Origin of the sequence: Massilia oculi (genome assembly GCF_017582745.1) — a bacterium.
GTDB lineage: Bacteria > Pseudomonadota > Gammaproteobacteria > Burkholderiales > Burkholderiaceae_D > Telluria > Telluria oculi_A.
Genome location: NZ_JAFVIM010000002.1, coordinates 57,672 through 113,187 on the forward strand (window position 1 = coordinate 57,672; position 55,516 = coordinate 113,187).

Below are 55,516 nucleotides of genomic sequence, written 5' to 3' on the forward strand. Positions count from 1 at the left end.
AACCTGATGGTGATCGATGCCGCCCGCTTCGAACGCATGGGCGCCCGCGAACGCGCGTCCCTGCTCGAGCGCGTGGCCGACGGCATGCCGCTGCTGGTGCTGGGCGGGAATGCGAACGATCCGGGAGTCTGGTCGCGCACCCTGCAATTGCCGCTGCGCGTACAGCCGCTGGGCGGCAAGCTGGAGGCGCCGTTGGAGATGCCGCTGGCGCCGATGCTGCCGACGGCGCGCGACGCCGGTCCCTGGACCGGGTCAAGCGACATGGTCTGGACGCGCGACTGGAAGAAGGGCCGCATCGCCTGGCTGGGCGTGAGCGAATGGCACCGCCACGCGATCGCCGAACCGCGCAAGCTGGCGCTGTGGTGGCAGGGTGTGCTCGACCGCGCCGGCGTCGAGCGCCGCAAGGAGACCGAATGGCTGCCCCCCGCCGAGATGCCGCTGCCCGGACAGCGCCTGGAAGTCTGCGCCCGCGGCGTCGATGGCGAGGTCGCGTTCCCCGAACTGAAGCAGGCCTTGCGCTGGCAAGCCCGCGCCGATCGCACCGATGCTTCCTGCGTCGCGCTGTGGCCGCAGAAGCCCGGCTGGCTGCAGATCGCGGACCGCAAGGCGGGCGCGCATGCCGTCTACATATATGCGGAAAACGACTGGCCCCGATGGCAAGCGATGCAAAAGCGCGACGCTACGGCGCGCTACGCCGCCCGCACGCCGCTCAGCGCCCAGGAAGGGCCGACACGCCCGATGCCGGCCTGGCCGTTCGCCCTGGCCTTCGCCGCGGCGATGCTGTCGCTGTGGTGGCGCGAACGCCGCTGACATGCCCCGGAGTCGCCCGCGCGCGGCTCCGTAGCTCCTCCTTTCCGGTTAGAGTATTAGGCAAGAACTCCAGAAGAATGGGCATTCGTGCCCGATCGGGCCGCGTCTACCATCTGCAGAGTTCGATCCTGACTTTTCCGACTTTGACTCCCCATGTCCCGAACCCTGAATGCATTGCGGCAACAGCTGGTCGAGTGCCTGCGCGGCGCCGCGCCCGGCGACGGCCTGCACATCACGGCGGTGCCGAAGCTCAAGCTGCTGCGCGCGTCCAGCGCATCGTCGATGGCCGAGGTCCTGTACGAGCCGGCACTGTGCCTGCTGGCCCAGGGACGCAAGCAGCTGCTGGTGGGGGAAGCGCGCATCGCCTACGACCAGTCGCACCACCTGGTTGCCGTGCACGACATCCCGGTCTCGGGCCAGGTGGTCGAGGCATCGATTGACGCCCCCTACCTGAGCGTCTGGCTCGACATCGATCCGGTGGTGGTGGGTTCGCTGCTGCTGGGCCCGGGCGTGCCGGCGGCGCCCGCGCCGGAGCACGATGACGTCACGCTCGGTGTCTATACCGCGCGCACCGACGAGGCGCTGCTGGACGCGGTGCTGCGCCTGTGCCGGCTGGTGGAGACGCCCCAGCACATCCCCGAACTGGCGCCGCTGGTCTACCGCGAGATCATGTACCGCCTCCTGAGCGGTGAAGGCGGCTGGCGCCTGGCGCAGTTCATGACGCCGGGGACGCAATCGCACCGGATGCGCGTCGCGACCCAGCAGATCACGCTGCGCTACAAGGAGCCGCTGCGCATGGGCGAGATCGCCCAGGCCGCGAACATGAGCCAGTCCTCGCTGCACCACCATTTCAAGCTGGCCACCAATATGACGCCCCTGCAGTACCAGAAGCGGCTGCGGCTGCAGGAAGCGCGGCGCCTGCTGGTGTTCGAGGCCACCAGCGTGGCCAGCGCGGCGCACCGGGTCGGCTACGAGAGCGCATCGCAGTTCAGCCGCGAGTACACGCGCGCTTTCGGCATCAGTCCCTCGCAGGACGTGCGCGAACTGCGTTCTTCCCTGTTCCAGTCGCGCGGCGGCACACCGCCGACCCTGGACGAATTGAGCCAGGCCGAGCGCGCCACCTGGGCCGCGGTCGGCCAGGCCGTCAAGGCCGAACCGGCGGCCTGAGTGAAGAGGGGATCGGCATGCAAGGGCAATCATCTCATCACGTGCAACAGCGCCTGGTCGAGCTCCTGCTGCGCGTAGCGCCGGGCGACGGCCTGCACGTGACAAAGGTCCCGAAACTGAAGCTGGTCCGGGTCTCGGGCCCGACCGCCCTGGGCCAGGTGCTGTACCAGCCCGGTTTGTGCCTGCTGGCGCAGGGATCGAAACAGCTGCTCGTGGGAGATACCCGCATCGTCCACGATAGCGCACGCCATATGGTGTTCGCGCATGACATCCGGGTGTCGGGGCAAGTGGCCGAGGCGTCGCCCGAGAAACCCTATCTGTGCGTCTGGCTCGACATCGATCCGACGGTGATCGCCAGCCTGCTGCTGGAAGACGCGCACCAGGCCGCGCCGTTGCCGGCCGGCGCGGACGCCACCTTCGGCATCCATACCGCCAGGACCGACGACGACCTGCTCGACGCCGTGCTGCGCCTGTGCCGGCTGCTCGAAACGCCGCGCGATATTCGCCAGCTGGCGCCCCTGGCTTACCGCGAAATCATGTACCGCCTCCTGATCGGCGACGGAGGCTGGCAGCTGGCGCATTTCATGACGCCCGGCACCCAGCCGCACCGCATCCGGCTCGCGGCCGAGAGAATCACGCTGCGCTACAAGGAGCCTCTGCGCATGGAGGAGATCGCGCAGGCGGCGAACATGAGCCAGTCGTCGCTGCATCATCACTTCAAGCTGGCCACCAGGATGACGCCCCTGCAATACCAGAAGCAGCTGCGCCTGCAGGAGGCGCGACGCCTGCTGGTGTTCGAGGCGGCCACCGTGGCCAGCGCGGCGCACCGGGTCGGCTACGAAAGCGCCTCGCAATTCAGCCGCGAGTACACGCGCGCCTTCGGCGTCAGCCCCTCGCAGGACGTGCGCGAGCTGCGTTCCTTCCTGTTGCAGCCCGCGTCCGGCGCACCGGATGGCCAGTATCAGAACGTGTAGTCTGCCTTGACGTAGGCCGAGCGCCCGTTCATGCCGAACGGGCAGGTTTCCCAGCAGTGCGTGAAGCCCATCTGCGGGAAGGGCGCCGCGCGCTCGGGGTCCCAGCGCGTCGGATAGGTGTCGAACAGGTTGTTCACGCCCGCCGACAGCGACAGGTTCTTGTTGAAGGCATAGCGCCCGGTCAGGTCGACGATCCACTTCGCTTCCCAGGTCTGCACGAACGGCGCCGTGAACCCCTGGCCCTGCACCTCGCCGAAGTAGTTGGCGCGCGCCGTCAGGTTCCACGGTCCGGTGGTGTAGTCGGCCGACACCACGTGGTGCTTGCGCGGCTGGCCGCGCTCGATCAGCGTCACCTGGGCGTCGTCGAACAGCTGGGCGCCGGTGAGCACCGGCGACTGCGAGTGGCGGTCGTCGACCTCGGTCTTGTTGAAGCCCAGCTGGCCGGACAGCACCAGGGTCGAGCCCTGGGCCCGGATGGTCTGCTGCGCCACCAGGTCGAAGCCGGTGGTGGTGGTGTCGATCGCATTGGTGAAGAACTGGGCCTGGCCCACGCGCAGCGGATCGAGGATGTTGCGGATCGGGCAGGAGGTCGGGGTCGGGCAGGGGCCGGACTCGGGCGCGATATTGCTGGAGAAGACGATGCGGTCGTCGATCTTGGTGCGATAGACGTCGGCCGTGAGCGAGAAGCCCTGGGTCGGGCGCAGGATCATGCCGATGCTGGCGCTCTTCGAGGTTTCTTCCTGCAGCGGCGCGATGCCGAAGGCGCGCGTGACGGCGCTGTCTTCGCGCGCGGTCAGGGTCTCGGTGAGCACGCCGGCGGCGTTCAGGTTGGTCGAGACCGAGCTGTAGAACTTCTGCTGCACGCCCGGCGCCCGGAAGCCGGTCGAGGCGCTGCCGCGGATCCCGAGCGTGCGGCTCGGGTCCCAGCGCAGGCTCAGTTTGCCGATGGTGGTGTTGCCGAAGTCCGAGTAACGTTCGTGGCGCGCCGCGGCGCCGAGCGTGACGCTGGCGCCGAACTTGCGCTCCAGGTCCAGGTAGTAGGCGGTGTTGTGGCGGCCCTCGTCGACCGCGGTGCTCGGGGTGTAGCCGGGGAAGCCCTGGATGCCCGAGGCGGCGATGCCGCCGTTCTGGTCGCGGATGACGATGGCGGGATTGTTGCTGCGGCCGTACTGGTAAGAGACCGGATCGCCGGCCTCGATCTCGTAGTTATCGCGCCGCCATTCGAAGCCGGCGGCCACGAACAGCTCGCCGCCCAGCACGTTCACCGGACCCTTGAAGTCGAGGTTGAAGGTGGTCTGCTCGAACTTGAGCGTGCCGGTGTCGGCCGACGTCGGCGACTCGCCGTTCTCGTACCAGTAGCTGACGTTGATCGAGTTCCGTTCGTGAAACTTGAGCTGGCTGCGGCCATGGTTGACGCTGGCGTCGGCATTCCAGCCGTTCGGCAGGTCGTGGCGGTAGCCGACGGCGAGCGAGGCGTCCTGCACGGTGGTCACGATATTCGGCAGGAAGCCGTTCGGATAGATTTCGGGCACGTTGCGCGAATCCTCTGCCGGGCGGAAGAAGCCGCCCGAATCGCCCTTGCGCTTGGAGGCGCCGCCGAAGGCATACAGTTCGCCGCCGGCGGTCGGGATGGCCGAATTCATCCACAGATAGTAGTCCTTGGCGTTGCTGTCGCCCAGGCGCTGGGTCACGCGCGGCGGGGTGACGCGCAGCGTGTCCGGCCCGGCGCGGTTGGTCTCGTCGCGCTTGCGCGCCTCGACCGACAGGTTCAGGTAGCCGCCGTCGGCCCCCAGCGCGAAGCCGCGGTTGGCGCTGGCCGAATACGTGTCGCCGTCGCCTTCGTCGGTGGTGCCGGCGCTGGCGCTCAAGGTGCCGTTGCCGGCGCCCTTCTTGAGGATGATGTTGATGACGCCCGCGATCGCGTCCGATCCGTACTGCGCCGCGGCGCCGTCGCGCAGCACCTCGATCGACTGGATCGCCGACAGCGGGATCGCATTGATGTCGGTGCCGGCCGAACCGCGGCCGATGGTCTGCTGCACGTTGACCAGGGCTTGCTGGTGGCGGCGCTTGCCGTTGATGAGCACCAGCAGCTGGTCCGGGCCCAGGCCGCGCAGGGTGGCGGGGCGGATGATGTCGGTGCCGTCGCTCACGAAGGTGCTGGTGAAGTTGAACGACGGGTCGAGGTCTTGCAGCACCTTGCCCAGTTCGAGCGTGCCGGCGGACTGGATGTCCTTGCTGTTGATGAGGCCTACCGGGACCGCGGTGTCGAGCGCGGTCTTGGCCTGGGTGCGCGAACCGAGCACCACGACCTGCGACATATTGCTGTCCGTCTCCTGGGCGCTCGCGGGCGCCAATGCTGCCATCAGTGCCGACGCCAGCAGGGCGCGTTGCGGCAGTGTTTTCTTGTTCAACTTCCTTGTCATCCTCTACCCCCTGCAATGAGTGTTGTCATGTCATCCGCTTGTCCGGATGTCATTTGATGTTAGCAATGGGATATGTCGCATCACTACGAAGATATTGAAATAAGTAAATACGAACGTGAATAGGCGGGGTGGCCGTCGCGCAAAAGAGACGTGTTCTCACACTTCACAACATAATCATGAGTGTCGGGTAATGCGTTGAGAATAAAGATATTTTTGGAGAGAAATGTTGTTGGAAAGAGTTTGCTGGATTGTTACGTTCTCTAACAAGATTTCCAATGGTGTGCTGCCGAGTGGCTTTAGCATAAGGTTTCAAGCCGGCGCTTTCGCCGCACTTCGTAGGCAGCCACATCATGATCCAGCGACGAATCGACGAGCAGTCCGCGCTCGCTACCGAATATGCGTTGTTCCTGGCCGAGACGCGGGGCGTATCGGCGGGGCTGGTGTACCTCGAGAGCTGCAATGTCTCACAAGAGATCCTGCTGCGCGCCATGCAGAATCCCGCCGCCCGTCGCAACGGCGAGCGGCGCCAACGGCAACGGAACGACTAGATGAATATCACCCAGCTATGCAAGCGCTACGGCCTGGAACACCATGGCAGTCTCGAAAGCGCCTGGGACGCCCATGGGCCGACCGGCATCGTGCTGATGCAGCTCTGGCACGCTCCCAACCAGAAGCTCCATGACCACCCGCTGCCCGGCGCGCAGCTGCGGGTGCGCTGCATGGATGCCGGTCAGGACGGAGAATGCGATGAAGAAGCGCGCGCCGCCCGCGTACGCAGCATCGCGGCGGTCGAGCAGGGCGCGCGCGGCTTTGCCGCGATGTCGATCCCGCCAAGCCAGTCGCGTGGCGCCGGCGCCTGGGCCAAGTACGCCAACCTCGAACGGGTGTTCCCGGTGCTGGGGCTGGAGCGCGAACCCTGCGGCGCGGTGTTCGCGGTGCTCGGCGCGCCGGTGCCGGCGTCCGAGCTGGGCGTCAGCGGTCACCGCCCGGGACACCGCCCGCCGACGCCGCGCCATCGGCTTACGAGTGGTCGCGCATCCACTCTTTCAGGCCGTTGACCCAATTCTTCGCCGGCAGGTTCAGGCGCCGCTTGATCTCGCCGGCGCGCTCGTACAGCACCGCGAAGTCGATTTCGGGCGCCTCCCTGAAGGCCAGCACCACCACGTTCGCGTCGTGCACCTCGGGCAGCCAGGCGACCGCGTCGAAGACCTGCTCCATGTGCAAGAAGTTCTTGTCGTAGTTGCTGAAGTCGCCGAACACATTGGCGGTCATGACGCCGCCCGGCGCCAGGCAATCGCGGCAGCCCTGGTAGAACTCGACCGAGTCGAGCACCGGGCCGCGCGCGTCCTGGTCGTACAGGTCGACCTGCAGCACGTCGAACTTGCCATGGTTGGCGCGGTCGAGCACGAAGTCGAGCGCATTCATCTCGCGCACGTCCAGGCGGGCGTCGTTGTCGGGCAGGCCGAACAGCGCGCGGCAGATCGCGATCACGTTGGGATTGAGCTCGACCGCAGTGACCTGCGCCTCGGGAAAGCGCTGGTAGCAGAACTTGGTGAGCGAGGCGCTGCCCAGCCCGAGCTGGGCGATGCGGCGCGGCGCGCGCTGGAACAGCGTCCACAGCATCATCATTTGCACGTATTCGAGCTCGATCGTGTCCGGCTTGGAGATGCGCATCGCGCCCTGCACCCAGGAGGTGCCGAGGTGCAGGAAGCGCACGCCTTCGAATTCGTCGATGGTGGCGGGCGGATGGCCGGGCTGGGCGAAGCGGGGATCGATGGTGGACGGCGGCATGGTCGAGCGGCTGGAAAATCAAAGCCGATCTTACCAGACGCCGCGCATTGTCCCCGGGCTCACGCCACCCCGTTGCCGCACCATGCGCCGAAGCCGGGACGTTCGCCGAGACGCGCATACCAGGCCGCCACGTGCGGATAGTCGGGCCGCGCCATCGGCGTCATGAGCCAGCGGTTGACCGACAGGCCGAGCACGATGTCGGCCAGCGAAAAGTCGGCGCCGGCGACGTACGGGCCGCTCTGGCCCAGGTGGGCGTCGAGCAGCCCGATGTGGCGGTTCCATCCCGCGATGCCGGCCTCGATCAGCGCCGGATCCCGGTGTGCGGGACTGCCCCGCACCAGCGCCATGAAGGCATAGCGCCAGGCGGTGTTCAGTTCCGTTGCCTGCCAGTCCATCCACTGGCTCACGCGGGCCCGGGCCTGGAAATCAAACGGCAGCAACGCCGTGCCATCATGGCGCTCGCACAGGTAGCGGCAGATGGTGTTCGATTCCCACAGCACGAAGCCGTCGTCGACCAGCACCGGCACCATGCGGTTCGGATTCAGCGCCGCGTGGCTGTCCTGCCATTCTTCGCGCACGAACGGCAATCCCAGTTCGGTGCAGGTCCACAGCACCTTGCGCACATTGATCGAGGTGGCCTTGCCGATGACGGTCAGCATGATGTCCTTTCAGGTTGGGGAAGATGCCGGCAGCGCCGGCAGGAACAGCGTGACGGCGAGGCCGCCGCCGTCGCGGTTGGCGAGCAGGACGCGCCCGCCGTGCGCTTCGGCGATCTCGCGCGCCAGCGCCAGCCCCAGGCCGGTGCCGCTGCGCTTGGTCGAATAGAAGGGCACCAGGGCCTGGGTCAGGACCGCCTCGCTCATGCCGCTGCCGCGATCGAGCACGTCGACGCGCAACTGGTCCTGCACGCGCCGCACCTGCAGCTGGACTTGCTCCGGCCTGGATCCTGACTCGTGCGCGTTCTTGAGCAGGTTCAGGAGCGCCTGCTCGAACTGGGCGGCGTCGACCCAGGCCGGGTCTGGCGGCAGCTCGCCTTCGACGGAGAAATCGACCTGGCCGGCCAGGCGCGCGACCAGGTCCGGCCACGGGCAGGCTTCCAGGCGCGGCGCCGGCAGCTTGGCGAAGCGCGCATAGCCGAGGATGAAGCTCTCCAGGTGGCGGGTGCGTTCGCCGATGGTCGACAGGATCTGCGGCAGGCGCTCCACCTGCCCACGCCGTACCAGTTCGGCGCCGGAATGCGCGAGCGAGGCGAGCGGCGCCAGCGAGTTGTTGAGTTCATGGCTGATCACGCGGATCACCTTCTTCCAGGTCTGCACTTCCTGGCGCCGCAGTTCGGCCGTCAGCTGGCGCAGCAGCAGCAGCTCGTGGCGGCGCCCGTTCAGGTTGAAGGTGCTGCGCGCAAGGTGATAGACCTCTTCGCTCTCTCCCTCACCGGCGCTGAACAGGCCGTCGCCGCCGCGCGCCAGCGCTTCGCGCAGTGCCGGCGCCGCCTCGTCGAGCACGGCGCGCAGGGCGTGTCCCTCCAGCTTGCGGCCATGCGCCAGCAACTGGCGCGCGGCGACGTTGGCGTACACGATCACGCCCGCATGCATGTTCGAATCCGCCACCAGCAGCATCGCCACCGGCGTGTTCTGCACCATCGAATCGAGCAGCAGTTCGCGCTGCGCCAGGCCCAGGCGCTGCTCGCGCAGCACGGCGCCCAGCCGGTTGTGGGCAGCGATCAGGTCGCTCAGCTCGTCGTTGTGCGGCCAGTGCAGGCTGAAGGAGAAGTCGCCGTCGCGGTAGCTGTCCACCGTGCCTTCCAGCGCGCGAAACAGCGACAGGATGGGCTGGACTTGCGCGCGCAGGGTGATGATCGCGACCGGCAGCAGTCCGAGCAGGCACAGGCCCGCGACCAGCAGCGGCCGGCCGGGGAACAGGGCATCGAGGCCGAGCGCGGCCAGCATGGCCAGCACGAGCAGGGTGCCGACCAGCGCCGACAGGCGCGTGACCAGCGAGAACCTGGCCCGCGTCGGCGCCTGGCTCATGGGCGTTCGATTCCCAACCGTTCCATGCGGCGGTACAGCGCCTGGCGCGACAGGCCAAGCTCGTTCGCCGCCTGCGCCACCACGCCGCCGGCGCGCGCCAGCGCCCCCACGATGGCGTCGCGGTCGGGATCGAGGTCCTGGACCGGCAGGCTGGCCGCCGGGAGGCCGAGGTCGGCCACCGTGACGGTGTCGCCGCCCGACAGCAGGTTGGCGCGCGCCATCACGTTCTTCAGTTCGCGCACATTGCCGGGCCAGGGGTGGGCCAGCAGGGCCGCTTCGGCCGACGGATGCAGGTTCTTGCCGCGCGCGAGGAAGGATTGCGCCAGCGGCAGGATGTCGCCCGCACGGCTCGCGAGCGGCGGCAGGCGCAGCTCGATCACGTTCAGGCGGTAGTAGAGGTCTTCGCGGAAGGTCCCGGCGCGGATCATCGCGGAGAGATCGGCATTGGTGGCGCTGATCACGCGCACCTTCACCTGCCGCTCGCGGTTCGATCCGAGCCGCTCGAAGCGGCCGGTTTCCAGCACCCGCAGCAGTTTCATCTGGCCGGCCAGCGGCAGGTTGCCGATCTCGTCGAGGAACAGGGTGCCGCCGTCGGCCGCCTCGAACTTGCCTTCGCGCGCCTTCGAGGCGCCGGTATACGCCCCGGCGTCGGCGCCGAACAGCTCGGCCTCGATCAGTTCGGACGGCAGGGCGCCGCAGTTGAGCACCACGAAGGGACCGTCGGCCACCATCGAATTGGCCTTGATGATCTCGGCGATGCGCTCCTTGCCGGTGCCGTTGGGACCCGTGATCAACACCGGAACGTCGGCGCGCGCCACCTGGCAGGCCAGGTGCAGCACGCGTTCAGTGGCGGGATCCTGCCATACCAGGCCGCGCAGGTCGAAGTTGAGCTCGAGTTCGCGCCTGGCCTTGCGTTCGCGCTGCAGGCGGCTGGCAAGCAGCCGGTTGGCCTGGCCCAGTTCGATCAGGTTGCCGACCGTGGCCAGCAGGCGCTCGTCGTTCCAGGGCTTGGACAGGTAGTCGGCGGCGCCGGCCTTGACCAGGTCGACCGCCGCATCCAGGTGGGTCCAGGCGGTGAGCAGGATCACCGGCAGGTCGGGATGGCGCTGGCGGATCTCGCGAAACAGCGCCACGCCTTCTTCGCCCGACGTGGTGTCGGCCGTGAAGTTCATGTCCTGGATCACGAGGTCGACCGGCTCGCGGCCGAGGAGGTCCAGGCCCTCCCCGGGCGAGGCCGCGCGCAGCGCCGCGATGTCGTGCAGCGAGAACAGCACTTCGAGCGCCATGGCGACGGCGGCGTTGTCGTCGATGATGAGAACTGTGGGCATGGCCGCCAGCATATCACTCTCCGGTCTAGGTGCTGCGGGTTGCCAGCGCCGGCGAGATGCTGGCCGCGCGCCAGGCCGGGCCGTAGGCGGCGAGGATGCCGATCGCCCAGAACAGCAGGGCGCCCACGGCCAGGTAGTGCAGCGGCAGGCGCGCCATCTCGCGGCGGCTGACCAGCAGTGTGTTCAGGCCGACGCCCAGCAGCACGCCGCCGGCAACGCCGCCGCTGGTGATCAGGATGTTCTCGGCGATGAAGTAGCGCAGGATGTCGATCTTGCGCGCGCCCAGCGCACGCCGCACCCCGATCTGCTTGCGGCGCTGGGTCACCCACAGGCTGGCCATGCCGACGATGCCGCTGCAGGTTACCAGCAGGAGCAGCACGCTGACCGTGACCAGCATCCACGACAGGGCCACGTCGGCGCGATAACGGTCGCGGCGGTCGCCCGACACCGTGCTCGTTTCGATGATCATCGGGGTCGCCGACGACTTGCGCAGCGCCTCTTCGGCGTCCCGCATCACGCGGTCGCGCTGCTGCGGCTCGGCGCGCATCGCATACAGCGTGCCCACCTCGCCGTACAGGCGCACCGGCAGGATGATCGAGAACTCACCGGAGTCGCCGACCTGGGCATGCGCGGTCTGCAGGCGCTCGACCACGCCCACCACGCGAAAACCGGGCTCGTTGCCGTCGCCGCCAAAGTACAGCATCTTGCCGATCGCGGATGCGTCCGGCCATAGCTTGTCGGCCATGGCCTTGGTGACGATGATGGTTTCGGGAAGCCGGCGTTCGCTCTTCTCGTTGACTTCGATCTCTTCGCCCGGAAGAAAGTCGCGGCCCTCGACCAGGGTCAGGCCGTAGGTCTTGACCAGCGAGTCGGCCGACAGGTACATGCCCGCCTGGGTGGTCTCGCGTGCATTGCGTTCGAGCGCGAAACTGCTGGTGCTGCCGCTGCGCGAGAGCGGCATCTGCGAGGCATGCGCCACCCCGACCATGCCTGGTACCGCGCGCAGCACGTCACCCTGGCGCTTGATGGTGGCCAGCATCTGCTCGGGTGTTTCGGTATTCAAGTTGCGCACTTCGAAGTAGAAGGTCGCGGCTTCATCGACAAGGCCCGACGGACGCGCGGCCACCGCGCGCCGTTCGTTGACGATGTGCAGGGCATTGGCCAGGATGGCCAGGCTCAGCGCGACCTGCAGCGCGACCAGGATCGGGCCGGTCTTGTTGCGCAGCAGGGCAGACAGGATGGGGCGGAATTCCATTGCGTTCTCCCGGATTATTGCGATTTGAGCTGGATGGCCGGCGTGACCTGGCAGGCGCGCCAGGTCGGCAGCAGGCCGGCTATCAGGGCGGCGGCGACCGACAGCAGGAAGGTCAGCGCCAGCATCTGCCAGTCCATGCGCGCGATGGCGGCCATGCCCTTGCTCTGCATGCCGATCAGCGCCAGCGCGCCGAACGACAGCAGCAGGCCGAGCACGCCGCCGGCCAGGCCGACCACTCCGGTTTCGATCAGGAACTGGCGGAAGATGTCGTTGCGCGAGGCACCCAGCGCGCGGCGGATGCCGACCTCGGATGCGCGTACCGAGAACTTGGCCAGCAGCAGACCAATGGTGTTCACCAGGCACAGCACCAGGAAGCCGAAGGCCAGCCAGGCCGACAGCTTGCTGTCGTTGCCGACCACCTTCAGCTCTTCCATCCATTCCATCACGTTGTACAACGTGTTGGGGGCGTTGCGCTTGAGGCGTCCCAGCTTGCGCTGCTCGTTCGCGTAGTTGTCGATGAAGGACTGCAGTCCGGCGCGATCGTTCGCCGAACGGGTCTCGAACCAGAACTGGATCCAGGTGCACTCCGATGCGAGCAGGGCCTCGAAACCGCTGTCGCGCCTGGAGGTGCAATTCATGCTGCCGCCATGCGGCGCCTCATGCCGTAGCGCGCTGGACAGCGGAATGAAGAATGCTTCGCCGTCGCCGAAGCGGCTGCCGCCGATCAGCTTGTAGTAGCGCGGCAGCGGCGCCCAGGTATTCGTCACGCCGACCACGGTATAGGGGTGGCCCATCATCATCAGGCGCTGGCCGACCGGATTGGCCTGCCCGAACAGGCGGTCAGCCGTGGCGCGGCCGAGCACCACCACGTCGGCGCCGCGCTGGTCGTCCTCTTCGCTCCAGGCCTGGCCGTGCAGGAAGGGCACGTCGAACATGGCGAAAAAGTCGCGCGTCGGCGCCATGCCGCTCGCATTGAAGGCGGGAATGTCCTTGCGGGGCGGCTCGATGGCGACCTCGAGACCATACATGGCGGTTCGCCGTTCGCCCTGGCCGCTCCTGAGCAGGTTGGCCGCATCCAGGTAGCTCATCTGCATGTCGCCCGGTTCATCGCCCGGCGTATATCCATCGAGATCGCCATTGTCGAACTGCGGCACGAACAGGCGTTCGCTCTTGGACGGGATCGGGTCGCCCGACATCATGTGCAGGATGGTGAGTGTCGAGACGCTGGCGGCGACGCCGATGGCCAGGGTCAGCACCATCAGGGCGGTGAGCGCCGGATTGCGGCGCAGGCTGCGCACGCCGAGGTTGAAATAATAGCCGAACATGGAGCGCTCCTCAGGCCGGCTGGCCGCTCGATGCGACGGCCAGCGAAGGGCCGCGCCGCACCAGGTCGGACACCTGGCCGTCGATGATGTGCACGTTGCGATGAGTGCGCACCGCGAGCTCCGGATCGTGGGTCACCATCAGGATGGTGGTGCCGGCGGCATTGATTTCTTCGAGCAGCTCCATCACGCCGCGCGCCATCTGCGTATCCAGGTTGCCGGTCGGTTCATCGGCCAGCAGCAGCCTGGGGCTGCCGGCCAGCGCGCGCGCGATCGCGACGCGCTGCTGCTGGCCGCCCGACAGCTCGGCCGGATAATGCTTCATGCGCGACGCCAGGCCGACCTTCGACAGCGCGTCCTCGATGCGCTCCTTGCGCTCGCGCGCATTGAAGCCGCGGTAGCGCAAGGGCACGTCGACATTATCGAACAGGTTCAGGTCGGGGATCAGGTTGAAGCCCTGGAAGATGAAGCCGAGTTTCTCGTTGCGCAGGCGCGAACGCGCCGCGTCGTCCAGCCCCTTGACGTTGACGCCGTCCAGGATGTATTCGCCCGACGTGAATTCCTCGAGCAGGCCGGCGATGTTGAGGAAGCTGGTCTTGCCCGAGCCGGACGGCCCGGTGACGGTGACGAATTCGCCGGGCTTCACCTGGATTTCGAAGCCGCGCAGCGCGTGGGTTTCGATCATGTGGGTGCGGTATACCTTGCTCAGGTTGGACATGCGCAGCATGGCGTGCTCCTTGGTCTGGTTGTATTCTTGAAGTGGACTTATTGATTGATCGAGATGCGCTCGGCGTTCCTGAAGGCGTCGGTACCGGATATCACGACCTGGTCGCCCTGCTTCAGGCCGGACAGGATCTCGACCGCCGAGATGCTGGTGGCGCCCAGCTGGATCGGGGTGCGCACGGCGACGCCATCCTGCATCACATAGGCGTGGCGTCCGCCTTCGTTTTCGACGAACGGGCCCCGCGGCAGCATCAGCACGTTCGGTTTTTCCTCGATCAGGAGACGCGCCGTGACGCGCTGGCTCTGGCGCAAGCCCTTGGGCTGCTCGCCGTCGAAGCGCACCCGCGCCAGCACCTGGTTCTTGACGACCTCGGGCGACAGCGCCGACAGCTTGCCGGTGGCGCGGCCCGAGGGCAGGGTGATCTCGGCGCTCATGCCCAGGCCCAGGTCGCCGGCATAGGTCTCGGGCACCTCGACCTCGACTTCGAGCTTGGACAGGTCGACCAGCGTCATCAGCGGGGCATTGGCGACGACCACCATGCGGTTCTGCACGTTCAGGGTGCCGATGAAGCCGTCCACCGGCGCGCGCACGGTCAGCTCGTCGACGCGGCGCTGGGCATTGGCCATCGACAGGCGCGCGCGCTCCATCTCGTTGGTCTTGGTGCGGATCGCCAGCTGGACGTCGTCGCCTTCGAGGTTGGCCGCCTGCGCCGCATGCTTGGCGCGGATGCCGGCCGAATTGAGGGCATCCTGGGCCTTCTGGTAGTCGATCTTGGCAATGATGCCGACCACGCCCACGCTGTCGTAGCGCTCCACGGTGCGCTGGGCCGACAGGCGCTCGATCTCGGCGGTGTCGGCTTCGCGCCTGGCCAGCAGTTGCTGCTTGCGCGCCAGGATCTGCTGGCGCGCCACCTCGGCCTTGAGCTGTTCGTAGGTCGAGACTTCGCGCTTGAGGGCGTCGGTCAGGTCGGGCGACTCGAGCACCGCCAGCACGTCGCCCTTCTTGACGGTGTCGCCGGCGGCGACCTTCAGGTTGACGGTGGCGGGGGCGGTGGAATACAGGGTGGGACTGACGGCGGCCACCACGCGGCCGTTGACGGCGGCGTCGCGCACCAGGGTGCCGCGCTGGACTTCGGCAATGCGCACGCGGCTGGCGGAGACGGAATGCTCGCTGCCGCTCCAGGCGCCGAACACGGCGAAGCTGGCAGCCAGCAGAGCGGCGGCAGCGCCGATCAGCAGCGCGCGGCGCTTGAAGGTGTGGGACGCCGGCGTGGCGACGACGGCGTCTTGTTGGGATGTATCGCGGATCATGTTGTGTCCAGTAACGACGGATTGCCTGTCGTTACTGCACGATCCGTGCCAGCGCTTAAGTTATTGATTCATATAGGAGTGGCTGGGCGAACGCCACTGTCCGCAGTGTCCGTCCGGCCTTAGGGCGGTCGTTCGCGGACATGGCTGTCCGCGCAACGTTCACTTCTGCGGCTGCTGCTTCTGCCCGTACTTGCCGACGATCTCGCCCTTGGCCAGGACATGGCCCTTCATCGCCTGCAGCACCTGGTCGCGGTCGGCGCCGAAGGGCACGTCGAGCATCCTATCCAGTGCATACACCTGGAAGTGGTAGCGGTGCGCCGCCTCGCCGACCGGTGGCCTTGGCCCGTAGTAGCCGGGCGCGCCGCGCGTGGTGCGGCCCTGCAGCACGCCGTCCGGGTCGGACAGGCGCGGCTGCTCCTGCACGCCTTCCGGCACGCTGGTGATGGTGGCCGGGATGTTCCACATCACCCAGTGCACGAAGGGCGTGACCGGTTTGGCGTCCGGGTCTTCCATGATGACCGCGTACGACTTCGCGCCCGCCACGGCTTTCCAGGACAGCGCCGGCGAGACGCCGTCCGCATACTCGGTGTAGCGCTCGTCCATCGTCCCGTTGGCGCCGAAGCTCGACGAGGTCACGCTCAACTGGGCCTTGGCCGCGGTCTCGGGGCGCTGGTTGGCCAGCGGGACCGTGTTGCCCTTGTTGACCTGCTGCTCCATGGGGCCGGCCGGCGCCTTCGGCGGCGTGGCGGCCGCCGCCTTGCCGCCGGTGTAGGCGATGCGGTAGATCACGCCGTTGGCGTCGTCCGCCATCAGGAGCGCGCCGTCCTTGGCCAGCGCCAGGCCGACCGGACGCGCGATATGGGTCTTGCCACCATCCGTCAGGAAGCCGGTGACGAACGGTTCCACGGACTTCGGCTGGCCGTCCTGGTAGCGCACGCGCACGATCTCGTAGCCCGATGCCGGCACCCGGTTCCACGAACCGCGCATGGTGACGAAGGCGTCGCCCTGGTATTCGGCCGGGAAGGCGCTGCCCGCGCCCCAGACCCACTGCATCGGCGCAGCGTGGGCGGTATAGCCCAGCACCATCGGCGTGCTGCGTTCCTTCCACTGTTCCTTGGTGATCTCGCCCTGCGGCGTGCTTTGCGGGTAGGTGTCGCCGGCCCCGTAGACGTGCGGCCAGCCGTACTGCTTGCCCAGCTCGATCTTGTTGATCTCTTCTGGCTGGACGTCGTCGCCCAGGAAGTCGATGCCGTGGTCGAAGCCCCACAGCTCGCCCGTGGTCGGATGCCAGCCGAAGCCGATCATGTTGCGCAGGCCGCTGGCGAAGATGGTGCGGCTCTTGCCGTCGGGGGAAACGCGCAGCAGGGTGGCGTTTTCCACATTGCTTTCATTGCAGGTATTGCAGGTGCTGCCGACGCTCAGGTACAGCATGCCGTCGGGGCCGAAGGCCATGGTGCGGTTCGGGTGCTGGCCCGAATCGGGCAGGTCGCCGATCAGCATCTTGAGTTCGCCCAGGCGGCCGTCGGGCTTGATGTCGGCCACGAACAACTCCTTGACGGTGACCAGGTACAGCTTGTTGTCGCGGATCGCCAGGCCGTGGGCGCCGGCGCGATTGGCCACCGTGACCGGCGCGCCGTCGGCGCGGCCGTCGCCGTTGGCGTCGCGCAGCAGCAGCACGTCGCCCTGGTCGCGCCGGCTGAGGTAGACGTCGCCGTTCGGCGCCACCGCGATGATGCGCGCGTTCTTGAGGCCGGTCGCGAAGGCGCTCACCGTGAAGCCTTGCGGGGCCTTCAGCGCCGCGATGCGCTCCGCCGTGGCCTCCACCTTGTTGGGTTTCCAGACGTTGATCCTGGTGGAGAACATGGTGCCGTCGCCCTGCTGGGCGGCGGCGGAACCGAACACCAGGCACAGCGCGGCTGCGAGCGAAGCGCGTTTCATGAGGCCTACCTTTCTTGGTCATTGTTATCGGGAGCACTGCGGGGAGCCTTGCTGGATGATCGTGCCAGTGATTCGGAACACCGTATGTTGGGAAACGTACATTGTTGGATTCGATGTCGCATACCCGTCACGGGTAATTTCAACCCGCAAATGTTTTCGATCTTGCAAGTTGGCAATCCTGTCCGTATGTTGGACTTGCACCCGGCGCCGCCGGTTCTCCAGAAAGTTCATCAGTGTCGTTGCTCGACCGCCTGCAAGACCTGTGGCGCAGCCTTGCGCTCGCCCCATCCGCCCCGCCGCCGCGCCATTTCTTCATCCCGGACGAGGTCGAGCGCCTGTACCGCCTCGATGGCGCCGCCGGCATCGACGACCAGACCTGGAACGACTTGCTGCTCGAATCGTACGAAGAAAAATTGGCGCCCCAGGCCAGCATCTTCGCGCGCCAGGTGCTGCACCGGCGCCTGCGGGCCGGCATCGACGATGCGGCATGCGTCGCGCAGCGCGCGCGCCTGCAGGCGCTGATGGATGACCCGGCGCGGCTGGATGCGATCGACGCCAGCCTGTCTACCTTGCGCCATGCCGATGCCGAGGTGGCCGGCCTGCTGTTCCAGGATACGGCGCCGACCATCCCGTGGTGGCCGCGCTGGCTATGGCTGCTGCCGCTCGCGCTGCTGCTGTCGCTGGCCGCGCTGGCGACCCTGCCGCTGGGCTGGATGTTGACCCTGGCGGCGCTGGCGCCCCTGATGGCGCTGCAGATGCGCCTGCACCGCCCGCTCGAGGAGTGGGCCGCCACCATCCGCGCGCTGCACGCGCTGCTGCGCACGACCAGCCTGCTGGGCAAGCAGGGCGGGGCGCTGCTGGAGCCTTTCGTGCAGGCGCGCGCGGCCGGCGAGCGCCTGCACCTGCGCCTGGCGCGCTCGCTGAGCCTGCGCATGATCCCGGGCGCGATCCAGTACGCCGACTGGTTCGCGGCGGCCAATGTGACGTTTTACTTCAAGACGCTGCGTATCGTGCACGCCGAGCGCGCCTTCCTGCGCGAATGCTATTTGGCCTGCGCCAACCTGGAGGCCGACGTGGTCCTGGTGCGCCACCTGGCATCGATGGAGCGCTGGTGCTGGGCCGAACGCGGCGACGCGCGCACCCTGGTGCTGGAGGGCGGCATCCATCCGCTGATGGCGCAGCCGGTCGCGCTGTCGGTGGCGCTGGAAGGAAAAGGCGCCTTCGTCTCGGGCCAGAATGCCTCGGGCAAGAGCACCTTCCTGCGCATGGTGGGCCTGAACGCGATCGCGGCACGCGCCTTCGGCGTTTGCTACGCGACGCGGGCCTGCCTTCCGGCGATCCCGGTGCGCGCCAGCATGCAGAACGAGGATTCGCTGCTGGGGGGCGAGAGCCTGTACATGGCGGAACTGCGGCGGGCGAAGGAGTTGCTGGATGCCGCCGGCCAGCCGCCGGGCATCTGCCTGATCGATGAGGTGTTTCGCGGCACCAATCACCTGGAGTCGGTGTCGGCCGCCTGCGCCGTGCTGGAACAGCTGGCCGGGCGCGACCTGGTGCTGGTGTCCTCGCACAATCTGGTGCTGGCGCCGTTGCTGCGCGAGTCGCTGGCGCCGTTCTTCATCGACACCGCCAGCGGCCAGCCGGTGCTGGCGCCGGGCGTGCTACGCAATCCGAACGGCATCGCGCTGCTGGCGAGCCAGGGGTTCGGATCGGAGATCGAAGAGCGGGCGGCCGAGGTGGCGCGCTGGTTGAGCAGCCACCTCGTGGAACCCGATCCGCCTTACTCTTCCAGCTTCAAGGCCTTGGCGATATCGTCCCAGGCCACCGCCTTGTAGTTCTGGGCCGCATCCGGCATGCGCTTGAAACCGTCGTGCACCACCAGCATGCCGCGTGAATACGGGCCGCCGAAGTTGGCCGAGCTCACTTCCAGGCCGTCGGTCTCGGAGGCGCCGTCGATGCCGGCTACCGGGTCCATGCCGATCCGGAACGCGCCGCGCACCTTGAACGGCGGCGCCGCGTCGAACACCACGTAGCTGCTGTTGCCCTGGCTCGACACCACCAGGTAGCTGCGCTTGTCGCCGTGGTAGATGCCCATGCCTTCGATGTCGTCGTGCAGCCATTCGCCCACCGGCATCACCATCTCGAGCGTCGCCGGCTGGTCGGCCTTGGCCGAGGTCACCCACAGCGCCTTGTCTTCCTCGCCCACGAACAGCAGGCCGCTGCGGTCGTCCGCGACGCAGCCTTCGGGTTGCGTCGCGACCCTGAACTGGCGCGCCAGCTTGGCGCTGAACTTGCCGCCGCTGCGGGTGATCTGCCAGTGCTCGTAGCGGCCGTCCTTGTCGTTGACGAAGGCATCCAGGCCGCCCTCGGCGGTGCGGTAGGTGCAGGTGCCGTAGATGTCGTTCAAGCCGGTCGGCAGGCGCGCCGCTTCGGCCAGCATGCCCTTGGCGTCGATGGTGAACAGCACCATCGCATTCTCGTCGCGCTGGGTGGCCAGGGCCAGGTCGAAGCGCTCACTGCCGAAGCGCAGGTCCTGGCGCACGTCGACGTTGTTCAGGCGGCCCGCCGGCAGGAACTGGGTTTCCTTGCCCTGCAGGTCGTACACCAGCATGCCCTGCTTCTTGTTGGTGCCGAGGATGCGCGACTGGGTCGCATCCTTCGGGTTGACCCAGATCGCCGGATCGTCGGCGGCGTCGCCCAGTTGCGCGACCGGTGTGGTCTGCATGCGCGGCATCACGATCGGCAGCGCGCGCGGCGGCGCGGTGCCGGCCTTCCATGCCAGCGCCGGCGCCTGCCAGCCCTTTTTCGTATGCACCAGCAGCGAGGCGCCGTCCAGCGCCACCAGCTGCTTGCCGCCCAGCGCGCGCGCCGGCAGCGCGGTCCAGGCCGCGCCGGCGCGGCGCCAGCTCAACAGGTCACCTTTTTCGTCCAGGGCGGCGACGCCGCCCGGCAACACGGCCAGGCCCTCGATCTCGCCGGCCAGCTTGCCGTATGGCGCACGCAGCGCCACCGGCACGCGCGCCGACGGACCTTCGGCATCGGCGCCATAGGCCCACAGGCCCATGCCTTCCTCGGCCACGAACAGCGTGGCATGGGCGTCGTCGACGCGGCAATGGGTGACCGCGGTCGGCAGCGCCAGGCGGCGCACCAGGCGATAGCCGCCTTGCCCTTCGCCGCCCAGCAGCCACTGCTGCGCCTGGCCGTCCGGTCCCACCATGAATACATGGTCCAGGCCCTGGGCGTCGCGGTACATGCAGGCCGCTTCCAGGCCAAAGCCGGCTTCCGGCATCGGCGGCAAGGCTTTGAGCGTGCCGGCCGCGAGGTCGACCCGCACCGGCTGCACGCGCTCGGTGTTGGAGTCCGCGATCACGGCCAGCACGCCGCCATCGACCGGGCGCAGGTCGAGCTGCTCGGCGCGGATGGCCAGGCTGGCGCGTTCGCTGCCGTCGGCGCCGACCAGGCGCAGGGCGTTCTTGTCGAGCGCCAGCCAGGCGCCCCCCGGCAGCGCGGCCAGGGCTTCGGTCTTGGCCAGCGAAGCCGGCACTTGCGGCGCCGCGGCGGCGGCCGCGTGCAGGGTGGCGAGGAGAACCAGGGATACGATTTTTTTCATTAGAAGATGCTCGCTTTCAGGCCGATCTTGAAGGTGCGGCCATATTGTTCGTGTTGCGCGTTGCGGGATTTGTCGCCCATGTACACGTAGTATTTTTCGTTGTTCAGGTTGCTGGCATCAAAAGTAAGCTGCCAGCGCTTGTCCAGCTTGAACGACATCGACAAGTCCAGCTGCTTCTGGGTGTCGACGTAGCGGTCCTGGCTCGCATCGAGCACGTCCTCACCCAGTTCGAGCAGGTAGGGCGACTTGTAGTTCATCGCCAGGCGGGCGCTGAACGGACCGGATTCATAACCCACCATCAGGTTGCCGATGCGGTTCGACTGGCCCGGCATGCGGATCCTGCGCGACGCCACGCCGCCGTCGCCATCGGCGCTGTCGATGTCGGCCCGCGAGTGGGTGATGGCGCCGTTGATGCCGATCAGCAGGCCGTTGAACGGCGCCGGCAGCATGCGCAGCGGCTGCTGCCAGGCCAGTTCGATGCCGCGCACCCGGGCTTTCTCGCCGTTGGCGTACGAGATCGCGCTATTGAAGTCGACCCAGTCGCCCCGGCCGGCCAGGTCGGTGGCGTAGGTGAAGTCCTTGATATCCTTGGTGAACACATAGGCCGACACCACGCCGTCGCCGCCGATGGTGCGCTCGATGCCAAGGTCCAGGTTGTGCGAGCGCAGCGGATTCAGGTCAGGGTTGCCGATGGTGGCTTCGTCGTCGCCATCGAGGCTGACGCCCGGCGCCAGCTGGGCGAAGTTGGCGCGCACCACCGAGTTGCTCCACGCGGCGCGCAGGCTGGTGTGCTGGTCGAGGTCGTAGCGCAGGTGCATGCCCGGCAGCCAGTTGGTGTAGGAGCGCGAAGCGCTGCGCGGCGTGATCTCTTCTTCGTCCGTCACCTGCGAGCCGTCGGCCTTGAAGCGGGTGCGCTCGGCGCGCACGCCTGCCAGCAGCGTCCAGGCGCCGCTGCGCAGGCTGGCCTGCACGTAGGCGGCGTCGATGTCTTCCTGCAGCTTGAAGTCGTCCAGCGCCGAGTCGACGATGGCGCGCGCGCCGTCACGGTTCAGGCCGGCCAGGCGGGCGCGCACCAGGTTCGGGTCGAGCGTGTAGCCGAGGTTGCCGAACGGGTAGTCGAGCCGCTTGCCATTGACGAAGGCCGTCATCGAGGTCGGGCCGTCGCCCCAGTAGTCGCCGTCTTCCGGATCGTCGCTGCCGAATTCCCAGGCGTCGGTATCGGTGCGCTTGTCGCGGCGGGTGGCCTTGGCGCCGAACTTGAACGCGCCGCGCCAGTCGCCGGCATCGAATTCGCGCTGCAGGTCGAGGCGCAGCTGGTGGCTGGTGTCCTTGGCGTAGGCGCGCTCGATCGCGAACGAATCGAGTTCGTAGTTCGCCGCGTCGGCCACGCCGGCGGGGGCGATCAGGTGCGGGGCGCGGGTGTTGGTGAAGCCGACGCCCTCGAAGCTCTCGATATTGGTGAAGCGCGCGTCGCTGATCGCGTTCGGGGTCTTGTCGGTGGAGCGGCTGGTGGCGGCCTCCAGGTGCATCTTCCAGGCGTCGCCGAAGCGGCGGTCCATCGAGCCGGTGAGCGAGCGGATCTCTTGCGTGTACTTGCGCTGGCGCAGGCGGCGTTCGACCGTGGCGGGAGCGAGTTCGCCTTCGACCACGCTTTCGTCGTCGTTCTCGAAGTCGCCCACGGTCATGCGGTCGCGCGACTCTTCGTCCGAGAAGCGGCTGAGGAAACCGCGCAGGGCGTAGCTGGTGGTGGCGTCCGGGCGGTAGTCGAGGTTGAAGGCGCCGGCGCGGCGCTCGCGCGTGGGCAGGTAGTCGCGCATCTCGAAGCCTTCCAGGCGGTTGCCGTCCCAGGCGCCGCCCGTTTCCACATTGTCCGAGCCGAACTTGCGCTTCTCGCCCGACAGGCCGGCGGCGATGCCGAGTTTGCCGTCCATGAAGCGCTGGGCCCACAGCAGGTTGGCGCTGGGGCTGTTCTGGTCGGTATTGGTGTCGTGGCTGGCGGCCACGCCGACGCTGAGCAGCTTGCCCGGCAGGTCGAAGGCGGACAGGGTCTTGACCTCGACCGTGCCGCCCAGCGAATTGGCGTCCTGGTCGGGCGTGGCCGACTTGGTCACTTCCAGCGAGCGCACCAGGCCGGCCGGCAGCACGTCCAGCGCCACCGCGCGCCGCGTCGCTTCCGGCGAGGGCACCATGGCGCCGTTGATGGTCACGCTGTTGTAGTCGGCGTCCAGGCCGCGCACCACCACGTAGCGGCCTTCGCCCTGGTCGCGCTGGACCGACAGGCCCGGCACGCGCGCCAGCGCCTCGGCGGCGTTCTTGTCCGGCAGGTGGCCGATGTCGTCGCTGCTGATGACGCTGACGATGTTGTCGGCCTGTTCCTGGGCGGCGATGGCGCGCGCCAGGCTGGCGCGCTGGCCGGTGACGACCACGCTGGATTCGACGGCCGGCGCCGGAGCAGGGGCAGCGTTGACGCCGGCAGCGGCCAGCAGGCTGGCGGTGATGGCGGGGAGGGCGAGATAGCGCATGGGGGCAAGGAATAGTTGGAGTGGGGCGGATTCTGGTGCCCGAATGTGACGAAACGGTGACGACTTCCGGTCGATCGGGCGTCGCGGGCCCCTTGGCGGCGCCGGATGAGCCGAATTGACCCGGCGCCGGCCATGGCCTGCGTGCGGCGGGCACGGCTGCGCACGGGGCGTGGCCGGATCGGCTGAGCCGTTCGGACCCTGTGCCGCGACGCGACGGTTTGCCATCCTGTCATCCTGCGGTCATCTGGCTGCGCTATGGTCCGGCGATCCACCCTTGAATCCTGCCCGTATGTCCAACTTGATCCGCCATGCCTTGCTGATCGGCGCGCTGCTCGGCGCCTTCGCCTTCCTGTTCGTCGGCGCCGGGACCACCATCCCGATGGCCGAATGGGACTGGGTCGACATCGCGAGCGAGGGCGGCACCTCGTTGCTGGCGGCGCTGTGGTGCCTGATCGTGCTGTCCAGCCGGCCGGACGGGCTGGTCACGCGGCTGCTGACCAGTGGCCTGGCCTGCATCATGCTCGGCTCCTGGGCCGATTGCCTGGACGAGGTGGTCGACATCGACAAGGCGGCGCTGTGGGACAACGCGCTGGAGTCGCTCCTGCCGCTCGGGATGCTGATCCTTACCGTCGGCATGTATTACTGGAAGCTCGAGCAGGCCACGCTGTCCGATCACATGCGCAAGCGCGAGCGGCTGTTTCGCAACCATCGCCCGTTCGACCGCATCACCCAGCTGGCCGACGCCGCCTACCTGCGCGAGCAGCTGCGTCTTGAGAGCCGACGGGACGATGGCCAGGATTGCGCGCTGGTGCTGTTCGACATCGACGAATTCCACCGCATCAACCGGGAACACGGCCAGCTCGAAGGCGACCGCGTGCTGCAGGCGGTGGCGCACATGCTGCTCCTGAACCTGCGCAACGAAGACCTGCTGTGCCGCTATGCCGGCGACCGCTTCGCGGTGCTGATGCCGGGCCTGACGGAGCCCGACGCGCGCGACGCCGCCCAGCACCTGTGCCGCATGGTGTCGTCGATGCGCCACCATGCGGCGGGGGGACGGGTGCGGATCTCCCTGCGCCATGGCTGCGCGCCCGCGCAGGGCGCGCCGGATGCGCTGCTGGCCACCTTGTGCCGCCAGATGGACGCCGTGTGATCGCCTGGCAGCCAGCCGGAGAACCGTCGATCCCGGCGCGGCAGCAGCCCGCGCTGGCGCTGGAATACGGCCGCTCGCGCGATGCGGACGACGCCGACCTGCTGCGTGACACGGGGCTGGTGGCCGGCCTGAATCCCGATGGACTGGTCGCGCCGGCGCAATACCTGCAGCAACTGTCGAACACCCTGCGCACCCTGGACAGCCCCGACACCAGCTTCATGCTGGGCCAGCTGCTGCTGCCCGGCCATGACGGCGCCGCCAGCCATGCGCTGGTGCAGGCGCCGAACCTGCGCGCGCTGCTGCAGACACTGTGCCGCTTCCATGCGCGCCTGACGCCGCTGCTGCGGCCACGCTTCGAGACCTGGGGCGACGTGGCGCTGCTGTACTGGATCGACGCCTATGGCGCCCCCGGCATCCGGCCGGCCCTGGTCGAGATGCACATGACGGCGGTGGTGGCGTTGTGCCGTTGGCTGGGCGGCAAGCGCCTGCCGTGGCGCTTCTGCTTCAACCGCGGCGCGCCGCGCCACGTCGAACAGCACCACGTCCACCTGGGCACCGAGCTGCGCTTCGGTTGCCAGCTCGACGCCATGCTGCTGCCTGCCGCCTGGCTCGACCGGCCGTGGCCGCGCGCCAGCGAGATGGCGGCGCGCCTGGCCCAGCAGGCGGCCGAACAGGAGGAGGCGCGCGCACCGGGTATCCTGGCCGCGCTCTACGACTACCTGCTGGAAAATGTGCGCATGGCGCCGACGCTGGAGCGCACGGCGGCCGATTTCGGCGTCAGCCCGGCGACCTTCAAGCGCCAGCTGCTGCGCCACCATACCCATTTCCAGGGTGAGCTGGACGGGGTGCGCACCCATGTGGCGCTGTGGCTGTTCCAGGTCGAGCGGGCCGACAACGAGGAAGTCGCTCGCTACCTGGGCTTTCATGACGCCGCCAATTTCCGGCGCTCGTTCAAGCGCTGGACCGGCCTCACGCCGGGACCGATCCGGGCTGCGCTGGACGGGGAGCTGGGCTGGTTCACGGGTGCGCTGGAGCCGGGAATCTAGGAACGGAGAGAATCCGCGCACATTCCATTCTTCGAGAAGTGGTATCTTTCACGGTCAAGGCCGTTTTCGAAGAAAAGGAATGAGCGCCAGCCTGGTCCTGCATATCGTCTGTCCAACCCAGAAGCGCGGCTTTGCCGCGTGCATGTCCTTTTGCTTCGTCTGCCTGCTGGCCTATGGCCTGGCGAGCGGTGCGCGGCGCGACCTGTCTCCCGGCGTCATCGTCTTCACCGCCTGCGCGCTGGCCATCGTGAGCGTGGCCGCCTGGGCGCTGTATCGCAACTTCGTGTTCCGGGATGAGCTGTACATCGCCCATGCGGGCGAGCTGCCGCCGATCGAGCTGGCCTTCCGGCCCGACGAGATCCGCGCGGTGCGGCTGCTGCCGGCGCCGGAAGCGTGGACGCCCGAGGCAAAATGGGATGCCCTCGGCTTCGGCCATGGCCGGATCGAGATCGAGACGGCGACCCATCGCTACCATTTCGGGGCGGGGCTGGACCAGCATGAAGCCGAGGCAGTGCTGGAACGGATCCAGGGCTTCTGCCTGGCGCAGCGCGGCCTGCCTGTCGCGGCGTGAATGATATTGAAAGAGGAATGCTATGTCCGAGCTTGAAAAGAAGTGGTGGTTTTCCCTGCCCGTGAGCATGCTCACGGTGATGTCGACGATCCTGTTGCTGCACGCGGCCGGGCTCCCGCCCTTCGAATACGGGGCCGCGCAGTGGGCCGTCTGGTTCCTGTGTTTCATGGGTTTGCAGCGCTGCTTTGCCTTCCTGGGCTGGCTGACGGTCCTGGTGGTGTCGCCCAAGACGATCACCGCGGGGCGCGCATGAAGTCCGCCACCGGCTTCATTGCCACCCTGCTGCTGTTCCTGGCCGCCGGCATCGCCTCGGCACAAACGAGCGAAGAACACATCAACCTCGACACGCCGACCGGCCGCATCGCCGGCACCCTGCAATTGCCGGCCGCCCTCGAGGGCAAGCCCCGTGTCGCCTTGATCATCGCCGGTTCCGGCCCGACCGACCGCGATGGCAACAATCCCCTGATACCGGGCCGCAACGACAGCCTCAGGATGCTGGCCGTGGCGCTGGCCGGGGAGGGCATCGCCTCGCTGCGCTACGATAAGCGCGGCGTGGCAGCCAGCCTGCCGGCCGGGCCGACCGAATCCGAGCTGCGCTTCGAGAACTATGTGGAAGACGCCGCGGCCTGGATCGCCAGGCTGAAGGCCGACCCGCGCTTCGGTTCGGTGGCCGTGATCGGCCACAGCGAAGGCTCCCTGATCGGCATGCTGGCGGCGCAGCAGGGCGGCGCCGCGGCCTTCGTCTCGATCGCCGGCATCGCCGATGGGCCATCCACCGTCCTGCGCAAGCAGCTGGCCGGCAAGCTGCCGCCGGAATTGAACAAGGAAAGCGAACGCATCCTGACGGCGCTCGAAAGTGGGACCACCGTCGACGACGTGCCGCCGGCCCTGAACACCCTCTACCGCCCGAGCGTCCAGCCCTACATGATCTCGTGGTTCAAGTACGTGCCCGCGCAGCGCATCGCCGCCTTGACCATGCCGGTGCTGATCGTCCAGGGCAATACCGACATCCAGGTGGAAGTCGCCCAGGCCAACGCCCTGTACCGCGCCAAGCCGGATGCGACCCTGGCCATCATCCCGGGCATGAACCATATCTTCAAGCACGTGCGGGCCGACCCGGCGCTGCAGGCCGCGGCCTACAGCGACCCGTCGCTGCCGGTGTCGCCGCTGCTGGTGAAGGCGGTCGGCGACTTCCTGAAAAAGGCCGATTAAGCGGGTCAGGCGGCGCGCAAGGTGTGCGCCGCCGCCACCATATTGCGCAGCGCCGGCAGCACTTCTTCCCAGTTGCGGGTCTTGAGGCCGCAGTCCGGATTGATCCACAGGCGCTCGGCCGGGATGCGGGTGGCGGCCTTGCGCATCAGGTCCACGATGTGGTCCTGGCTCGGGATGTTCGGCGAATGGATGTCGTAGACGCCCGGCCCGATCTCGTTCGGATACTGGAAGTCGTCGAAGGCGTCCAGCAGTTCCATATCCGAGCGCGAGGTCTCGATCGTGATCACGTCGGCATCCATGGCGGCGATCGCGGCGATGATGTCGTTGAACTCCGAATAGCACATATGGGTGTGGATCTGGGTCTCGTCCGCCACGCCGTTGGCCGTGATGCGGAACGATTCGACCGCCCAGTCCAAATAGTCCTTCCACTCCGCACGGCGCAGCGGCAAGCCTTCGCGCAGGGCTGCCTCGTCGATCTGGATCACGCGCACGCCGGCGCGCTCCAGGTCCAGCACCTCCTCGCGGATGGCCAGCGCCAGCTGGCGGCAGCTCACTGACCTCGGCTGGTCGTCGCGCACGAACGACCAGTTCAGGATCGTCACCGGGCCGGTCAGCATGCCCTTCATCGGTTTGTCGGTCAGCGATTGCGCATAGGTGGTCCACTTGACCGTCATCGCCTGCGGCCGGCGCACGTCGCCGAACAGGATCGGCGGCTTCACGCAGCGCGAACCATAGGATTGCACCCAGCCGTTCTGACTGAAGGCATAGCCGTCGAGTTGTTCGCCGAAGTATTCGACCATGTCGTTGCGTTCGGCCTCGCCGTGCACGAACACGTCCAGCCCCAGCGCTTCCTGCTCGCGCACGCAGCGCGCGATCTCGCCGCGCATCGCTTCTTCGTATGCCGCCGCATCCAGTTCGCCCTTTTTATGGGCATTGCGCGCCTGGCGGATCGCCGCCGTCTGCGGGAAGGAGCCGATGGTGGTAGTCGGGAAGCTCGGCAGCTGGAGCAGGGCGGCCTGCTTCAGGCTGCGTTCGGCGTGGCTGCTGGCGCGCTGGCCCAGCTCGGGCGTGATCGCGGCCAGGGCCTGCGCCACTTCCGGGTTCGACACGCGTTTCGAGGCGCGCCGGCGGTCGATCGCGGCGGCGTTTTCCACCAGTTCGAGCTGCACCTGCGAGCGGCCATGGTCGAGCGCATGGGCCAGGATGCGCAATTCTTCCAGCTTCTGCACGGCGAACGCCAGCCAGGAGCGGATCTCGGGGTCAAACGCGGTCTCGTTCTGCAGGTCGACCGGCACGTGCAGCAGCGAGCACGATGGCGCGATCCACAGGCGCTGGCCCAACTGGCGCTGCACCGGCTCGAGCCATTCCAACGTGGCGTGCAGGTCGGTCTTCCAGATGTTGCGGCCGTCGATCACGCCCAGCGACAGCACCTTGTCCTGGCCCAGGGCGTCGATGACCGGCGCGATCTCGGCGCGGGCATTGATCGCATCCAGGTGCAGGCCGTCGACCGGCAGCGCGCAGGCCAGCGCCAGGTTGTCCTCCAGGCGGCCGAAATAGGTCGCCAGCAGCAGTTTCACGCCGCCGTGTTGCAGCGTGTCGTAGGCGCTCGCATAGGCGGCCTGCCAGCGCGCATCGAGTTCGGTGACCAGCGCCGGCTCGTCGACCTGCACCCATTCGATGCCCTGCGTGACGAACCAGGCCAGCAGCTCGGCATACACCGGCAGCAGGCGGGGCAGCAGGTCGAGCCGGTCGCTGCCGTCCTTGGCCTTGCCCAGCCAGAGATAGGTGAGCGGCCCGATGATGACCGGCTTGGCCTTCACCCCCAGCGTGCGCGCCTGGGCCAGTTGTTCGTCGAGGCGCGCGGTGTCGAGCCTGAAACTGGTGTCGGCGCCGAATTCAGGGACGATGTAGTGGTAGTTGGTGTCGAACCACTTGGTCATCTCGCCGGCATGGACGCCGCCGCAGGCATGGTCGTGGTCGCCCTGGCTGCGGCCGCGCGCGACGCGGAAATAAGCATCGAGCGCATCGCCATGGTGGCTATGAGCGCGTTCCGGCACGTTCCCGAGGGTGAAGCTCATGTCCAGCACTTGGTCATAGAGTGAAAAATCGCCGACCGGGGCGAAGTCGAGCCTGGCCTGCTGTTGCCAGTGGCGCTGGCGCAGCCCCGCGGCCTGGGCGCCGAGCTCCTGGGCCGTGGCTTCGCCCTTCCAGAAGCGTTCGAGGGCGAATTTCAGTTCGCGGCGCGCGCCGATGCGCGGAAAGCCGAGGGTGTGGGTAGTCGTCATGATGAGGTCAGCCTGATAAGAATGGATGAGTTCATCATAGGCCGCTCCATCCATGAATAAAATTGGTATGATTTCATCCATTCATTAATTCTGTTCATGTGACATGATCGAACGCATCCACCTGTCCCTGATCCGCGAGGTCGACCGGCGCGGCTCGCTGACCGCCGCCGCCGACGTGCTGTGCCTGACGCAGTCGGCCCTGAGCCACACGGTGAAGAAGCTCGAGCAGCAGCTCGGCACGCCGGTCTGGACGCGCGAGGGGCGGGCGTTGCGCCTGACCCAGGCCGGGCGCTATCTGCTGGCGCTGGCCGACAGGGTGCTGCCCCAGCTCGAGCATGCCGAGCGCCTGATGCATGAATACGCGCGCGGCGAGCGCGGCACCCTGCGCATCGGGATGGAGTGCCATCCCTGCTACCAGTGGCTGTTGAAAGTGGTGGATCCTTACCTGGCCGCGTGGCCCGAGGTCGACGTCGACGTCAAGCAGCGCTTCCAGTTCGGCGGCCTCAAGGCCCTGCACGGCTACGAGATCGACCTGCTGGTCACGCCCGACCCGCTGTTCAAGCCGGGCCTGCGTTTCGTGCCGGTATTCGACTACGAGCAGGTGCTGGTGGTGGGCAGCGGCCATCCGCTGGCCGGGCGTTTCCACGCCGAGCCGGCCGACCTTTCGGACGATGTGTTGATCACCTATCCGGTCGACGTCGAGCGCCTCGACATCTATAACCAGTTCTTCCTGCCGGCAGGCTGCGCGCCGCGCCAGCGCAAGACGATCGAGACCACCGACATCATGCTGCAGATGGTGGCCAGCGGCCGCGGCGTGGCGGCGCTGCCGCGCTGGCTGGTGGAGGAATACGCGGGGCGGATGGCGGTGACGCCGGTGCGGCTGGGGGAAGAGGGCGTATTCAAGCAGATCTTCCTGGGCACGCGCGAAGTCGATGCCGGAACGGCCTACCTGGAAGCCTTCGTCGAGATCGCGCGCAACACCTAAGCGGCAAGCGCCGCTTCGCGCGCATACCTGGCCGGCGGCATGCCGACGTGGCGGGCAAAGGCGACGCTGAAGGTGCTCGCGGAGCTGTATCCGACCTGCTCCGCCACCTCGGCGATGCTCGAAGTGCCGCGCCGCAGCGCGTCGCTTGCCAGCGCCATGCGCCAGCCCAGCAGGTATTCCATCGGCGCCTTGCCCACCGCGCGGCTGAAGCGCTCGAAGAAGGTGGAGCGCGACAGCGCCGCCTCTTGCGCCAGTTCGGCCATGGTCCAGGAGCGCGCCGGCGATTCGTGCATCCGGCGCAGCGCCGCGGCCAGGCGCGCATCCGCCATCGCGCGCACCAGGCCAGTCGAGGCAGCGCTGTCGCTAGTCGAACGCAGCGCCTCGATCAGCAGCACCTCGAGCAGGCGCGTCATCACGCTCTCGCGCGCCGGGCGCTGCTCGCGCGACTCGTCGCCCACCAGCTGCGCCAGCATGGCCAGGCGCGGCTCGCCGCGCACGTGCACATAGCGCGGCAGCAGCGACACCAGCAGCGCCGCATCGGGCGATGCGAACACGCAGTGGCCGATGATGTAGCGGCCATCCGGCGGGCCATCGGGGTCGCCGAGCCGGAATTCCCCGGGGCGCAGCATCACCGGCATCCGCTCGAAGGCCTGCGGATCGGGCGCCTGCATGCTCGACATCGTGAAGTTCCAGGTCGCGGGGATGAGCACGAAGTCGCCCGGCTCGAGCAGCAGCTCGGGGCTGTCTTCGATGGCCAGCCGGCAGCGGCCTTCGAGGACGATGCAGTACGACGGCTGGCCGGTCTCGGCGCGCCGCACGCCCCAGCGTCCGGCGCCGCCGACCACCTTGGTCATGCGCACGCCCGGCCGCAGCAGGTCGACCACCTCGGCCAATGGATCGGTCATCTCCGGACTCTCGCAAATGAATAGTGGACTGCTGATTGTAGCGCGTCCTGGCGGGCGCGCATATCGTACTGCTACCGCAACCATTCACAGGAGTTCACCATGAAAACCGTCCTGATCACCGGCTGCTCGTCCGGCTTCGGCCTCGAGATCGCCCGCCATTTCCTCGAGCGCGACTGGAAGGTCGTGGCCACCATGCGCAACCCTGGCGCCAGCGTCCTGCCGCCGTCCGAACGGCTGCGCGTGCTGGCGCTCGACGTCACGGACGGCCCCAGCATCCGGGCCGCGCTCGACGCCGCCGGCCCCATCGATGCGCTGGTCAACAACGCCGGCATCGGCGTGTTGTACCCGCTGGAAGGCATCCCGGTCGCCACCGCGCGCAGCGTGTTCGAGACCAATACGCTCGGCACGATCGCGATGACGCAAGCCGTGCTGCCGGCGCTGCGCGCCAAAGGTGAGGGCGTGATCGTCAACGTCACCTCGTCGGTCACGCTCAAGTCGCTGCCGCTGCTGTCGGTCTACACCGCCAGCAAGGCGGCCGTGAACGCCTTCACCGAATCGCTGGCGCTCGAGCTCGAGCCGCTCGGGATCCGCCTGCGCCTGGTGCTGCCGGGGCGCTCGCCGGAGACGCAGTTCGGCGCCAACGCGCGGGCGCACATGGGAGGCGCGATGCCGGACGCCTACGCTCCCTTGCTGGACGCCGTGGTGGCCAATGTACGCGGGCCGGGGCCGGTCACCCATGCCCAGGATGTCGCGCAAGCCGTGTGGCGCGCGGTGACCGATCCGGCCACGCCGATGCGGATTCCGGCAGGCCTCGATGCCGAGGAACTGGCGGCGGCGTAGGTATACGGAATGTATACACGGGGCCGGTTGTCGCGGTGATGCCACATTCACCACGGTTTACCGGCCCATGAGCCTGTCTGGCCTTGACGAGGCGGCAAACTGGTTGACCCACCGTCACATTCAGCGTATATTCGCGAGTTCTCGTTTTTATTCTGCACATCGTATACGCATTCGCAGCCGCTCCTTTTGTCGAGTGGCTTTCGTCGCCTCCGCTGTCAGTTCTTACGGGACTAGGTTTTAGTCCCCGGGCCAGCCTGTTTGCCGTCCCGGGTCGTCAACGTAGCAGCAATTTAGTTGGATTAGGAACGATGCCAACCATCAATCAATTGATTCGCAAGCCGCGTGAAGCCGCGGTTGTGAAGAGCAAGTCGCCGGCACTGGAAAACTGCCCGCAAAAACGTGGCGTGTGCACCCGTGTGTACACCACCACCCCGAAGAAGCCAAACTCGGCACTTCGTAAAGTCGCCAAAGTGCGTCTGACCAACGGTTTCGAAGTCATTTCGTACATCGGCGGTGAAGGCCACAACCTGCAAGAACACAGTGTCGTGCTGCTGCGCGGCGGTCGTGTGAAAGACTTGCCAGGTGTGCGTTACCACATGGTTCGCGGTGCACTGGATACCCAGGGCGTCAAAGACCGTAAGCAAGCGCGCTCGAAGTACGGCGCCAAGCGTGCCAAGGCTGCGAAGAAGTAATCTTCGAGGTGCGTGTCACAGACACGTCACATTAATTAGATAAGTTGAGCCGGCCGCGAGGCCGAGTAAGTGAAGGGTCATGAGGGCCTTTCGCGAGTGTGGTTACCGCACTCAACTGAAGACAGGAAGGAATTGAAATGCCACGTCGTCGTGAAGTACCCAAGCGCGAGATCCTGCCGGATCCAAAATTCGGCAACACCGATGTCGCCAAATTCGTCAACGTTCTGATGCTGTCCGGCAAGAAGTCGGTCGCTGAAAACATCATCTACGGTGCATTCGAACACATTCAAGCCAAGTCGGGCAAAGACCCGCTGGAAGTGTTCACGACCGCGATCAACAACGCCAAGCCGCTGGTGGAAGTCAAATCCCGCCGTGTCGGTGGCGCCAACTACCAGGTGCCAGTGGAAGTTCGTCCGGTTCGTCGTATGGCGCTGTCCATGCGTTGGTTGCGCGAAGCCGCAAACAAGCGCAGCGAAAAATCCATGCCGCAACGTCTGGGTGGTGAACTGATGGAAGCGGCTGAAGGCCGCGGCGGCGCGATGAAGCGTCGTGACGAAGTGCACCGCATGGCAGAAGCGAACAAGGCGTTCTCGCACTTCCGCTTCTAAAAAAATGGGCAGACCGCAGGGGGAACTTTCTCCTGAGTATGCCCCTGCAGTATCCGTTGTTCAGGCCGGGCTCATTTTGATCATCAAGATGATGCTCGGTTTTGTCCATTCAAAGATTTAGGAAAAATTATGGCACGCACTACCCCCATCGAGCGCTACCGTAACATCGGTATTTCCGCTCACATCGACGCCGGCAAGACCACTACCACCGAGCGCATCCTGTTCTACACGGGCGTGAACCACAAGATCGGTGAAGTGCACGATGGCGCCGCCACCATGGACTGGATGGAGCAAGAGCAGGAGCGTGGTATTACCATTACCTCGGCTGCGACGACCTGCTTCTGGAAAGGCATGGCGAACAACTTCGAGCCGCACCGCTTCAACATCATCGATACCCCGGGCCACGTCGACTTCACCATCGAAGTGGAACGTTCGATGCGCGTCCTGGACGGCGCCTGCATGGTTTACTGTGCAGTCGGCGGCGTGCAGCCGCAGTCGGAAACCGTGTGGCGTCAGGCTAACAAGTACAAAGTCCCGCGTCTGGCCTTCGTCAACAAGATGGACCGTACCGGTGCGAACTTCTTCAAGGTCTACGAGCAGATGCGCGCTCGCCTGAAGGCAAACCCGATTCCTCTGCAGATCCCGATCGGCGCCGAAGACAACTTCAAAGGCGTGGTCGACCTGGTCAAGATGAAGGCGATCCTGTGGGACGACGCTTCGCAAGGCATGAAGTTCGACTACGTCGACGTGCCTGCAGAGCTGGTCGACTCGGCCAACGAGTGGCGCGAGAAGCTGGTCGAAACCGCCGCTGAAGCGTCGGAAGACCTGATGAACAAGTACCTCGAAGAAGGCGAACTGTCGGAAGCCGAGATCAAGAAGGCGCTGCGCGCACGTACCATCGCTGGCGAAATCGTGCCGATGATGTGCGGCACCGCGTTCAAGAACAAGGGCGTGCAGGCAATGCTGGACGCGGTCATCGAATACCTGCCATCGCCAGTGGACATCCCACCGGTCGGCGGTACCGACGAAGACGACCAGCCGGTCACCCGTAAGGCGGACGACAACGAGAAGTTCGCTGCGCTGGCATTCAAGATCATGACCGACCCGTTCGTCGGCCAGCTGATCTTCTTCCGCGTGTACTCGGGCGTCATCAATTCGGGCGACACCGTCTACAACCCGATCAAGGGCAAGAAGGAACGCGTCGGCCGTATTCTGCAGATGCACGCGAACCAGCGCGAAGAGATCAAGGAAGTCCGCGCAGGCGACATCGCCGCTGCAGTCGGCCTGAAAGAAGCGACCACCGGTGAAACCCTGTGCGATCCTTCGGCACCGATCATCCTGGAAAAGATGGTCTTCCCTGAGCCGGTCATCCAGCAGGCCGTCGAGCCGAAGACCAAGGCTGACCAGGAAAAAATGGGCCTGGCGCTGAACCGCCTGGCACAAGAAGATCCGTCGTTCCGCGTGCGTACCGACGAAGAATCGGGCCAGACCATCATCGGTGGTATGGGCGAGCTGCACCTGGAAATTATCGTTGACCGCATGAAGCGTGAGTTCAACGTGGAAGCGACCGTCGGCAAGCCACAGGTTGCATACCGCGAAACCATCCGCAAGGCAGTCACCGACGTCGAAGGCAAGTTCGTCAAGCAGTCGGGCGGTCGTGGTCAGTACGGTCACGCAGTCCTGTCGATCGAGCCGCAAGAGCCAGGCAAGGGCTTCGAGTTCGTCGACGCCATCAAGGGCGGTGTCATTCCTCGCGAATACATCCCTGCGGTGGAAAAAGGCGTGCGCGAGACCCTGACCTCGGGCGTGCTGGCCGGCTACCCAGTGGTGGACGTGAAAGTCACCGTGACCTTCGGTTCGTACCACGACGTCGACTCGAACGAAAACGCGTTCCGCATGGCGGGCTCGATGGCGTTCAAGGACGGCTGCCGTAAAGCGAATCCGGTCATCCTCGAGCCGATGATGGCCGTGGAAGTGGAAACGCCGGAAGACTACGCCGGTACCGTGATGGGCGACCTGTCGTCCCGTCGTGGCATGGTGCAGGGCATGGACGAAATCCCGGGCGGCGGCGGCAAGATCATCAAGGCCGAAGTCCCGCTGTCGGAAATGTTCGGTTACTCGACCTCGCTGCGTTCGGCGACCCAGGGCCGCGCGACCTACACGATGGAGTTCAAGCACTATTCGGAAGCTCCGAAGCACGTGATCGACGCTATCGTCACCGCGAAGTCCAAGTAATAGATAATGGAGGGATGGGACGTCCCATCCCTCCAGTTAAACAAAATATATCGTTTCTCTTAAAGGAATTAGGAAATGGCAAAAGGTAAATTCGAACGGACCAAGCCGCACGTCAACGTCGGCACCATCGGTCACGTTGACCACGGCAAAACCACCCTGACGGCTGCAATCGCTACCGTCCTGTCGAAGAAATTCGGCGGCGAAGCCAAGGCCTACGACCAGATCGACGCGGCTCCGGAAGAAAAAGCACGCGGCATCACCATCAACACCGCGCACGTCGAGTACGAAACCGAAAACCGTCACTACGCTCACGTTGACTGCCCAGGCCACGCCGACTACATCAAGAACATGATTACCGGTGCTGCGCAGATGGACGGCGCGATCCTGGTGTGCTCGGCCGCTGACGGCCCAATGCCACAGACCCGCGAGCACATCCTGCTGGCGCGTCAGGTTGGCGTTCCATACATCATCGTGTTCCTGAACAAGTGCGACCTGGTCGACGACGCAGAACTGCTGGAACTGGTCGAAATGGAAGTGCGCGAACTCCTGTCGAAGTACGAGTTCCCAGGCGACGACCTGCCAATCATCAAGGGTTCGGCACGTATGGCGCTGGAAGGCCAGCCAGGCGAAATGGGCGAAGAGTGCATCGCCCGTCTGGCAGAAGCCCTGGACACCTACATCCCAACCCCGGAACGTGCTGTTGACGGCGCCTTCCTGATGCCAGTCGAAGACGTGTTCTCGATCTCGGGCCGCGGCACCGTCGTGACCGGTCGTGTCGAGCGCGGCGTGATCAAAGTCGGCGAAGAAATCGAAATCGTCGGTATCGTTGACACCGTCAAGACCACCTGCACCGGCGTGGAAATGTTCCGCAAGCTGCTGGACCAGGGTCAAGCTGGCGACAACGTCGGCCTGCTGCTGCGCGGCACCAAGCGTGAAGACGTGCAACGTGGTCAAGTTCTGGCAAAGCCAGGCTCGATCAAGCCGCACAGCAACTTCACCGGTGAGATCTACGTCCTGTCGAAAGACGAAGGCGGCCGTCACACCCCGTTCTTCAACAACTATCGTCCTCAGTTCTACTTCCGTACGACTGACGTGACCGGTTCGATCGAACTGCCAGCAGACAAAGAAATGGTCATGCCAGGCGACAACGTCTCGATCACCGTCAAGCTGATCGCTCCGATCGCGATGGAAGAAGGTCTGCGCTTCGCAATCCGCGAAGGCGGCCGTACCGTCGGCGCCGGCGTCGTGGCAAAAATCATCGCCTAATTCACCAGGCCTTGATCGCAGGTAGGGCGCTCTCCGGAGCGTCTTGCCGGCACAACGATGGGGACAGACTTTTTGGTCTGTCCCCATCTGTTTGAGCGGGAACGATGATATACTCCCGCCTCTTGAGCAGTACCGAAGTACCTTTACCACATTGCCGGCAACAAGCCGGAACGTTCTTTTAAAGGAATTAGCATGTCCGCTCCAAACCAGAAAATCCGTATCCGCCTGAAAGCGTTCGACTACAAGCTGATCGACCAGTCCGCACTGGAAATCGTCGACACCGCCAAGCGCACCGGCGCCGTCGTCAAGGGCCCAGTCCCGCTGCCGACCCGCATCCAGCGTTTCGACGTGCTGCGTTCCCCGCACGTGAACAAGACCTCGCGCGACCAGTTCGAAATCCGTACGCACCAGCGTCTGATGGACATCGTGGACCCGACCGACAAGACCGTTGATGCACTGATGAAGCTGGACCTGCCAGCTGGCGTCGACGTCGAAATCAAGCTGCAGTAATACAAAATCAAGTGCCGGCGGATGCTTCCGCCAGCGCTGCAAGGGCCGGATCGACCGTTCGCGGGGATCCGGCCCTTGTCGTTTGGGGCGTCGGACATGCTGAATGCATGATCTGATGCATGGCGGCTATCAATCGTTGTCCATTATCTTCCCGCATGCTGTAATCGAACGGTTTATCCACCGATTGCCGATCCATGCAGCCTCTTGTTCCAGTCACCACCACCTTGCGCGCTACGTCCTGGCGCGATCTCGCGGGCCGGAGACCGTTGCCGCGGATTGGTCCCGGAGCCCTGATCGTCCTGATCCATATGCTGCTCGCGTTCGCGCTGCTGCAGCATCGCGGCGCACCCACGCGCGGTCCCGAACCGGCGCCGGCCGACTACATCGAGCTCGCCTTCATCGCGGCACCAAGGATGCCAATGCCTGCCACCGCTACCGCCGAACCACCACCGGCCGTCGCGCCGCGCTCGCCAGTGCGACGTCCAGCGGCAACGGTACCCGTCGAATCGGCGCTGGTGGCCGTGCCGCTGCTGGCCAGTGAGGAAATTCGCGCAGCCGAGGCGCCGGCAGCGACGGCGCAGCCGGGAAAGATCGATATGGAGTCCTTGCGCGCGGTCGCGCGCCAGGTGGACAGCGAGTATGGGCCAGTCGGTCTGGAACCACTGCGCTCCCGCGACGACAGCGACCTGTCGCGCGCGGTGCAGCGGGCGAAACGCCCCGATTGCCAGACCAAGTATGCCGGCGGCACGGAAGCCAACATACTGCTGTTGATCCCGCTCGCCATCGAGACGATCACCGACAAGGGCTGCAAGTGGTAGCAGCCCTGCCATGAAAGGGCTTACTTGCTGCCCGTCTTCCAGCGCATGCCGAAGCCGTAGTGCCGGTCCATCAACTCGTGCGCGCTGGTCATGCCCTGCTGCTGGAAATACTCGGCCAGCTTGGTGATCACCAGGTTGCCGCCGCGGTTCTCGATCAGCGCGATCGCGCACATGATCTGGCGGTCGCCACCGTCGAGTTTCACTTCGACCGGCGCCTGGCCCGGCGCCGTCACCGTCACCACGCCATTGGTCACGCCCCAGTTGGCCGCGCCTTCGTAGATGAAGGAGAAGATCACCGCGCGCTTGATCTTGTCGAAGCGTTCGCCGTTGATGAACAGGTTCTCGCCATTGGCGGCAGCGCCGGTGCGGTCGTCGGCATCAAGCTGGATGAAGGGTTCGCGCTCGTAGTCGCCGAAGGTGTTGCCGAGCGCCTGCACCAGGCCGCGGCGGCCGTCGGCCAGCTCGTACATGCAGCCGAGATCGAGGTCGATGCCGCTGCGGCCCTTGCGCGCCGCGCCGGCCTTGTTGGCCATTTCTCCGGCCTTGTTCGCGAGGTCGCCCGCCATGCTGGTGAGGCGATCCAGGAAACCGCCGCCGCGCGCGGCGGAGGATGGCGGCGGAGGCGATGCAGGAGGCGGCGCGACGGCGGCCTGGTTCCAGTTCAGGTTGACGTGGATGCGGCCGTAGCCGCCGCCGGGACGCTTGTCGAGCGAGACCTTGTCGCCGCGCTTGTCGAGCGTGACCTTGGACAGCGAGACCGCCGGCTTGGGCGCGGGTGCCGGGGCAGGCGCCGGGCTTGGCGCGGCCGGCGCCGGCGATCCCGCCTCGGTGCCGCCGAAGTGCTTCAGCAGCGCCGACAGGCCGCCATTGAAGCCCTGGCCGACGGCGCCGAAGCGCCACAGGCCGTCGCGGCGATAGAGTTCGGCCACGATCAGGGCTTTCTCGTCGCCGAAATCGGCGCCCGACCACGGGAAGCGCACGGCGCTGCCCAGCGACAGGGAGCTGGCGCCCAGGGTGCGCATGGTGGCTGCGCCGTCGATCGCGGCCACGAACACGAGCTTCGCGATCGATGACGGCAGCGCGTCAAGGTTGACGGCGAAGCGCGCGCGCCCGCCGCCCAGGTCAAGGCGCACCGCGCCTTCGGGGCTGGCCAGCTGGTTGTAGAACACCATGTAGCGGTCGTCCGACAGCTTGTCGCTGGCGTCCAGGCCAAAGCAGGAGACCTCGACCGAAGCGCCGTTGGCGGCGATCTCGACGTCGACGTTAAAGACGTGGCCGGCGCCGAGGTCGGCCAGCTTGCCCTTCTGTCCGCGTCCAAACTGAGTAGTCATGAGGGTTCTCCTTCCATGAATGGTTTGTGGCCCAGTTCGGCGCGTGAGCCGAACAGGCGCGATTGTTCGAGGGTACGCTCGGCCCAGGCGCGGTGGGTGGCGACTTCCTGCATCGCGTCGTCCATGCGGAACACCGCCGGGCTCGAGGCGTCGAGGATGGCGCGCGCCACCGCCAGGTCTTGCGGCGTCACCTTGAAGTGCTGCTCGATCGGCGCGATCTGGGTCGGATGGATCGCGGTCTTGCCGACCATGCCGTGGGCCAGGTCTTCGATCACTTCCTGGTCCAGCAGTTCGGGCAGGTCGAGGTATTCGAACACCGGCGCGGTCAGCATGAAGCCATAGGGACGGAAGGTCGTCACCAGGCGCGAGATCACCGGTCCGAGCGGTGTGCGGTACAGGGTCATGCCGCGCGGGCGGCGCAGGCCGAGCAGGGCCAGCAGGTCGTTGCCGCCGATGCGCAGCGCCAGGATGCGGTGGCGCACGCCCGGCGCTTCCAGCGCGGCGCGCAGGCCCTGCATCTCGCCGTCGTCGAAGGCCTCGGCCGTCTCCAGGGTCGGCATCAAGACGTGTCCGGTGTGGCGCACCAGCTTGAAATAGCTGTCGAAGTTGTGGCGCGTGATCTTGGGCAGCACGAAACCGGTCAGCTTCTCGGCGCCCGGCATGGCCAGCACGCGCGCCAGCACTTCGGGATTGCGCACACGTACGAAGCGGTCGGCCGCCACGTCCAGGCGCATGTTCGCCAGCACCACCGAGAGGTTGAACAGCGACCAGCTGAGTTCCCGGTCGGCGATCGAATCCTCGGTGCAGAAGATCAGCGAGCGCGCGTGCGGCAGGCGGTCGCCGTTGGCGATCGCGGTCAGGTTCTTGTGATTGGCCGGCACGTACAACGACGCGCCCAGTGATTTAGCCATCCGATGCACTCCTGATCAGGGATACTGCGTGATAGGGCAGGTGCGGGTCGATCTCGACCGGCACCCGTTTTTCTTCGGCCAGCACGGCCAGGTGCGCCACTTCGGTGACGCCAGGGTCGCGCAGCACGACCAGGCGCGGCACGCGGCGCAGCAGCACGCGCGTGGCTTCGCCGATGCCGGGCTTGACCAGGTTGACGTCGGCGATGCCGTAGCGCCGCATCGCGGCGCCGATATAGGTCTGCGAACGTTCGCGCGCCGCGGCGGCGTCGATCGGTTCCGCGCGCGGCAGTGTGCCGGATTGCGCCAGCGCCAGCGCCACCAATTCGTCGGCGAACGCCTGCGAGCGGTCCACATCCGCGAACTGCTCATAGAATACGCAGCCGTGGAAGTCGTCGGCGCGCATGTCGTCGCTCATGACGGTGCGGCTTACCAGGCCCGACACCGTGGCATTCAGGATGCTCGACGGGATCAGGTAGTCGTCGCACGAGGCCGCGCAGGCGGCGGCGCCGGCCAGGTCGGACAGCACGTGCAGGCCGGCGTCGATATGGGTGCCGTGGCGCACGTTGAACGTCTCGATCGAGCCGGCCAATTCGCGCGCGATCACGCCCTTGCCGGTCCAGCCGTCGAGGAAGACGATGCCGTCGGCCTGGTGTCCGTGCGCCAGGATGTGGCGCAGGGCGGCGTCGTCGATGCCGCGGTCGCGCACGATCGACACCGAGTAGTGCACGGCGTCGCGTCCGAACAGCTCGCGCAGCAGGCGGGCCACCACCACGCCGACCGGGGTGCCGGCGCGCGCCAGCGACACCAGCGCCAGCCGGTGCAGCGGGCGCGCGGCGATCAAGTGGGCCAGGCGCAGGCAATCGCGCGCCATGCGCGCATTGTTGGCGCGGCAGGCCTCGTCGAACAATGCCATGTAGCGCGCCGACGGCTTCGACTCGGGCGACAGCATCTGGCTGTAGTGACGCCGGCCGCTCTGGATCAGCGCTTCCTTCTCGGCCACGTCGACGAAGCCTTCCTGCGGCAGGCGGCGCAGCAGGAAGCTGACCTCACCCTTGCGGTAGCTGCCGGAGAAGTCTTCCCAGCCGCTCACAGCGCCCCCACGGTGATGCCGGCGAGCTGGGTGCCGCGCGGGATGATGGCGTAGTCGCAGGCGGCCATGAAGCGCGCGTCCGAGCGGCTGTCGCCCATGCCGAAGGTGACGATCTCGCCGAACTCGCGCGTCAAGCGTTGGGTGATGTGGGCCACCGCGTTGGCCTTGTTGAGCGCCTTCGGCAGGATGGCGAGGTTGTTGCCGTTGCGGTGGATGAAATAGTCGCGGTCGCCGTCGGCGATCCAGGGCCGCACCACGTCTTCCTCGAGCGGCGCCAGGCGCTCGGCCTGCTTGTCCGGATCCTTTACCACCAGGAAGAACGGGGTGGCGAAATCCTCGATCATGCGCGCGCGGCCGCCATAGCCGGTGCGCTTCCCATGGTCGTCGATGTGGGCGGCCAGCTCTTGCAGCCCGGGCAGGGCGGCATGCATCGCCGTGCGCATGCCGTCCAGCCAGGGCTGGTCGACCGCGCCGCCCGGCTCGAGCACCACGCCGCCGTAGTTGATGACGGCGTAGCTGTCGAACGGCAGGGACACGCGGCGCAGGCCGTCGAGGTCGCGCGCGGTGGTCGGGATCATCGTCATCCCGTCCTGCAGCAAGGCCAGGAAGGAACGCTGGGCCGGCGTCGTGTACGAGCAGATGCTGCCGTCCTTGTAATAGGCGGCCGGCTCAAGGGCGCCCGGATTGTCCCGGTGCACGCCGCATTTGCCGAAGGTCTGGAACAGCGTATCGTCCAGGTCAGCGAACAGGAACTTCTTCAACGTGGTCCTCGGACTGGAAGTGGAATAGCCGCGCATTCAGCTGGCCGGCGAGCTGGAACAGCGCCGGGCCGGGCGCGGTCTCGTGGCAGACCAGCACGTGGTCGTACTGGCCGGGCGCGACGTTGTACAGGTAGTTGGCAATGCCTTCGCCGTAGTTGTCGGGGAAGGTCAAGGCATGCTCCACCGCGCCCCAGGTGAGGATCGGCGAGCGCGTGGTCGACTGCACTGCCACGTCGACGCCATGGCGCTGCAGTGCGGCGCCGAACAGGGTCGAGACGTGCATGAATTCGCCGGTGCCCAGCACCAGCATCCGGCTGCCGGGCGCGAATTCGCCGGCCAGGCGCGCCGCCAGTTGCTCCGGCGCCTGCAATACGCGCGCCGTGCCGAGGCGGCCGAAGGCGGGGCTGGCGCCGCGGTCGGCGTCTTCTTTATAGCGCTGCGCCACGCCCTGGTCGGGCGGCAAGGGGCCTTGCGCGAAGCTGAACTCTCCCTCGACCAGCGCGCCGCAGGTAGTCGGCATGCCGAAGCGGGTGTCCAGCAGCCCGGTCGCGGCGCGGCCCATGAAATTGGTGATGGTGGCAAGGTGCACCCGCTCCAGGCCCGGATTCAGGCGGCGGCAGGCGGCGGCCAGGTTGACGAAGGTATTGCCGGTGCTGGCCTCGTCGTCGACCAGCACCAGGGTGCGCGCGGCCAGCAGCAGAGCGTGCAGCTCGGGATCGACCGGCGCGTGCAGGAACTGGCGCGGCGCATGGCTGTGCGCTTCCTCGAATTCGATCAGCGGGCCATCGCCGACCCGGTAGCGGGTGGTATGCAGGAACAGCGCCTCTTGGTGCGGATGGGCGCGCAGCCAGGCTTCGAACACGCCCTGACCGAGCCCGATCGCGGTCTCCGCCATGGCGATGAACACCACCGGGCCTTGCACCGCGCCTTTGAGCTGCGGCACGGTCGCGGCCAGGCGCTCGTGCACCGTCAGCATGTCGCTTGGCCGCGCCGGCCAGTGCTTGCCCAGCACCTTGCTGAGGAACAGGAAGCCGCGCTTGGCGTTGGCGCGCGCGGCAAAGCCGAGCAGGGCGTCGAGTTCGGATGCGCCGCTGTCGATGCGAAGATCGAGCGTTCCTGTCGGTAGCTCGATACGCTGGACAGGAGTCGGGTGCGGCGCGTTCATGCCAGCTCCGTCGCGACGCTGACTTCGGCCACGCGCATGCCATGGCGCGGCGCCGGGATCTCGAGTCCGTCGTAGCCTTCGGCGAAGCCGCGCAGCGCGATATACGGGAGGTTGGGGCCGGCCAGGCAGGCCATGCCGATCCCGCCCGACATGCGCGGATTGATCTCCAGCAGGCGCGGACGGCCGCCGCCTTCGCGGAACTGGGCGTTGAACACGCCATTCAGCTGGTAATCAGTGCACAGGCGCGCGGTGGCGTCCAGGATGTCCTGGCGCATGTCGATCAGCTGGCCGCTGCCGGCTTGCGGCAGCTTGCGGCGCACCACGGCCGCCACCAGGCGCCCATGGTCGCCCACGCAGTCGACGCTGTATTCGGGGCCATCCAGGAATTCCATCAGCAGCATGGTCTTGAAGGATTCCAGTTCGCCCAGCCCGCGGCGCAGGTCCTGGTAGCCGATGTGGTACTCCACGCCGCCAAGCAGCAGCGCGGCGCTGCTGCGCTCTTCGTCGACGATGGCGAAGCCCAGGCCATAGATGCCGTGCGCCGGCTTGACGCACAGCTTCGCATGCTGCGGGCGCAGTTCGGCATAGGCGGCATCGAACTGTTCCAGGGTCTCGAAGGGGCGGAAGGCCGCCACCGGCGCGTCCGGCAGCACCGTCGCGGCATAGAAATCGGCCTTGTCGTGGATGCGTTTCAGCTGCGCCGGCGGGGCGGCGCTGAGCATGCGCGTCTTGATGTCGGCGAAGCGCGCATGTTCGGCGGCCAGCACGGTGGCTTCGCGGCCCGGCACGAAGATGTCGATTTTCTGGTCGCGGCAGAACGCGAGGCACCAGTCGACATAGGCGTCGCCTTTCAGGCCAGTGGGCTCGACGTGGAATTCATGGGCCAGGCGCGCGGCCGGCGCATGGCGGTTGGCGTTGCTGTGGATGATGGTGAAACGGCCTTCGGTATCGGCCTCGCGGATCAGCTTGATCGCCGCATTCACGGACGAAAACGTCCTGTTGTACCAGACGCGCATGTGGGCTCTCTTGATGGGTGATCGGCCACTGGCGTGGCGTTGCAGGCCCGCGCCGGGCGGCGCGGACCTTCAGGGAAGGGAAGCTCCCTGTGAAACTCTTAGACGTTGACGCCGAACGAGCGTGCCAGCGGACCGAGGCCGCCCTTGAAGCCCTGGCCGACGGCGCGGAACTTCCATTCGCTGCCGGCGCGGTACAGCTCACCGAAGATCATCGCGGTTTCGGTCGAGCTGTCCTCGGACAGGTCATAGCGTGCGATCTCGGCTTCGCCGGCGGCGTTCAGGCAGCGGATATAGGCCTTGCCCACCTGGCCGAAGTTCTGGCGGCGCGCATCGGCGTCGTGGATGGTGACGCAGAACGAGATCTTGTCGATGTCGGCCGGCACGCGCGCCAGGTCGACCGTCAGCTTTTCGTCGTCGCCATCGCCCTGGCCGGTGGTGTTGTCGCCGGCGTGGATCACCGAGCCGTCGCTCGATTTCAGGTTGTTGTAGAAGATGAAGTCGGTGTCGCCGCGGACTTTGGCGTCGGCCTTCAGCAGGAAGGCGCTGCCGTCCAGGTCGAAGGCGGAACCGTCGGTCGAGCGGGGATCCCAGCCCAGGCCGATGATGACCTTGGAGAGGCCCGGTGCTTCCTTGCTCAGGTTGACGTTGCCACCTTTTTGCAGACTGATTGCCATGCGAACTCCTTTTCCGTTGAGGGATGAAATGGACGGCGATATACCTGCCGCCATCGGGATTGCACCCGCCAATATAGGCGGTAATTGATCAATTGTACATGGGGCTGGGCCGCGCGAATTTCAACATTTTTCATAGAGGTATGTACGTACTTACGCCCTGCGGAGGCCCCGCGAATGTCACATTCGGGATTTGGAGGATCAGGCAAAAACGAACCAGCTTCCGGCAACGGGAGAGCATGCGCCGACCCGATACTGGGTGCTCTTCCACCCCACCTGAAGGAGCACAGCATGAACAAGATCGCACTCGTCACCGGCGCCAGCCGCGGCCTGGGCCGCAACACCGCGCTGCACATCGCGAAGAAGGGCGGCGACGTCGTCATCACTTATCAAAGCCGCGAGCAGGACGCCCAGGCCGTGGTCGACCAGATCCGCGCCATGGGCCGCCAGGCGCTGGCGCTGCGGCTCGACGTGGGCGACGTCGACGGTTTCCCGCTGTTCGTCGAGCACCTGCGCGCCGCGCTGAAGCAAACCTGGGGCCGCGACAGCTTCGACCACCTGGTCAACAATGCAGGCCACGGCGACGCGGCGCTGATCGAGGATACCACCCACGCCCAGTTCGACCGCCTGGTGGACGTCCACTTCAAGGGCGTGTTCTTCCTGACCCAGGCGCTGCTGCCGCTGCTGGCCGACGGCGGACGCATCGTCAACCTGTCGTCGGGCCTGACCCGTATGTCCTATCCGGGTTTCAGCGCGTATGCGGCGGTCAAGGGCGCGGTCGAAGTGTTGAGCGTCTACATGGCGAAGGAGCTGGGTGGACGGGGTATTGCCGTCAACACGGTCGCGCCGGGGGCGATCGAGACCGATTTCCTGGGCGGCGCCGTGCGCGACACGCCTGATCTGCATGGCGAGTTCCGGACCTCCACCGCCCTGGGCAGGGTCGGCATGCCGGACGATATCGGGCCGATGATCGCCGCACTGCTGGGCGAAGACCATCGCTGGATCAATGCACAGCGGATCGAGGTGTCGGGCGGTTACCTGATCTGAGTCCGGGTTCAGGCGGCGTCGAGACGGTCGTGCGCGGCATGCATGTCGCGCACGGGCGGCCGCCCGAACATGCGTCCGTATTCGCGGGTGAACTGGTGTACGCTCTCGTAACCGACGGCGTGGGCGGCGTGGCCGGCGTTGGCGCCTTCGGCCAGCATCAGGCGGCGCGCTTCGATCAGGCGCAGCTGCTTCTGGAATTGCAGCGGCGTGAGCGAGGTCACTGCGCGGAAGTGCTGGTGGAAGGACGAGGGACTCATCCTGGCCTCCGCCGCGAGCCGCTCCACGGGCAGGCGACTGACATAGTCGGAGCGCAGAAGCGCGACCGCGCGCGCGATGCGTCGCACGTGGCTGTCGGGTTGCCCCAGGCGCCGGATTGCCGCGCCGTGGCGCCCGGCGAGCAGCCAGTAATGGAACTCGCGGATCATTGCTCCTTGCAGCAAGGACAGCGACGCGGGCTGGTCGACCAGGCGCAGCATGCGCAGCGCGGTGTCGGCAACGTGGCTGTCGGTCGTCGCAATTCCCACCGGAAGATGCCCTGCTTCCCCGAGCGCCGCCATCTCGGTCGCCAGCTCGGCGAGCACGGCGAAGTCGAGGTCCAGCACCAGTGAATAGTAGGGAGCGGCGGCGCTCGCCCGCGTTACCTGGCTGTGCATCGGGACGTCGGCCATCACCAGCAGCGAGTCGCCCGCCGTGAAGGTGAAGGATTGCTCGCCCATGACGACATGCTTGCTCCCTTGCAGGACCAGGCAGGCCAGCGGACGCTGGATCTGGTAGCTCAACTCCGTGCGCGTGGCGGAGCGGATCGCAATCAAGCCCGGGATCGGCGTGCGCGCGACGCCGTCCTGGTCAGCATGAACGTCTGCATAGCGGCGCACGGCGTCGAGAAGATTGGTTTCCATGGCGTCCATGGTAGCCCGTCTGCGCGGGCTTGTGAACAGTCCCTGCGGTCAGGCGGCTTTGGCGGCCGCGGGGGCAGCATCGTGCAGGGGCGCGGCCGGTGCCGCCTCCGGCAGCTCGCGCGCCAGCCGCACCAGCTGCACGGGCAGGGCCAGCGACACGCCGCGCTCCTCGAGCCCGGCGAGGATGCTCAGGTAGATCTCCTGCTGCACGTTCATGTAGACGGTGTAGTCGGTGTTGTCGACGTAGTACACCACCTCGTAGTTGAACACCGGCGCCGCGATGCCGGCCAGGTGGGCGCGGTCGAAGCGCACCTGCGGCTGGGCCGCGACGATCTCCTGGACCATCTCCGGCAAGCCGCGCAGCAGGCTGGCCGGCGTCAGGTGCGACACCCCGAACTGGAACACGACGCGGCGCGATTCCATGCGGCGCAGGTTCTGGATGCGGCTCTTGAGCAGGTCGTTATTGGAGAACACGATCTGCTCGCCGGAGAGGCTGCGCACGCGGGTGGTCTTGAGGCCGATCTTCTCGACCGTGCCCAGCATCTTGTCGACGATGATGAAGTCGCCCACCACGAAAGGCTTGTCGAGCACGATGGAGAGCGAGGCGAACAGGTCGCCCAGGATGCTCTGCACCGCCAGCGCGATGGCGATACCGCCGATGCCCAGGCTGGCCACCAGGGTGGTGATGTTCACGCCCAGGTTGTCCAGCACCATCAGGGCCACCACCGCCCACAGCGCCACCCGCACCAGGAAGGTGATGGCGGCCGAGGATGTGATGCGGTCCGGGTCTTCGTTGCGCTGGGCGCGCGTCGCCACCAGCCAGGCGCGCAGCGCGCGGTCGCCCCAGATCGCGACCTGGAACAGCACCGCGGTGATGGTGACGCGGCCGATGAACAGCTGCGCCTTGTCCGGCAGCGCCAGGAAGCTGGCGCCGGCGTAGATGCCGACGATGACCAGCACCAGCAGCTTGGTCGAACGCAGCGCGGCGACCGCGATGTCGTCCCATTTGGCGTCGGTGCGCGCCGCCAGCGCCGCGAGGCGCCGCGCCAGGATCGATTTGACGGCGTCGAGGCCCGCCGCCACGGCCGCGACCACGACCAGCGCCACCAGCCAGTCGGCGACCGGATTCTTGAGGATGACGTATTCCATCACGGTGGTATTTCCCTTTCAATCAATGTTAAAACTTCAGGCGGCGGAGCGCTCTTCCTGCCCGTCATCCGGGCCGGATGCCGGCAGGGCCGCCAGCGCGGCCAGGAAGTCGTCGCCCCAGCGCGCCACGTCGCGGTCGTTCACGATCGCCGCCATGCGTCCGGAGCGGTAGGCCACTTCGTCGGCGCCCATGGTGAGCGCGTGGTACAGGGTCGCGCTCATCGCGTTCCTGTCATACGGGTTCACCAGCAGCGCGCCGTGCAGCTCGACGGCGGCGCCGGCGAATTCGGACAGCACCAGCGTGCCGGGACGGCCGGCGGCGTGGCGGGTGGCCACGTATTCCTTCGCCACCAGGTTCAGGCCGTCGCGCAGCGGCGTGATCCAGGCGACGTCGCAGGCGGCGTAATGGGCCACGACTTCCTCGAACGGCAGCGAGCGGTAGAAGTAGCGCACCGGCACCCAGTCCAGGGTCGAGAAGCGGCCATTGATGCGGCCCACGGTGCGGTCCAGCTCTTCGCGCAGGCTGTCGTAGATCTCCATGCCGGATGCCGCCGGCGTGATGATGTTGATGAGCATGACCTTGCCCAGCAGTTCGGGATGCTGTTCGAGCATGCGCTCGTAGGCTTGCAGCTTTTCCAGCGATCCCTTCACGTAGTCGAGGCGCTCGATCGAGATGATGCCGGTGCGGCCGTCCAGGTACTCGTCCCATTCGACGATCTGGCGCTGGACCTCGTCGCTCCTGACCAGGTCTTCGATCAGGCCGGCGTTGGTGCCCACCGGATGGGCGCCCAGCGTGACCCGGCGTCCCCCCACTTCGAGCGCGGTGTGCATGCGGTCCACGCCCAGGGCGCAGCCGAAGGTCAGGTAGCGCGGCGCGCACGGAACGGCGTCCAGTACCTCGACCGGCGCGCAGGAGCGCGCGGCGTCGACGAAGTTCTCGACGTAGCGCGGGATGTGGAAGCCCACGTAGTCGCACTGCAGCAGGCTGCCGATGATGTCGTTCCGCCACGGCAGGATGTTGAACACGTCGCTGGAGGGGAAGGCGGTGTGGTGGAAGAAGGCGATCGTCAGGTCGGGCCGCAGCGGGCGCAGGAAGGCCGGCACCATCCACAGGTTGTAGTCGTGGATCCAGGCGGTGGCGCCGGGCGCCGCCTCGCGCGCGGTCTGCTCGGCGAACAGGCGGTTCACCTCCAGGAAGCGTTCCCAGTGGTCTTGGCGGAATTCGGCCTTATCGGGGAAGGAGAAGATGATCGGCCAGAACGCCTCTTTCGAGAACTTCTTGTAGAACTGGTCGATGTCGTCCGCCGTCAGGGGAATCCGGGCGGCCTTGAGCTGCGGGTAGCGCTGCGCATCGACGGCGACGTGCGGGATGAAGCCGGTGGGCGTGCGGCTGGCCTGCTGCGACCAGGCGACCCACGAACCCTTGCGCCCGCCCGCGAAAAAGCTGAGCAGGGTCGGCATGATGCCGTTCGGGCTTTTCGGGCGGCGCTGGTACGTCACGCCGCCTTCGATCACTTCGTCGTAGGGCAGGCGGTGGTAGACCATGACCAGCTCGGCCTCGCCGTAAGAGGTAGCGTCGATCGGCGCGTCGCTGCCGTCCAGGACCAGGCCGTGGCGGCCGAAGGCCTGCAGGATGCCGCCGCAGCCGGCGGCGTCGGCCACCACCACGCGCGGCATCTTGCGCACCGCCTGCACCAGCGCCGGTTCGGCGGCGCCGACCACCACGCCGCGGAAACCCGCCTCGAACATCGACAGGTCGTTCAGGGTGTCGCCGGCCACCACGATATGGGCCGGATCGAAGCCGGCCACTTCCGCCAGGCGCCGCACCGCCACGCCCTTGCCGACGCCGCGCGGCAGCACGTCCAGGTAGCGGCCGGCCGAGAACAGCAGATCGCAGCCGAGGGCGTCGACGGCATTCCGGAGCTCAGGCGTCAGGGCCTCCTCGGTGGCGTAGAAGGAGACGCGGCGCTCCTGCGGCACCGACTGGCGCACCAGGTCCGGGAAGTCGGCCAGCGCTTTCAATACCGCCTGGCTGCCCGGCCAGCGCGCCGCGATCTCGTGCGCCAGCGGCTCGACCGGACGCAGGTCGGCGTCGACGATGGTGGCGCCGACGTCGGCGATGATGTAGTGGGGGCGCGGCACCGTTGGGTCGGACAGCAGGGGAATGACAGTTTCCAGGCCGCGGCCGGTGACGAACACCAGTTTCGCCTCCGGCAGGGCGCCGGAAAACAGTTCGCGGATGCGGCGCCGCGCCTCGTGGGTGCCGGCCAGCAGCGTGCCATCCAGGTCGGTGGCCAGGACCAGGCGTGAGGGATCGAGCTGGCGCGGCCAGTGGCGTGTTTCAATGACAGTCATTCTTCATCCTTTGCAGCGATGCGTCCGCCCATGAGCCATGGGTTGGGTGGCGGACCGGGTCTGGGCCCACGTTGCTCGCCGGGGAGGCGCGCGGGCCGGAGAAAGGCGGGACAGGGACCTGCGCTCTCTTCTAGTTGAATGCGCGATCGACACGTCGGGGAACCGCCAGGCGGAGGAGGGAGGGCAGCGCCGGCATGGATGCCGGAAATCACGTGCGCCAGGTGCGCGCGACGCGGCCGTCCCTCGAAAAACATTTGTACAATAGCATTTCACGCCAGCATCTTCAACCCGCGATTTCCTTGAGCGGCCCGGACAGTGCCGTCGCCGGCCCCGCAGGAAATTGACGAGCACGCGAAAAAAGCTATTGCAAAACTTTAAGCCGGGCACTTATAATTCGGCTCCCCGGGCGGTTAGTTCAGTTGGTTAGAATACTTGGTCGACATCCAAGGGGTCGCAGGTTCGAATCCTGCACCGCCCACCAGACTTCCAGATCGCAGGCTCCCAGCAATGGTCGTAGCCTGTAGAGAAAAGGCGCAGCGGTGTGCCTTTTCTGTGCCGCTCAGCTAGAGCGGATTCTTCTTTCTCCAGTTACTGCGAAAAGCGCAACAGGCCGGTCTCGACTCCGATTTTTCCTGTTGCGCCGAAGCCTTTTGCGCGCTATACTAGCCGGCTTCGGTATGGGTCTGTCTTTTTTGACCCGTATTTTTTAGTAGTTCAACTACCCCCGCCCAATCGTAGGTGGGAATGGAGAAAAAATGAGCCTGGGCCTCCTCGGTCGCAAGGTTGGCATGATGCGTATCTTCACGGATGACGGCGATTCGATCCCTGTCACCGTGCTGGACGTGTCGAACAACCGTGTCGCACAAGTCAAAACCCCTGAAACTGATGGCTACACCGCAGTTCAGGTCGTCTTCGGTCAACGTCGCGCTTCCCGCGTGACCAAGGCCGCCGCCGGTCACTACGCCAAAGCTGGCGTCGAAGCCGGTACGATGCTGAAAGAATTCCGCATCGATTCCACCAAAGCCGCTGAACTCAAAGCCGGCGACACCATCGATGCTTCGATGTTCGAAGTGGGCCAGAAAATCGACGTGCAAGGCACCTCGATCGGTAAGGGCTACGCTGGTACCATCAAGCGTTACAACTTCGCTTCGGGCCGTGCTACCCACGGTAACTCGCGTTCGCACAATGTTCCTGGCTCGATCGGTATGGCCCAGGATCCAGGCCGCGTGTTCCCAGGCAAGCGCATGACCGGTCACCTGGGCGACGTTACCGTCACCACCCAGAACCTGGAAATCGCTCGCATCGACGCCGACCGCCAGCTGCTGCTGGTCAAAGGTGCCGTTCCTGGCGCGAAGAACGGCCAAGTGGTCGTCAAGCCTGCTGTCAAAACCAAAGCCAAGAAAGGAGCGTAAGCATGGAACTGAAGCTCCTGAATGAGCAAGGTCAAGCTGGCGCCAACGTTGCAGCAACCGACGAAGTGTTCGGTCGTGAATACAACGAAGCCCTGATCCACCAGATCGTCGTCGCCTACGCTGCCAACGCACGTAGCGGCAACCGCAAGCAGAAGGACCGTGAAGAAGTCCACCACACGACCAAGAAGCCATGGCGCCAGAAAGGCACCGGCCGCGCTCGTGCTGGTATGTCGTCGTCGCCACTGTGGCGCGGCGGTGGTCGTATCTTCCCGAACACCCCGGACGAGAACTTCTCGCACAAAGTTAACAAGAAGATGTTCCGTGCAGGTATCTGCTCGATCTTCTCGCAACTGGCTCGCGAAGGCCGCCTGAACGTGGTCGAGAACCTGTCGATCGAAGCTCCAAAGACCAAGCTGCTGTCGCAAAAACTGCAGACCATGGGCCTGGATTCGGTCCTGGTGATCACCGACACCATCGATGAGAACCTCGACCTGGCATCGCGCAACCTGCCGCACGTGCTGGTCGTCGAGCCGAAGCACGCTGATCCGATGTCGCTGGTGTTCTACAAAAAAGTCCTGGTCACGAAAGCTGCTCTGGCCAAGATCGAGGAGATGTACGCATGAGCGCCGCAATCAAATTCAGCGAAGAGCGCCTGATGAAGGTGCTGCTGGCTCCGATCATTTCCGAGAAGGCTACCTTCGTCGCGGAAAAGAACGAGCAGATCGTGTTCAAGGTCCTGCCTGACGCGACCAAGCCAGAAATCAAGGCTGCCGTCGAACTGCTGTTCAAGGTCGAAGTGGAATCGGTGCAAACCGTGAACCGCGAAGGCAAGCAAAAGCGTTCGGGTCGTTTCACCGGCCGTCGCAACCACACCAAGCGTGCTTTCGTGTGCCTGAAGCCAGGCCAGGAAATCAATTTTGTCGAGGAGGCTAAATAATGGCACTCGTTAAGATGAAGCCAACCTCCCCAGGCCGTCGCGGCATGGTGAAAGTTGTGACCGAAGGCCTGTACAAAGGCCGTCCGCTCGCAGCCCTGGTTGAAAAGAAATCGAAAACTGCCGGCCGTAACAACAACGGTCACATCACCACCCGTCACAAGGGCGGTGGTCACAAGCAGCACTACCGTCTGGTCGACTTCAAGCGCCAGAAGGACGGCATTCCTGCCAAGGTCGAGCGTATCGAATACGACCCGAACCGTACCGCGCACATCGCACTGCTGTGCTACGCGGACGGCGAGCGTCAGTACATCATCGCCACCAAGGGTCTGTCGGTCGGTGACACCGTCATGAACGGCTCGGAAGCGCCGATCAAGGCCGGTAACTGCCTGCCAATCCGCAACATCCCGGTCGGTACCGTGATGAACTGCGTCGAAATGCTGCCAGGTAAGGGTGCCCAGATGGCCCGTACCGCCGGCGCCGGCGTCGTGCTGATGGCCCGTGAAGGCACCTACGCCCAGGTTCGCCTGCGCTCGGGTGAAGTCCGTCGCGTGCACATCGAGTGCCGTGCAACCGTGGGTGAAGTCGGCAACGCCGAACACAGCCTGCGCAAGATCGGTAAGGCTGGCGCGATGCGCTGGCGCGGTGTTCGTCCTACCGTCCGCGGTGTGGTCATGAACCCGATCGATCACCCGCACGGTGGTGGTGAAGGTCGTACGGCAGCTGGTCGTCATCCAGTGTCGCCATGGGGCCAGCAGACCAAGGGCAAGAAGACGCGTTCGAACAAGCGCACTTCGTCGATGATCGTCTCGCGCCGCGGCAAGAAATAAGGATAAATCATGACTCGTTCATTGAAAAAAGGGCCGTTCATTGACGCCCACCTGGTGAAGAAGGTCGAAGCCGCGCAAGCGAGCAAAGACAAGAAGCCAGTCAAAACCTGGTCGCGCCGCTCGACGATCACCCCGGACTTCATCGGTCTGACGATCGCCGTCCACAACGGCAAGGTGCACGTGCCTGTGTACGTGTCGGAGAACATGGTCGGCCACAAGCTCGGCGAATTCGCGCTGACCCGTACGTTCAAGGGCCACGCCGCTGACAAGAAGGCGAAACGATAATGGAAACTAAAGCAATCCTCAAAGGCGTGCGCCTGTCGGAACAAAAAGGCCGCCTGGTCGCCGACCTGATCCGTGGCAAGAAAGTTGACGCAGCACTCAACATTCTGCAGTTCAGCCCGAAAAAGGGCGCGACCATCATCAAGAAGGTTCTCGAGTCGGCGATCGCCAACGCGGAACACAACGATGGCGCGGACATCGACGAGCTGAAAGTCACCCAGATCTACGTCGAAAAGGGCCCGATCCTGAAGCGCTTTACTGCTCGTGCAAAAGGCCGCGGTGATCGCATTTCGAAACAATCCTGTCACATCTACGTGACTGTCGGTAACTAAGGAGTCACACGATGGGTCAGAAAATCCACCCAACCGGCTTCCGCCTGGCGGTCACCCGTAACTGGGCATCGCGCTGGTACGCTGGCAACGGCAATTTCGCCGACATGCTGAAGGAAGACCTGGAAGCTCGCGCTTTCCTGAAAAAGAAGCTGAAGAACGCTTCGGTCGGCCGCATCGTCATCGAGCGTCCTGCCAAGAACGCACGCTTCACCATTTACTCGTCGCGTCCTGGCGTCGTGATCGGTAAAAAAGGCGAAGACATCGAAGTGCTGAAGTCGTCGCTGACGAAGATCATGGGCGTGCCTGTGCACGTCAATATCGAAGAGATCCGCAAGCCGGAAATCGATTCGCAGCTGATCGCCGATTCGATCTCGCAGCAGCTCGAAAAGCGCATCATGTTCCGCCGCGCCATGAAGCGCGCAATGCAGAACGCAATGCGCCTGGGCGCCGTCGGCATCAAGATCATGTCGTCGGGCCGCCTGAACGGCATCGAAATCGCACGTACCGAATGGTACCGCGAAGGCCGTGTGCCTCTGCACACCCTGCGCGCCGATATCGACTACGGCACCAGCGAAGCATCGACCACCTACGGCATCATCGGCGTCAAGGTCTGGGTCTACAAGGGCGACCGCTCCCCAACGGGCGAAGCACCTGTGATCGACACCCCGCCGGACGAGAAGAAGCCACGCGGCCCACGTCGTGACGACGGCAAGCCAGGCAGCCGTCCACGTCCAGGCGCGAAGCCAGGTGCCGCTCCAGCGGGCCGCCGCGCCGCTGCCAAGCCGGCAGCTGAGAAAGCAGGAGAATAAGCATGCTGCAGCCATCGCGCAGGAAATATCGTAAAGAGCAGAAAGGCCGTAACACCGGCATTTCGCACACCCGCGGCACCGCTGTGTCGTTCGGCGAATTCGGCCTGAAGGCAGTTGCCCGCGGCCGTATCACCGCACGCCAGATCGAAGCGGCTCGTCGTGCCATGACCCGTCACATCAAGCGTGGCGGTCGTATCTGGA

At 66.2% G+C, this 55,516-nt stretch carries 52 protein-coding genes and 1 tRNA gene (2 of these 53 only partly in view); 29 read left to right on the forward strand and 24 right to left on the reverse strand.

What is annotated here, in order from left to right; translation table 11 throughout:
- The 3 genes from J3U95_RS02365 to J3U95_RS02375 form a co-directional block, all read left to right on the forward strand.
- Positions 1–810, forward strand: the 3' portion of a protein-coding gene (locus J3U95_RS02365; RefSeq protein ID WP_208277105.1) for a hypothetical protein. 726 nt of this gene lie to the left of the window's left edge; only the last 810 of its 1,536 coding nucleotides appear in the window; its start codon lies beyond the left edge, outside the window; it ends in the stop codon at positions 808–810.
- Between the two features lie 153 nt (positions 811–963).
- Positions 964–1,977: an AraC family transcriptional regulator gene (locus tag J3U95_RS02370; protein ID WP_208277106.1), complete on the forward strand. Its 1,014-nt coding sequence runs from the start codon at positions 964–966 to the stop codon at positions 1,975–1,977.
- 17 nt (positions 1,978–1,994) lie between these two features.
- A complete protein-coding gene (locus J3U95_RS02375) occupies positions 1,995–2,951 on the forward strand; it encodes an AraC family transcriptional regulator (RefSeq protein WP_208277107.1) in 957 nt (318 codons plus the stop codon).
- On the opposite strand, the gene J3U95_RS02380 is transcribed toward J3U95_RS02375, so the two are convergent.
- On the reverse strand, positions 2,939–5,362 hold the full coding sequence (locus tag J3U95_RS02380; protein ID WP_229519602.1) for a TonB-dependent receptor plug domain-containing protein: 2,424 nt from the start codon (positions 5,360–5,362) through the stop codon (positions 2,939–2,941). The genes J3U95_RS02375 and J3U95_RS02380 overlap by 13 nt on opposite strands.
- 362 nt (positions 5,363–5,724) lie before the next feature.
- Between J3U95_RS02380 and J3U95_RS02385 the strand changes: the two genes are divergently transcribed.
- Both J3U95_RS02385 and J3U95_RS02390 read left to right on the forward strand, forming a co-directional pair.
- Positions 5,725–5,922, forward strand: coding sequence for a hypothetical protein (locus tag J3U95_RS02385; RefSeq protein WP_208277109.1), 198 nt, complete (start codon positions 5,725–5,727; stop codon positions 5,920–5,922).
- A complete protein-coding gene (locus J3U95_RS02390; RefSeq protein WP_208277110.1) occupies positions 5,923–6,432 on the forward strand; it encodes a hypothetical protein in 510 nt (169 codons plus the stop codon).
- Here the strand turns inward: J3U95_RS02390 and J3U95_RS02395 are convergent.
- The 9 genes from J3U95_RS02395 to J3U95_RS02435 all read right to left on the reverse strand — a co-directional run bounded on the left by J3U95_RS02395 (position 6,395) and on the right by J3U95_RS02435 (position 17,069).
- Entirely contained in the window at positions 6,395–7,165 is a 771-nt protein-coding gene (locus tag J3U95_RS02395) for a spermine/spermidine synthase domain-containing protein (RefSeq protein ID WP_208277111.1), read from the reverse strand. The genes J3U95_RS02390 and J3U95_RS02395 overlap by 38 nt on opposite strands.
- Positions 7,166–7,224: 59 nt before the next feature.
- Positions 7,225–7,824: a glutathione S-transferase family protein gene (locus J3U95_RS02400; protein WP_208277112.1), complete on the reverse strand. Its 600-nt coding sequence runs from the start codon at positions 7,822–7,824 to the stop codon at positions 7,225–7,227.
- A 9-nt stretch (positions 7,825–7,833) separates the two neighbouring features.
- Positions 7,834–9,192: a sensor histidine kinase gene (locus tag J3U95_RS02405; protein ID WP_208277113.1), complete on the reverse strand. Its 1,359-nt coding sequence runs from the start codon at positions 9,190–9,192 to the stop codon at positions 7,834–7,836.
- Positions 9,189–10,520, reverse strand: a complete 1,332-nt coding sequence (locus J3U95_RS02410) for a sigma-54-dependent transcriptional regulator (protein ID WP_208277114.1) — start codon at positions 10,518–10,520, stop codon at positions 9,189–9,191. Before J3U95_RS02410 ends, J3U95_RS02405 begins: the two co-directional genes overlap by 4 nt.
- A 25-nt stretch (positions 10,521–10,545) precedes the next feature.
- Complete coding sequence (locus J3U95_RS02415; RefSeq protein ID WP_208277115.1) at positions 10,546–11,775, reverse strand: ABC transporter permease; 1,230 nt, start codon at positions 11,773–11,775, stop codon at positions 10,546–10,548.
- Between the two features lie 14 nt (positions 11,776–11,789).
- Complete coding sequence (locus J3U95_RS02420; protein ID WP_208277116.1) at positions 11,790–13,100, reverse strand: ABC transporter permease; 1,311 nt, start codon at positions 13,098–13,100, stop codon at positions 11,790–11,792.
- Positions 13,101–13,110: 10 nt separating this feature from the next.
- Complete coding sequence (locus tag J3U95_RS02425; protein ID WP_208277117.1) at positions 13,111–13,824, reverse strand: ABC transporter ATP-binding protein; 714 nt, start codon at positions 13,822–13,824, stop codon at positions 13,111–13,113.
- Between the two features lie 38 nt (positions 13,825–13,862).
- On the reverse strand, positions 13,863–15,131 hold the full coding sequence (locus J3U95_RS02430) for an efflux RND transporter periplasmic adaptor subunit (RefSeq protein ID WP_208277118.1): 1,269 nt from the start codon (positions 15,129–15,131) through the stop codon (positions 13,863–13,865).
- A gap of 159 nt (positions 15,132–15,290) precedes the next feature.
- On the reverse strand, positions 15,291–17,069 hold the full coding sequence (locus tag J3U95_RS02435) for a YbhB/YbcL family Raf kinase inhibitor-like protein (protein ID WP_208277119.1): 1,779 nt from the start codon (positions 17,067–17,069) through the stop codon (positions 15,291–15,293).
- A 233-nt stretch (positions 17,070–17,302) separates the two neighbouring features.
- Between J3U95_RS02435 and J3U95_RS02440 the strand changes: the two genes are divergently transcribed.
- Positions 17,303–18,901, forward strand: a complete 1,599-nt coding sequence (locus J3U95_RS02440; RefSeq protein WP_370662039.1) for a MutS-related protein — start codon at positions 17,303–17,305, stop codon at positions 18,899–18,901.
- Here the strand turns inward: J3U95_RS02440 and J3U95_RS02445 are convergent.
- Both J3U95_RS02445 and J3U95_RS02450 read right to left on the reverse strand, forming a co-directional pair.
- On the reverse strand, positions 18,847–20,676 hold the full coding sequence (locus J3U95_RS02445) for a phytase (protein WP_208277120.1): 1,830 nt from the start codon (positions 20,674–20,676) through the stop codon (positions 18,847–18,849). The two genes, J3U95_RS02440 and J3U95_RS02445, sit on opposite strands and share 55 nt — an antisense overlap.
- On the reverse strand, positions 20,676–23,198 hold the full coding sequence (locus tag J3U95_RS02450; protein ID WP_208277121.1) for a TonB-dependent receptor: 2,523 nt from the start codon (positions 23,196–23,198) through the stop codon (positions 20,676–20,678). Before J3U95_RS02450 ends, J3U95_RS02445 begins: the two co-directional genes overlap by 1 nt.
- A gap of 289 nt (positions 23,199–23,487) precedes the next feature.
- Between J3U95_RS02450 and J3U95_RS02455 the strand changes: the two genes are divergently transcribed.
- The 5 genes from J3U95_RS02455 (at position 23,488) to J3U95_RS02475 (ending at position 27,177) form a co-directional block, all read left to right on the forward strand.
- Entirely contained in the window at positions 23,488–24,348 is an 861-nt protein-coding gene (locus J3U95_RS02455) for a GGDEF domain-containing protein (protein WP_208277122.1), read from the forward strand.
- Positions 24,345–25,394: an AraC family transcriptional regulator gene (locus J3U95_RS02460; protein ID WP_208277123.1), complete on the forward strand. Its 1,050-nt coding sequence runs from the start codon at positions 24,345–24,347 to the stop codon at positions 25,392–25,394. The genes J3U95_RS02455 and J3U95_RS02460 overlap by 4 nt, the downstream gene beginning before the upstream one ends.
- 79 nt (positions 25,395–25,473) lie before the next feature.
- Positions 25,474–25,965, forward strand: coding sequence for a hypothetical protein (locus J3U95_RS02465; RefSeq protein ID WP_208277124.1), 492 nt, complete (start codon positions 25,474–25,476; stop codon positions 25,963–25,965).
- 22 nt (positions 25,966–25,987) lie between these two features.
- Positions 25,988–26,218, forward strand: a complete 231-nt coding sequence (locus J3U95_RS02470; protein WP_109345424.1) for a hypothetical protein — start codon at positions 25,988–25,990, stop codon at positions 26,216–26,218.
- On the forward strand, positions 26,215–27,177 hold the full coding sequence (locus J3U95_RS02475) for an alpha/beta hydrolase (RefSeq protein ID WP_109345423.1): 963 nt from the start codon (positions 26,215–26,217) through the stop codon (positions 27,175–27,177). The genes J3U95_RS02470 and J3U95_RS02475 overlap by 4 nt, the downstream gene beginning before the upstream one ends.
- A 5-nt stretch (positions 27,178–27,182) precedes the next feature.
- Here J3U95_RS02475 and metE read toward each other — a convergent pair whose 3' ends face one another.
- Positions 27,183–29,462, reverse strand: a complete 2,280-nt coding sequence (gene metE / locus J3U95_RS02480) for a 5-methyltetrahydropteroyltriglutamate--homocysteine S-methyltransferase (protein ID WP_109348003.1) — start codon at positions 29,460–29,462, stop codon at positions 27,183–27,185.
- 103 nt (positions 29,463–29,565) lie between these two features.
- On the opposite strand from metE, the gene J3U95_RS02485 reads away from it, so the two are divergent.
- Entirely contained in the window at positions 29,566–30,447 is an 882-nt protein-coding gene (locus J3U95_RS02485; RefSeq protein ID WP_208277125.1) for a LysR family transcriptional regulator, read from the forward strand.
- On the opposite strand, the gene J3U95_RS02490 is transcribed toward J3U95_RS02485, so the two are convergent.
- The gene (locus J3U95_RS02490) at positions 30,444–31,352 is read right to left on the reverse strand and encodes an AraC family transcriptional regulator (protein ID WP_208277126.1); all 909 of its coding nucleotides are present in this window, start codon (positions 31,350–31,352) and stop codon (positions 30,444–30,446) included. The two genes, J3U95_RS02485 and J3U95_RS02490, sit on opposite strands and share 4 nt — an antisense overlap.
- A 99-nt stretch (positions 31,353–31,451) precedes the next feature.
- On the opposite strand from J3U95_RS02490, the gene J3U95_RS02495 reads away from it, so the two are divergent.
- The 7 genes from J3U95_RS02495 (at position 31,452) to J3U95_RS02525 (ending at position 38,321) form a co-directional block, all read left to right on the forward strand.
- Positions 31,452–32,192 carry an SDR family oxidoreductase gene (locus J3U95_RS02495; protein WP_208277127.1) on the forward strand — a complete coding sequence of 247 codons (741 nt, stop codon included), beginning with the start codon at positions 31,452–31,454 and terminating at the stop codon, positions 32,190–32,192.
- 308 nt (positions 32,193–32,500) lie between these two features.
- Positions 32,501–32,884, forward strand: coding sequence for a 30S ribosomal protein S12 (gene rpsL / locus J3U95_RS02500; RefSeq protein ID WP_005663517.1), 384 nt, complete (start codon positions 32,501–32,503; stop codon positions 32,882–32,884).
- 137 nt (positions 32,885–33,021) lie between these two features.
- Positions 33,022–33,492 carry a 30S ribosomal protein S7 gene (gene rpsG / locus J3U95_RS02505; RefSeq protein WP_208277128.1) on the forward strand — a complete coding sequence of 157 codons (471 nt, stop codon included), beginning with the start codon at positions 33,022–33,024 and terminating at the stop codon, positions 33,490–33,492.
- Positions 33,493–33,621: 129 nt separating this feature from the next.
- The gene (gene fusA, locus J3U95_RS02510; protein ID WP_208277129.1) at positions 33,622–35,727 is read left to right on the forward strand and encodes an elongation factor G; all 2,106 of its coding nucleotides are present in this window, start codon (positions 33,622–33,624) and stop codon (positions 35,725–35,727) included.
- A gap of 75 nt (positions 35,728–35,802) precedes the next feature.
- Positions 35,803–36,993, forward strand: a complete 1,191-nt coding sequence (gene tuf / locus J3U95_RS02515) for an elongation factor Tu (RefSeq protein WP_005663511.1) — start codon at positions 35,803–35,805, stop codon at positions 36,991–36,993.
- A gap of 192 nt (positions 36,994–37,185) precedes the next feature.
- A complete protein-coding gene (gene rpsJ, locus J3U95_RS02520) occupies positions 37,186–37,503 on the forward strand; it encodes a 30S ribosomal protein S10 (protein WP_005663509.1) in 318 nt (105 codons plus the stop codon).
- A 308-nt stretch (positions 37,504–37,811) separates the two neighbouring features.
- The gene (locus J3U95_RS02525; RefSeq protein ID WP_208277130.1) at positions 37,812–38,321 is read left to right on the forward strand and encodes a hypothetical protein; all 510 of its coding nucleotides are present in this window, start codon (positions 37,812–37,814) and stop codon (positions 38,319–38,321) included.
- Positions 38,322–38,341: 20 nt separating this feature from the next.
- Here J3U95_RS02525 and J3U95_RS02530 read toward each other — a convergent pair whose 3' ends face one another.
- The 7 genes from J3U95_RS02530 to J3U95_RS02560 all read right to left on the reverse strand — a co-directional run bounded on the left by J3U95_RS02530 (position 38,342) and on the right by J3U95_RS02560 (position 45,269).
- On the reverse strand, positions 38,342–39,652 hold the full coding sequence (locus J3U95_RS02530; RefSeq protein ID WP_208277131.1) for a TerD family protein: 1,311 nt from the start codon (positions 39,650–39,652) through the stop codon (positions 38,342–38,344).
- On the reverse strand, positions 39,649–40,563 hold the full coding sequence (locus J3U95_RS02535; protein ID WP_208277132.1) for an HpcH/HpaI aldolase/citrate lyase family protein: 915 nt from the start codon (positions 40,561–40,563) through the stop codon (positions 39,649–39,651). The genes J3U95_RS02530 and J3U95_RS02535 overlap by 4 nt, the downstream gene beginning before the upstream one ends.
- Positions 40,556–41,653, reverse strand: a complete 1,098-nt coding sequence (locus J3U95_RS02540) for a cysteine protease StiP family protein (RefSeq protein WP_208277133.1) — start codon at positions 41,651–41,653, stop codon at positions 40,556–40,558. Before J3U95_RS02540 ends, J3U95_RS02535 begins: the two co-directional genes overlap by 8 nt.
- Positions 41,650–42,414 carry a hypothetical protein gene (locus tag J3U95_RS02545; RefSeq protein ID WP_208277134.1) on the reverse strand — a complete coding sequence of 255 codons (765 nt, stop codon included), beginning with the start codon at positions 42,412–42,414 and terminating at the stop codon, positions 41,650–41,652. Before J3U95_RS02545 ends, J3U95_RS02540 begins: the two co-directional genes overlap by 4 nt.
- A complete protein-coding gene (locus J3U95_RS02550; RefSeq protein WP_208277135.1) occupies positions 42,392–43,579 on the reverse strand; it encodes a phosphoribosyltransferase domain-containing protein in 1,188 nt (395 codons plus the stop codon). Before J3U95_RS02550 ends, J3U95_RS02545 begins: the two co-directional genes overlap by 23 nt.
- On the reverse strand, positions 43,576–44,562 hold the full coding sequence (locus J3U95_RS02555) for an ATP-grasp domain-containing protein (RefSeq protein ID WP_370662040.1): 987 nt from the start codon (positions 44,560–44,562) through the stop codon (positions 43,576–43,578). Before J3U95_RS02555 ends, J3U95_RS02550 begins: the two co-directional genes overlap by 4 nt.
- 131 nt (positions 44,563–44,693) lie before the next feature.
- Positions 44,694–45,269: a TerD family protein gene (locus J3U95_RS02560; RefSeq protein ID WP_208277137.1), complete on the reverse strand. Its 576-nt coding sequence runs from the start codon at positions 45,267–45,269 to the stop codon at positions 44,694–44,696.
- A gap of 288 nt (positions 45,270–45,557) precedes the next feature.
- On the opposite strand from J3U95_RS02560, the gene J3U95_RS02565 reads away from it, so the two are divergent.
- Complete coding sequence (locus J3U95_RS02565) at positions 45,558–46,313, forward strand: SDR family NAD(P)-dependent oxidoreductase (protein ID WP_208277138.1); 756 nt, start codon at positions 45,558–45,560, stop codon at positions 46,311–46,313.
- A gap of 8 nt (positions 46,314–46,321) precedes the next feature.
- On the opposite strand, the gene J3U95_RS02570 is transcribed toward J3U95_RS02565, so the two are convergent.
- Genes J3U95_RS02570 through ggpS form a run of 3 tightly spaced genes read right to left on the reverse strand, consistent with a single transcriptional unit; the run spans position 46,322 to position 50,716 of the window.
- Positions 46,322–47,212: an AraC family transcriptional regulator gene (locus J3U95_RS02570; protein ID WP_208277139.1), complete on the reverse strand. Its 891-nt coding sequence runs from the start codon at positions 47,210–47,212 to the stop codon at positions 46,322–46,324.
- Between the two features lie 48 nt (positions 47,213–47,260).
- Positions 47,261–48,361, reverse strand: coding sequence for a mechanosensitive ion channel family protein (locus tag J3U95_RS02575; protein ID WP_208277392.1), 1,101 nt, complete (start codon positions 48,359–48,361; stop codon positions 47,261–47,263).
- A gap of 36 nt (positions 48,362–48,397) precedes the next feature.
- Positions 48,398–50,716 (reverse strand): glucosylglycerol-phosphate synthase, encoded by a 2,319-nt coding sequence (gene ggpS, locus J3U95_RS02580; RefSeq protein ID WP_208277140.1) that lies wholly within the window; start codon positions 50,714–50,716, stop codon positions 48,398–48,400.
- Positions 50,717–51,120: 404 nt separating this feature from the next.
- Here ggpS and J3U95_RS02585 point away from each other — a divergent pair.
- The 9 genes from J3U95_RS02585 to rplP form a co-directional block, all read left to right on the forward strand.
- A tRNA-Val gene (locus tag J3U95_RS02585) sits at positions 51,121–51,197 on the forward strand.
- Positions 51,198–51,471: 274 nt separating this feature from the next.
- Positions 51,472–52,128: a 50S ribosomal protein L3 gene (gene rplC / locus J3U95_RS02590; RefSeq protein WP_208277141.1), complete on the forward strand. Its 657-nt coding sequence runs from the start codon at positions 51,472–51,474 to the stop codon at positions 52,126–52,128.
- Positions 52,129–52,130: 2 nt separating this feature from the next.
- Positions 52,131–52,751 carry a 50S ribosomal protein L4 gene (gene rplD, locus J3U95_RS02595; RefSeq protein ID WP_208277142.1) on the forward strand — a complete coding sequence of 207 codons (621 nt, stop codon included), beginning with the start codon at positions 52,131–52,133 and terminating at the stop codon, positions 52,749–52,751.
- Entirely contained in the window at positions 52,748–53,065 is a 318-nt protein-coding gene (gene rplW, locus J3U95_RS02600; protein WP_005663466.1) for a 50S ribosomal protein L23, read from the forward strand. The genes rplD and rplW overlap by 4 nt, the downstream gene beginning before the upstream one ends.
- Complete coding sequence (rplB, locus tag J3U95_RS02605) at positions 53,065–53,892, forward strand: 50S ribosomal protein L2 (protein ID WP_071360721.1); 828 nt, start codon at positions 53,065–53,067, stop codon at positions 53,890–53,892. The genes rplW and rplB overlap by 1 nt, the downstream gene beginning before the upstream one ends.
- A gap of 9 nt (positions 53,893–53,901) precedes the next feature.
- Complete coding sequence (rpsS, locus tag J3U95_RS02610) at positions 53,902–54,177, forward strand: 30S ribosomal protein S19 (RefSeq protein ID WP_109345404.1); 276 nt, start codon at positions 53,902–53,904, stop codon at positions 54,175–54,177.
- Complete coding sequence (gene rplV, locus J3U95_RS02615) at positions 54,174–54,506, forward strand: 50S ribosomal protein L22 (protein WP_174348348.1); 333 nt, start codon at positions 54,174–54,176, stop codon at positions 54,504–54,506. The genes rpsS and rplV overlap by 4 nt, the downstream gene beginning before the upstream one ends.
- 11 nt (positions 54,507–54,517) lie before the next feature.
- Positions 54,518–55,315: a 30S ribosomal protein S3 gene (gene rpsC / locus J3U95_RS02620; protein ID WP_005663458.1), complete on the forward strand. Its 798-nt coding sequence runs from the start codon at positions 54,518–54,520 to the stop codon at positions 55,313–55,315.
- 2 nt (positions 55,316–55,317) lie between these two features.
- Positions 55,318–55,516, forward strand: partial view of a 50S ribosomal protein L16 gene (rplP, locus tag J3U95_RS02625; protein ID WP_005663456.1) — the 5' end (the start) only. Its footprint extends 221 nt past the window's final position; only the first 199 of its 420 coding nucleotides appear in the window; it begins with the start codon at positions 55,318–55,320; the stop codon falls past the right edge of the window.

What these genes read in the sequence shown, in the direction of transcription:
- J3U95_RS02525 (WP_208277130.1), top strand. Translation starts at nt 37,812, where the DNA reads ATGCTGCTCGCGTTCGCGCTGCTGCAGCATCGCGGCGCACCCACGCGC.
- J3U95_RS02405 (WP_208277113.1), bottom strand. Translation starts at nt 9,192, where the DNA reads ATGAGCCAGGCGCCGACGCGGGCCAGGTTCTCGCTGGTCACGCGCCTG.
- J3U95_RS02575 (WP_208277392.1), bottom strand. Translation starts at nt 48,361, where the DNA reads ATGGAATACGTCATCCTCAAGAATCCGGTCGCCGACTGGCTGGTGGCG.
- fusA (WP_208277129.1), top strand. Translation starts at nt 33,622, where the DNA reads ATGGCACGCACTACCCCCATCGAGCGCTACCGTAACATCGGTATTTCC.
- J3U95_RS02415 (WP_208277115.1), bottom strand. Translation starts at nt 11,775, where the DNA reads ATGGAATTCCGCCCCATCCTGTCTGCCCTGCTGCGCAACAAGACCGGC.
- J3U95_RS02450 (WP_208277121.1), bottom strand. Translation starts at nt 23,198, where the DNA reads ATGCGCTATCTCGCCCTCCCCGCCATCACCGCCAGCCTGCTGGCCGCT.
- tuf (WP_005663511.1), top strand. Translation starts at nt 35,803, where the DNA reads ATGGCAAAAGGTAAATTCGAACGGACCAAGCCGCACGTCAACGTCGGC.
- J3U95_RS02530 (WP_208277131.1), bottom strand. Translation starts at nt 39,652, where the DNA reads ATGACTACTCAGTTTGGACGCGGACAGAAGGGCAAGCTGGCCGACCTC.
- J3U95_RS02475 (WP_109345423.1), top strand. Translation starts at nt 26,215, where the DNA reads ATGAAGTCCGCCACCGGCTTCATTGCCACCCTGCTGCTGTTCCTGGCC.
- J3U95_RS02485 (WP_208277125.1), top strand. Translation starts at nt 29,566, where the DNA reads ATGATCGAACGCATCCACCTGTCCCTGATCCGCGAGGTCGACCGGCGC.
- J3U95_RS02550 (WP_208277135.1), bottom strand. Translation starts at nt 43,579, where the DNA reads ATGAACGCGCCGCACCCGACTCCTGTCCAGCGTATCGAGCTACCGACA.
- rplD (WP_208277142.1), top strand. Translation starts at nt 52,131, where the DNA reads ATGGAACTGAAGCTCCTGAATGAGCAAGGTCAAGCTGGCGCCAACGTT.
- J3U95_RS02495 (WP_208277127.1), top strand. Translation starts at nt 31,452, where the DNA reads ATGAAAACCGTCCTGATCACCGGCTGCTCGTCCGGCTTCGGCCTCGAG.
- J3U95_RS02420 (WP_208277116.1), bottom strand. Translation starts at nt 13,100, where the DNA reads ATGTTCGGCTATTATTTCAACCTCGGCGTGCGCAGCCTGCGCCGCAAT.
- J3U95_RS02570 (WP_208277139.1), bottom strand. Translation starts at nt 47,212, where the DNA reads ATGGAAACCAATCTTCTCGACGCCGTGCGCCGCTATGCAGACGTTCAT.
- metE (WP_109348003.1), bottom strand. Translation starts at nt 29,462, where the DNA reads ATGACGACTACCCACACCCTCGGCTTTCCGCGCATCGGCGCGCGCCGC.
- J3U95_RS02470 (WP_109345424.1), top strand. Translation starts at nt 25,988, where the DNA reads ATGTCCGAGCTTGAAAAGAAGTGGTGGTTTTCCCTGCCCGTGAGCATG.
- J3U95_RS02465 (WP_208277124.1), top strand. Translation starts at nt 25,474, where the DNA reads ATGAGCGCCAGCCTGGTCCTGCATATCGTCTGTCCAACCCAGAAGCGC.
- J3U95_RS02445 (WP_208277120.1), bottom strand. Translation starts at nt 20,676, where the DNA reads ATGAAAAAAATCGTATCCCTGGTTCTCCTCGCCACCCTGCACGCGGCC.
- J3U95_RS02535 (WP_208277132.1), bottom strand. Translation starts at nt 40,563, where the DNA reads ATGGCTAAATCACTGGGCGCGTCGTTGTACGTGCCGGCCAATCACAAG.
- rplW (WP_005663466.1), top strand. Translation starts at nt 52,748, where the DNA reads ATGAGCGCCGCAATCAAATTCAGCGAAGAGCGCCTGATGAAGGTGCTG.
- J3U95_RS02435 (WP_208277119.1), bottom strand. Translation starts at nt 17,069, where the DNA reads ATGAAACGCGCTTCGCTCGCAGCCGCGCTGTGCCTGGTGTTCGGTTCC.
- rplC (WP_208277141.1), top strand. Translation starts at nt 51,472, where the DNA reads ATGAGCCTGGGCCTCCTCGGTCGCAAGGTTGGCATGATGCGTATCTTC.
- J3U95_RS02565 (WP_208277138.1), top strand. Translation starts at nt 45,558, where the DNA reads ATGAACAAGATCGCACTCGTCACCGGCGCCAGCCGCGGCCTGGGCCGC.
- rpsL (WP_005663517.1), top strand. Translation starts at nt 32,501, where the DNA reads ATGCCAACCATCAATCAATTGATTCGCAAGCCGCGTGAAGCCGCGGTT.
- J3U95_RS02370 (WP_208277106.1), top strand. Translation starts at nt 964, where the DNA reads ATGTCCCGAACCCTGAATGCATTGCGGCAACAGCTGGTCGAGTGCCTG.
- J3U95_RS02455 (WP_208277122.1), top strand. Translation starts at nt 23,488, where the DNA reads ATGTCCAACTTGATCCGCCATGCCTTGCTGATCGGCGCGCTGCTCGGC.
- J3U95_RS02390 (WP_208277110.1), top strand. Translation starts at nt 5,923, where the DNA reads ATGAATATCACCCAGCTATGCAAGCGCTACGGCCTGGAACACCATGGC.
- J3U95_RS02385 (WP_208277109.1), top strand. Translation starts at nt 5,725, where the DNA reads ATGATCCAGCGACGAATCGACGAGCAGTCCGCGCTCGCTACCGAATAT.
- J3U95_RS02395 (WP_208277111.1), bottom strand. Translation starts at nt 7,165, where the DNA reads ATGCCGCCGTCCACCATCGATCCCCGCTTCGCCCAGCCCGGCCATCCG.
- J3U95_RS02410 (WP_208277114.1), bottom strand. Translation starts at nt 10,520, where the DNA reads ATGCCCACAGTTCTCATCATCGACGACAACGCCGCCGTCGCCATGGCG.
- J3U95_RS02400 (WP_208277112.1), bottom strand. Translation starts at nt 7,824, where the DNA reads ATGCTGACCGTCATCGGCAAGGCCACCTCGATCAATGTGCGCAAGGTG.
- J3U95_RS02490 (WP_208277126.1), bottom strand. Translation starts at nt 31,352, where the DNA reads ATGACCGATCCATTGGCCGAGGTGGTCGACCTGCTGCGGCCGGGCGTG.
- ggpS (WP_208277140.1), bottom strand. Translation starts at nt 50,716, where the DNA reads ATGACTGTCATTGAAACACGCCACTGGCCGCGCCAGCTCGATCCCTCA.
- J3U95_RS02425 (WP_208277117.1), bottom strand. Translation starts at nt 13,824, where the DNA reads ATGCTGCGCATGTCCAACCTGAGCAAGGTATACCGCACCCACATGATC.
- rpsG (WP_208277128.1), top strand. Translation starts at nt 33,022, where the DNA reads ATGCCACGTCGTCGTGAAGTACCCAAGCGCGAGATCCTGCCGGATCCA.
- rpsC (WP_005663458.1), top strand. Translation starts at nt 54,518, where the DNA reads ATGGGTCAGAAAATCCACCCAACCGGCTTCCGCCTGGCGGTCACCCGT.
- J3U95_RS02560 (WP_208277137.1), bottom strand. Translation starts at nt 45,269, where the DNA reads ATGGCAATCAGTCTGCAAAAAGGTGGCAACGTCAACCTGAGCAAGGAA.
- J3U95_RS02375 (WP_208277107.1), top strand. Translation starts at nt 1,995, where the DNA reads ATGCAAGGGCAATCATCTCATCACGTGCAACAGCGCCTGGTCGAGCTC.
- J3U95_RS02430 (WP_208277118.1), bottom strand. Translation starts at nt 15,131, where the DNA reads ATGATCCGCGATACATCCCAACAAGACGCCGTCGTCGCCACGCCGGCG.
- rplB (WP_071360721.1), top strand. Translation starts at nt 53,065, where the DNA reads ATGGCACTCGTTAAGATGAAGCCAACCTCCCCAGGCCGTCGCGGCATG.
- rpsJ (WP_005663509.1), top strand. Translation starts at nt 37,186, where the DNA reads ATGTCCGCTCCAAACCAGAAAATCCGTATCCGCCTGAAAGCGTTCGAC.
- rpsS (WP_109345404.1), top strand. Translation starts at nt 53,902, where the DNA reads ATGACTCGTTCATTGAAAAAAGGGCCGTTCATTGACGCCCACCTGGTG.